Origin of the sequence: Alcanivorax sp. DP30 (assembly GCF_009882945.1) — a bacterium.
Classification (GTDB): Bacteria; Pseudomonadota; Gammaproteobacteria; order Pseudomonadales; family Alcanivoracaceae; genus Alcanivorax.
Map to the genome: position 1 here is coordinate 345737 of NZ_WTUY01000003.1, position 57671 is coordinate 403407.

General features: G+C 56.4%; 47 protein-coding genes and 1 pseudogene (2 of these 48 running past the window's edge). 20 read left to right on the plus strand and 28 right to left on the minus strand.

Going from position 1 to position 57671, the window contains the following annotated elements; translation table 11 throughout:
• Nucleotides 1–567, minus strand: partial view of a HugZ family protein gene (locus GQF00_RS05910; protein ID WP_161318233.1) — the 5' portion only. It extends 111 nt beyond the left edge of the window; 567 of the gene's 678 nt are visible here — the first part of the coding sequence; the start codon lies at nt 565–567; the stop codon falls past the left edge of the window.
• Nucleotides 568–697: 130 nt separating this feature from the next.
• On the opposite strand from GQF00_RS05910, the gene GQF00_RS05915 reads away from it, so the two are divergent.
• From GQF00_RS05915 to GQF00_RS05960, 10 genes are all read left to right on the plus strand, one after another.
• Nucleotides 698–1459 (plus strand): SDR family oxidoreductase, encoded by a 762-nt coding sequence (locus tag GQF00_RS05915; protein WP_161318234.1) that lies wholly within the window; start codon nt 698–700, stop codon nt 1457–1459.
• Nucleotides 1460–1591: 132 nt separating this feature from the next.
• Nucleotides 1592–1900: an MGMT family protein gene (locus GQF00_RS05920; RefSeq protein WP_161318235.1), complete on the plus strand. Its 309-nt coding sequence runs from the start codon at nt 1592–1594 to the stop codon at nt 1898–1900.
• Between the two features lie 74 nt (nt 1901–1974).
• The gene (locus GQF00_RS05925) at nt 1975–3519 is read left to right on the plus strand and encodes an MFS transporter (RefSeq protein ID WP_161318236.1); all 1545 of its coding nucleotides are present in this window, start codon (nt 1975–1977) and stop codon (nt 3517–3519) included.
• An 81-nt stretch (nt 3520–3600) separates the two neighbouring features.
• Nucleotides 3601–4551, plus strand: a complete 951-nt coding sequence (locus GQF00_RS05930) for a response regulator (RefSeq protein ID WP_161318237.1) — start codon at nt 3601–3603, stop codon at nt 4549–4551.
• Nucleotides 4552–4645: 94 nt separating this feature from the next.
• Nucleotides 4646–5521, plus strand: a complete 876-nt coding sequence (locus GQF00_RS05935; protein ID WP_161318238.1) for a ketopantoate reductase family protein — start codon at nt 4646–4648, stop codon at nt 5519–5521.
• Between the two features lie 176 nt (nt 5522–5697).
• A complete protein-coding gene (locus GQF00_RS05940; protein WP_161318239.1) occupies nt 5698–7602 on the plus strand; it encodes a TonB-dependent siderophore receptor in 1905 nt (634 codons plus the stop codon).
• A 207-nt stretch (nt 7603–7809) separates the two neighbouring features.
• Nucleotides 7810–8367: a cob(I)yrinic acid a,c-diamide adenosyltransferase gene (locus GQF00_RS05945; RefSeq protein ID WP_161318240.1), complete on the plus strand. Its 558-nt coding sequence runs from the start codon at nt 7810–7812 to the stop codon at nt 8365–8367.
• Between the two features lie 182 nt (nt 8368–8549).
• The gene (locus tag GQF00_RS05950) at nt 8550–9902 is read left to right on the plus strand and encodes an ATP-binding protein (protein ID WP_161318241.1); all 1353 of its coding nucleotides are present in this window, start codon (nt 8550–8552) and stop codon (nt 9900–9902) included.
• Entirely contained in the window at nt 9899–10570 is a 672-nt protein-coding gene (locus GQF00_RS05955; protein ID WP_161318242.1) for a response regulator, read from the plus strand. The genes GQF00_RS05950 and GQF00_RS05955 overlap by 4 nt, the downstream gene beginning before the upstream one ends.
• 354 nt (nt 10571–10924) lie before the next feature.
• A complete protein-coding gene (locus tag GQF00_RS05960; protein WP_161318243.1) occupies nt 10925–11257 on the plus strand; it encodes a Spy/CpxP family protein refolding chaperone in 333 nt (110 codons plus the stop codon).
• A 163-nt stretch (nt 11258–11420) separates the two neighbouring features.
• On the opposite strand, the gene aceF is transcribed toward GQF00_RS05960, so the two are convergent.
• The 5 genes from aceF to GQF00_RS05985 form a co-directional block, all read right to left on the minus strand.
• A complete protein-coding gene (gene aceF, locus GQF00_RS05965; protein ID WP_161318244.1) occupies nt 11421–13055 on the minus strand; it encodes a dihydrolipoyllysine-residue acetyltransferase in 1635 nt (544 codons plus the stop codon).
• A 36-nt stretch (nt 13056–13091) separates the two neighbouring features.
• Nucleotides 13092–15764, minus strand: a complete 2673-nt coding sequence (gene aceE, locus GQF00_RS05970) for a pyruvate dehydrogenase (acetyl-transferring), homodimeric type (protein ID WP_161318245.1) — start codon at nt 15762–15764, stop codon at nt 13092–13094.
• A 406-nt stretch (nt 15765–16170) separates the two neighbouring features.
• Nucleotides 16171–17004, minus strand: coding sequence for a hypothetical protein (locus GQF00_RS05975; protein ID WP_161318246.1), 834 nt, complete (start codon nt 17002–17004; stop codon nt 16171–16173).
• The gene (ampD, locus tag GQF00_RS05980; RefSeq protein WP_161318247.1) at nt 17001–17567 is read right to left on the minus strand and encodes a 1,6-anhydro-N-acetylmuramyl-L-alanine amidase AmpD; all 567 of its coding nucleotides are present in this window, start codon (nt 17565–17567) and stop codon (nt 17001–17003) included. The genes GQF00_RS05975 and ampD overlap by 4 nt, the downstream gene beginning before the upstream one ends.
• A gap of 48 nt (nt 17568–17615) precedes the next feature.
• A complete protein-coding gene (locus tag GQF00_RS05985; RefSeq protein WP_161318248.1) occupies nt 17616–19844 on the minus strand; it encodes a DUF1631 domain-containing protein in 2229 nt (742 codons plus the stop codon).
• 198 nt (nt 19845–20042) lie between these two features.
• On the opposite strand from GQF00_RS05985, the gene GQF00_RS05990 reads away from it, so the two are divergent.
• The 4 genes from GQF00_RS05990 (at nt 20043) to GQF00_RS06005 (ending at nt 25081) form a co-directional block, all read left to right on the plus strand.
• Nucleotides 20043–21374 (plus strand): sodium:alanine symporter family protein, encoded by a 1332-nt coding sequence (locus GQF00_RS05990; RefSeq protein ID WP_161318249.1) that lies wholly within the window; start codon nt 20043–20045, stop codon nt 21372–21374.
• Between the two features lie 387 nt (nt 21375–21761).
• Complete coding sequence (gene nadC, locus GQF00_RS05995) at nt 21762–22604, plus strand: carboxylating nicotinate-nucleotide diphosphorylase (protein WP_161318250.1); 843 nt, start codon at nt 21762–21764, stop codon at nt 22602–22604.
• Nucleotides 22605–22715: 111 nt separating this feature from the next.
• Nucleotides 22716–23951 carry a glycosyltransferase gene (locus tag GQF00_RS06000; RefSeq protein ID WP_161318251.1) on the plus strand — a complete coding sequence of 412 codons (1236 nt, stop codon included), beginning with the start codon at nt 22716–22718 and terminating at the stop codon, nt 23949–23951.
• Nucleotides 23952–23974: 23 nt separating this feature from the next.
• Nucleotides 23975–25081: a glycosyltransferase family 4 protein gene (locus tag GQF00_RS06005; RefSeq protein ID WP_161318252.1), complete on the plus strand. Its 1107-nt coding sequence runs from the start codon at nt 23975–23977 to the stop codon at nt 25079–25081.
• A 75-nt stretch (nt 25082–25156) separates the two neighbouring features.
• Here GQF00_RS06005 and GQF00_RS06010 read toward each other — a convergent pair whose 3' ends face one another.
• From GQF00_RS06010 to GQF00_RS16775, 7 genes and pseudogenes are all read right to left on the minus strand, one after another.
• Complete coding sequence (locus GQF00_RS06010; RefSeq protein ID WP_161318253.1) at nt 25157–26188, minus strand: polysaccharide pyruvyl transferase family protein; 1032 nt, start codon at nt 26186–26188, stop codon at nt 25157–25159.
• Between the two features lie 32 nt (nt 26189–26220).
• Nucleotides 26221–27051 (minus strand): Stf0 family sulfotransferase, encoded by an 831-nt coding sequence (locus GQF00_RS06015; RefSeq protein WP_161318254.1) that lies wholly within the window; start codon nt 27049–27051, stop codon nt 26221–26223.
• A 13-nt stretch (nt 27052–27064) separates the two neighbouring features.
• Nucleotides 27065–28324: a flippase gene (locus GQF00_RS06020; RefSeq protein WP_161318255.1), complete on the minus strand. Its 1260-nt coding sequence runs from the start codon at nt 28322–28324 to the stop codon at nt 27065–27067.
• A gap of 314 nt (nt 28325–28638) precedes the next feature.
• Complete coding sequence (locus tag GQF00_RS06025) at nt 28639–29502, minus strand: glycosyltransferase family 2 protein (RefSeq protein WP_161318256.1); 864 nt, start codon at nt 29500–29502, stop codon at nt 28639–28641.
• Nucleotides 29495–31354 carry a hypothetical protein gene (locus GQF00_RS06030; RefSeq protein WP_161318257.1) on the minus strand — a complete coding sequence of 620 codons (1860 nt, stop codon included), beginning with the start codon at nt 31352–31354 and terminating at the stop codon, nt 29495–29497. Before GQF00_RS06030 ends, GQF00_RS06025 begins: the two co-directional genes overlap by 8 nt.
• A gap of 366 nt (nt 31355–31720) precedes the next feature.
• Nucleotides 31721–31832, minus strand: a pseudogene (locus GQF00_RS16815) (prepilin-type N-terminal cleavage/methylation domain-containing protein); the annotation flags it as partial.
• A 367-nt stretch (nt 31833–32199) separates the two neighbouring features.
• A complete protein-coding gene (locus tag GQF00_RS16775) occupies nt 32200–32565 on the minus strand; it encodes a prepilin-type N-terminal cleavage/methylation domain-containing protein (protein WP_304503107.1) in 366 nt (121 codons plus the stop codon).
• A 381-nt stretch (nt 32566–32946) separates the two neighbouring features.
• Between GQF00_RS16775 and pilB the strand changes: the two genes are divergently transcribed.
• The 5 genes from pilB to GQF00_RS06065 all read left to right on the plus strand — a co-directional run bounded on the left by pilB (nt 32947) and on the right by GQF00_RS06065 (nt 37712).
• A complete protein-coding gene (pilB, locus tag GQF00_RS06045) occupies nt 32947–34653 on the plus strand; it encodes a type IV-A pilus assembly ATPase PilB (RefSeq protein WP_161318259.1) in 1707 nt (568 codons plus the stop codon).
• A gap of 2 nt (nt 34654–34655) precedes the next feature.
• On the plus strand, nt 34656–35879 hold the full coding sequence (locus tag GQF00_RS06050; protein WP_161318260.1) for a type II secretion system F family protein: 1224 nt from the start codon (nt 34656–34658) through the stop codon (nt 35877–35879).
• 5 nt (nt 35880–35884) lie between these two features.
• Nucleotides 35885–36757 carry an A24 family peptidase gene (locus tag GQF00_RS06055; RefSeq protein ID WP_304503108.1) on the plus strand — a complete coding sequence of 291 codons (873 nt, stop codon included), beginning with the start codon at nt 35885–35887 and terminating at the stop codon, nt 36755–36757.
• Between the two features lie 83 nt (nt 36758–36840).
• A complete protein-coding gene (gene coaE, locus GQF00_RS06060; RefSeq protein WP_161318261.1) occupies nt 36841–37443 on the plus strand; it encodes a dephospho-CoA kinase in 603 nt (200 codons plus the stop codon).
• Between the two features lie 50 nt (nt 37444–37493).
• Nucleotides 37494–37712 carry a DNA gyrase inhibitor YacG gene (locus tag GQF00_RS06065; RefSeq protein ID WP_370519466.1) on the plus strand — a complete coding sequence of 73 codons (219 nt, stop codon included), beginning with the start codon at nt 37494–37496 and terminating at the stop codon, nt 37710–37712.
• 192 nt (nt 37713–37904) lie between these two features.
• On the opposite strand, the gene GQF00_RS06070 is transcribed toward GQF00_RS06065, so the two are convergent.
• From GQF00_RS06070 to GQF00_RS06085, 4 genes are all read right to left on the minus strand, one after another.
• Nucleotides 37905–38858 (minus strand): Nudix family hydrolase, encoded by a 954-nt coding sequence (locus GQF00_RS06070; protein WP_161318262.1) that lies wholly within the window; start codon nt 38856–38858, stop codon nt 37905–37907.
• Nucleotides 38859–39097: 239 nt separating this feature from the next.
• Nucleotides 39098–40300, minus strand: coding sequence for a bifunctional glutamate N-acetyltransferase/amino-acid acetyltransferase ArgJ (argJ, locus tag GQF00_RS06075; RefSeq protein WP_161318263.1), 1203 nt, complete (start codon nt 40298–40300; stop codon nt 39098–39100).
• A gap of 127 nt (nt 40301–40427) precedes the next feature.
• Nucleotides 40428–43148 (minus strand): preprotein translocase subunit SecA, encoded by a 2721-nt coding sequence (gene secA / locus GQF00_RS06080; RefSeq protein ID WP_161318264.1) that lies wholly within the window; start codon nt 43146–43148, stop codon nt 40428–40430.
• A 319-nt stretch (nt 43149–43467) separates the two neighbouring features.
• On the minus strand, nt 43468–44400 hold the full coding sequence (locus GQF00_RS06085; RefSeq protein ID WP_161318265.1) for a M23 family metallopeptidase: 933 nt from the start codon (nt 44398–44400) through the stop codon (nt 43468–43470).
• A 111-nt stretch (nt 44401–44511) separates the two neighbouring features.
• Between GQF00_RS06085 and GQF00_RS06090 the strand changes: the two genes are divergently transcribed.
• Nucleotides 44512–44973: a hypothetical protein gene (locus tag GQF00_RS06090; protein ID WP_161318266.1), complete on the plus strand. Its 462-nt coding sequence runs from the start codon at nt 44512–44514 to the stop codon at nt 44971–44973.
• Between the two features lie 90 nt (nt 44974–45063).
• On the opposite strand, the gene lpxC is transcribed toward GQF00_RS06090, so the two are convergent.
• From lpxC to murF, 11 genes are all read right to left on the minus strand, one after another.
• Nucleotides 45064–45981, minus strand: a complete 918-nt coding sequence (lpxC, locus tag GQF00_RS06095) for a UDP-3-O-acyl-N-acetylglucosamine deacetylase (protein ID WP_161318267.1) — start codon at nt 45979–45981, stop codon at nt 45064–45066.
• A gap of 109 nt (nt 45982–46090) precedes the next feature.
• Nucleotides 46091–47257, minus strand: coding sequence for a cell division protein FtsZ (ftsZ, locus tag GQF00_RS06100; protein ID WP_161318268.1), 1167 nt, complete (start codon nt 47255–47257; stop codon nt 46091–46093).
• Nucleotides 47258–47474: 217 nt separating this feature from the next.
• Nucleotides 47475–48710 carry a cell division protein FtsA gene (ftsA, locus tag GQF00_RS06105; RefSeq protein ID WP_161318269.1) on the minus strand — a complete coding sequence of 412 codons (1236 nt, stop codon included), beginning with the start codon at nt 48708–48710 and terminating at the stop codon, nt 47475–47477.
• 1 nt (nt 48711) lies between these two features.
• A complete protein-coding gene (locus tag GQF00_RS06110; protein WP_161318270.1) occupies nt 48712–49494 on the minus strand; it encodes a cell division protein FtsQ/DivIB in 783 nt (260 codons plus the stop codon).
• The gene (locus tag GQF00_RS06115; RefSeq protein ID WP_161318271.1) at nt 49487–50425 is read right to left on the minus strand and encodes a D-alanine--D-alanine ligase; all 939 of its coding nucleotides are present in this window, start codon (nt 50423–50425) and stop codon (nt 49487–49489) included. Before GQF00_RS06115 ends, GQF00_RS06110 begins: the two co-directional genes overlap by 8 nt.
• Nucleotides 50418–51848 (minus strand): UDP-N-acetylmuramate--L-alanine ligase, encoded by a 1431-nt coding sequence (murC, locus tag GQF00_RS06120; RefSeq protein WP_161318272.1) that lies wholly within the window; start codon nt 51846–51848, stop codon nt 50418–50420. Before murC ends, GQF00_RS06115 begins: the two co-directional genes overlap by 8 nt.
• The gene (gene murG / locus GQF00_RS06125) at nt 51838–52908 is read right to left on the minus strand and encodes an undecaprenyldiphospho-muramoylpentapeptide beta-N-acetylglucosaminyltransferase (RefSeq protein WP_161318273.1); all 1071 of its coding nucleotides are present in this window, start codon (nt 52906–52908) and stop codon (nt 51838–51840) included. The genes murC and murG overlap by 11 nt, the downstream gene beginning before the upstream one ends.
• A complete protein-coding gene (gene ftsW, locus GQF00_RS06130; RefSeq protein ID WP_161318274.1) occupies nt 52905–54062 on the minus strand; it encodes a putative lipid II flippase FtsW in 1158 nt (385 codons plus the stop codon). Before ftsW ends, murG begins: the two co-directional genes overlap by 4 nt.
• On the minus strand, nt 54055–55380 hold the full coding sequence (murD, locus tag GQF00_RS06135; protein WP_161318275.1) for a UDP-N-acetylmuramoyl-L-alanine--D-glutamate ligase: 1326 nt from the start codon (nt 55378–55380) through the stop codon (nt 54055–54057). The genes ftsW and murD overlap by 8 nt, the downstream gene beginning before the upstream one ends.
• 15 nt (nt 55381–55395) lie before the next feature.
• Entirely contained in the window at nt 55396–56478 is a 1083-nt protein-coding gene (gene mraY / locus GQF00_RS06140; protein ID WP_161318276.1) for a phospho-N-acetylmuramoyl-pentapeptide-transferase, read from the minus strand.
• Nucleotides 56478–57671 carry the 3' portion of a UDP-N-acetylmuramoyl-tripeptide--D-alanyl-D-alanine ligase gene (gene murF, locus GQF00_RS06145; RefSeq protein WP_161318277.1) on the minus strand. Its footprint extends 165 nt past the window's final position, so the window shows 1194 of its 1359 coding nt (coding positions 166–1359); its start codon lies beyond the right edge, outside the window; its stop codon occupies nt 56478–56480. The genes mraY and murF overlap by 1 nt, the downstream gene beginning before the upstream one ends.

The following is a 57671-nucleotide window of genomic DNA, read 5'->3' on the forward strand; positions in this document are numbered from 1 at the left end:
GCCCCAGGGATCCACCGCCAGCATGATGGCCCCCTCACCGGGACACCCCAACAGGGCCAGGTAATGATCACAGGCATCGCCATGGTCATTATTCATGTGCTCGACCATGCCCAGCTCCCGGCCCAGATCCCAACCATGAGCAGGCAGCAGGGCCTCGGCATCCAGCCAGGCGGCCTTGCCGAAGCCGGGAATCCAGCGGGCTTTTTCCGGGCTCAGCGCAAAGAAATGAAAATCCAGCTGCAGGTAATCGCGCATGTGGGGAAACACTTGCAGATAACGCTCACCCTCTTCGGCGGCCACCGGTTGCAGAACGCCTGTCACCGACAGCCTCTCGGCAGCCTGCCAGTCACTGTGTACTTCATCCACCCACATCAGGGAGACCGCCGGGTTATGACGAATATTGACGGTATGCTCGGCCAGGTCGCTCAATAACAGAATCAGCTTACCCTGACCATCCGGCACCACATTCACCGCCGTGGACAATGGACGACCACCGGAATCCACCGTAGCCAGGGCTGCATGACCATGCTGGTAAAGGAAAGCCTGCGCCTGTGTTGTCTGATCCATCTCCGGTTCCTTGCGTAATCCTGACGATTTTCCCCGCTTTACCGGGGCCCTGAGCAATCCGGTCATTGGTCTTGCCGGGGCCGACCACCATAATCGCCTTCATCGTGAACCGACAGTGTAAGGAATCACCATGGATCTGAACCAGAAAGTGGTTGTTGTCACCGGGGCCGGTCGTGGCCTGGGCCGCGGCATCGCCACCTACTTCGCCAGCAAGGGCGCTCGCATTGCCTGTGTCGACCTGAATCAGGAAGACCTGGACGGCACCGTTGCCGCCTGTAAGGAAGCCGGCGGCGACGCCCGCGCCTACATCGCCAACGTGGCCAAAGAAGAAGAAGTTGAAGCCCTGTTCAACAACGTGGGCAACGATTTCGGCGCCCTGCATGGTCTGGTGAACAATGCTGGCATTACCCGCGACGGCCTGCTGGTGAAGTACAAGGACGGTGAAGTGGTGAGCAAGATGAGCCTGCAGCAGTGGCAGGCAGTCATCGACGTGAACCTGACCGGCGTTTTCCTGTGTGGCCGCGAAGCCGCCGCCAAGATGCTGGAACTGGGCACCGAAGAAGGCGTGATCGTGAACATCTCCTCCCTGGCCCGTCACGGCAGCTTCGGTCAGAGCAACTACTCTGCCGCCAAGTCCGCCGTTGCCGCCATGGCGGAGGTATGGGCGAAGGAGCTGGCCCGCTACAACATCCGTACCGGCGCCGTCGCCCCGGGCACCATCAACACTGACATGCTGGCAGCCATGAAACCGGAAGCCCGCGAGCGTCTGGTGCAGGCCGTGCCGCTGCGTCGCCTGGGCGAAGCCGAGCACATCGCGCGCTCAGTGGCCTTCATTTTCGAGACCGACTACTTCACCGGTCGTTGTATCGATATGGATGGCGGCCTGCGTTAAGCAGCTACTAGCTGTGAGTCTGCATGAGGTGCAGGACTCCCCAAAGGGCAAGCCTTCGGGCTTGCCCTTTTTACGCCGGCATCCGGCGTTTCCCCCTTGCAGCTTGAAGCTTGTGGCTTGAAGCTTCTCTTCATGAACGATGAATTCAAAGACGCGGTTTACCAGATCGTTGCCGCCATCCCAGTCGGCAAGGTAAGCAGCTATGGTGCCGTAGCCCGACAGGCGGGGTTTCCCCGCCATGCCCGTTTTGTCGGGAGGCTGATGAGCCAGTTACCTGAAGACACCCGACTGCCTTGGCACCGGGTACTGCGCGGCGATGGCCGTATTGCACTGGCGGGCACACCAGCCGGGGATATTCAGATCCAGCGTCTGCTGGACGAAAAAGTGGCAATCACCGGTGACCGGGTCGGCAAACGCTTTTTTGTGACGTGGGCGAACTGAACCCTCATCGCCCCCCGGTGACAAAGTGTCTATGATGACCCCTTCGCCCACCGGAAGAGCCCATTAAAAACGCCATGCCCCCACAAGAAACCAGCTGGCAGCAGCCCCTGAAAGCCTTCCTGCATCCCCGCGTTGTCACCATGTTCTTCTATGGTTTTTCCGCCGGGATTCCGCTGCTGCTGATCTTCTCGTCCTTGTCCCTGTGGTTGCGCGAAGCCGGAGTAGACCGCTCCACCGTCACCTACTTCAGCTGGGCAGCACTGGCCTATTCGTTCAAATTCCTGTGGGCGCCCTTGATTGACCGCCTGCCCATCCCGGGGCTTACCAGGCTATTGGGCCGTCGCAGGGCCTGGCTGCTGGTCTCGCAACTGGCCGTGGCATTGTCGATCTTTACCATTGCCCAGGTGGACCCGACCCAGCCCGGAGCGCTGAACCTGATGGCCCTCACCGTGGTGATGCTGGGTTTCACTGCGGCCACCCAGGACATCGTGATTGATGCCTATCGCATCGAATCCGCGGGCATAGAGATGCAAGCTTTGATGTCTTCGTCCTATATTGCCGGCTATCGGGTCGGCATGCTGACATCCGGCGCCGGCTCCCTGGTGCTGGCCAGCCAACTGGGTTCCACCAGCGAGGCCTACAGTTACAGCGCCTGGCAAACCACCTATGCGGTGATGGCCCTGACCATGCTGGTCGGCGCCATCACCACCCTGATTATCCGCGAACCAGACAATCCCAGACCCTCCTCATTCGAGTACACCAGCCAGCAATATTTGCGTTTTCTGAGCATCTTTGTGGTCGGTATTTCCACCTTTGTTGCCATGTACGTCGTCACCGGCTCTCAGGCGGAGGCGTTGCGCAGCCAACTTGCCGGGGCGGTGCACAACAGCGCTCTGGCAGGACTGGTTGTCGAAGCTGGCCGTCTGACTCTGGCCCTTGGGGTGGTGTACGCGGTAGTAAAACTGCTGTCGCTGACGCCGCTTTATGAGAAGCGTCTGGTGGAAGAAAGTTATATCGAGCCGGTGCGTGATTTCTTTTTTCGTTACGGCACCCGGCTGGCGCTTGTGATACTGCTGTTCGTGGGCTTCTATCGCATCTCGGATATCGTATTGGGGGTAATCTCCAATGTGTTTTTTGAAGACATGGGCTTTACCAAGACGGAAATTGCCGCGGTGGTAAAAACCTTCGGGCTGTTCATGACGATCGCAGGGGGCTTCCTTGGCGGTTTGCTGGCAGTCCGTCATGGCGTGATACGTGTGCTCTATCTGGGGGCCATTCTTACTGTGGCCACCAACCTGTTGTTCCTGTGGCTCGCCCATGCCGGTCACGACATCCGCATCCTCTATATCGTTATCTCGGCGGACAACCTGAGTGCCGGGCTGGCCAGCGCCGCCTTTGTCGCCTTCCTGTCCCAGCTGACCAATGTGTCATTCACCGCCGTGCAGTACGCCATTTTCAGCTCCTTGATGACCCTGCTACCCAAAACCATTGGAGGCTACTCCGGCAGCATGGTGGACAACCTGGGTTACCCGGGCTTCTTCCTGCTCGCCAGCCTGATGGGGGTGCCGGTACTCGGCCTGATCTATCTGATCCAGCGCAAGGGGGCATTTCAGGGATAATTTCCCGGCCGATTTCGCCTAATTTTCAATCAACACAAAACCGGCTATAGTTCACAATTACAAAAAACAACAAGAATGCCGATGAACTCTGCCGAAATGGATATTCTGGTCGTGGACGATGCCCGCTTCTCGGCGGCCGTTGTCAACCGCACGCTGGCTAGCGCCGGCTACACCCACATTCGCCATGCCAACAGCGCCCAGGATGCGTTGGGGCAACTGGCTCAACAGCCCGCTGATCTGGTGGTGGCAGACTGGCTTATGCCGGGAATGGATGGTCTCGAGCTAACCCGCCGGATTCGCCAGAACGACGAAGCCGGCAACCGCTATACCTATGTGCTACTGCTGACGGCCCGGGAAGGGGTGGATGCCCTGCAACAGGCCTTCGACCAGGGGGTGGACGACTTCGTATCCAAATCCGCAATGACCGAGCAGCTTCAACATCGCGTCATGGCGGCAGATCGCATTATTCAACGTCACAACCGGGTACAAACCGATTACCAGCGCATGCTGACCTTCAACAGGCAGCTCAAGCGTCAGGCCCTGATCGACCCGCTGACCGGATTCGGCAATCGCCAGGATGGCATGCGCACCTTGCAAAACACTCTGAAGCAGGCAGAAAAGCGAGGAGGAGCAGCCTGCCTGCTACTGCTGCGGCTGGAGGAATTTGAAGCCCAGCAGAAAGAACGCGGGCAGAAAGTCATGCAGCAGGGCGTACTGGCCTTCAGTCGGCGTCTGCGTCAGTCGGTCAGGCCGCTGGACAGCGTCTGCCGTATCCAGCCGGATCTGTTTGCCCTGGTCACCTGGCAACCGCACCTCAACCACTGCGACCCCTCCGGGTTCAGGCGCCTGTACGAAACCCTCAATCACCGTGCCTATCAGACGGCTGCAGGCTTTATCAGCCTGCAGGTAAGCATGGCGCTGGCCTGCTCGGAAGGCAGCACCCCCGCGGACAAGATGTTTGAGCAGGCTGCCTCGGAGCTGGCGCTCTCCGTCACGGAAAAGCGCATCGTGGCGGTCGCCGCCAACGCCTGAATGCACGGCCTATGCCCGATGCGGCAGGGCTGGCGCCGGCTGCCATAACCACGCCGACGCAGACTTTGTCCTTCAGCTGGCTTACCATGCGGCCATGACCTCACCACTACCCCACTGGTATCTGCTGGGTGCCGGCAACATGGGCACGCTGGCCGCCTGGTATCTGACTCAGGCCGGCCATGCCGTCACCGTCATCAAGGCAAACAGCCCATCGATGCTGAACAAATCGCTTCACTTTCCCGATGGCCGAACCTTGCCTCTTGCTCTGCCAGTACGCGCTCCCGAACAACTGGCAGCCCCCATTGATCACTTGATCGTGGCGGTAAAAACGCCCTATAGCCGGACCGCCCTCGACCCTCTCAACCACTTGCTGCACGCCGGCAGTCACGTCATTCGTCTACAGAATGGGCTGGGTGCTCTGGATGGGATTCTGCCTGCCGGTATCACCCCTCTGGAAGCCGTTTCCACCAGTGCGGTAAAGGGCCAGCATCCCGACCATGAAATCGTGGCCGAAAATACCACCTGGCTAGGGGGTAACTCACCACAACCAGCGTGGTTTAGCGGACTACAGCGCCACTGGCCCAACCTGCAATGGGCCAACAACATTCATGTACCGCAATGGCAGAAACTGGTGGCCAATGCGGTGATCAACCCGCTAACCGCCTTGTACGATGTGCCCAACGGCCAAATCCTCGAAGACCCGGACCTGCATCAGCAGGCTGAGCGTCTCTGCGCGGAAGCTGACGCCACCCTGAGCGCCCTGGACCCTGACTGGCCCGGCCAATCCCTGAAAAATGTCCTGGCGGTGGCCAAAGCCACCGCCGGCAACACCTCCTCCATGCGCGCCGACCGACAGCGCGGCGCCAACACCGAGATCAATGCCATCAATGGCTGGATCGTCAAGCAGGCGGAACAGCTGGGTATCGAGGTCCCGGAGAACAAGGCCATGGTGGATGCCCTGAGCGATTGACGGGTTTCGAAAGGCAAAGGCGACAACCCGAGGACGAGCTGATGCGGTTTTTTTCTCAGCCCGCAACTCATCGCTCGAAAATTCCTGGCTTATTGCCTGCCGTTACACCTAACCACTGGATTTAACGCCCGTTTTTCGCCATCGTAGCGGGCACTCATCAATGTCGTGGACACCCCATGCAGCGTAATCTTGTTTTGGCTGTCAGCCTGATAGTCAGCGGCCAGGTGCTGGCCGGCAACGAAATCAAGGCCGTGAAAGTGAGCGGCGCCACCGGTCACCAGCTGGCCAGTGAATTGCCTACCGGTACCGTGGTCATCGACCGACAGATGATCGACAGCCTCCCCGCCAGTAATCTGACCGAGGTACTGGATACCGTGGCCGGCCTGCAGGTGAGTCAGCTCTATGGCATTAACGGCGGCGGAGCCAGCGTGGATCTGCTCGGCTTTGGCGCCACCGGTAACCAGAACACCCTGCTTCTGCTCAATGGCCGACGCCTCTCCGGTATTGATCTGGGGACGCCGGAACTCAGCGGCATTCCGCTTGCCGCCATCGAGCGCATCGAAATCCTGCCCGGTGCCGGCGCTGCCCTGTATGGCAACGGCGCCACCGGCGGCACCATCAACATCATTACCCGCCAGCGCTACCAGAAAAGTGCCGGCATGGAGATCAGCGGGGGCAGCTACAACACCCGTGAAGGTCAGTTTTATAGTACCGGCACCAGTGGCCGTATAAACGGTGCGCTGGCTTATCAAGGCCTGGAGAGTGACGGTTACCGGGATAACAACGATACCTATAACCAAAGCCTTTTCGCCGACCTGCGTTTTCAGGGAGAAGGCTTCCAGGCCTACTTTACTGCCACTGGTGAAGAGCAGACGCTTGGCCTGCCAGGCGGTCGATCCGTGAGCGCGACTGAAAACGCGTTCCGTGAAGATCCCCAGGGCACAGATACCCCGCTGGACGAAGTGGACCAGGACAGCTACTGGCTAATGCCGGGACTGCGTATCAACCTGTCGAATCGCACCGCCCTGACGCTGGATGCCAGCCGTCGCCGCCAACACCAGGAATTCGATTACGTTTCCGGCAGCTATGCCAGCGACACCGTTATCGACAGCTACAGCCTCACTCCCAAACTGGAAGGCCAGCTAACCACCGGCAGCGCGGTGCACAACTGGACGTTGGGCTTCGATCTAAACAAGTACGATTACAACAGCAAAACCAGTTTCGGCAACCGGGAACTGGAACAGGATCAGCGAGCCTGGTACCTGCACAACCTGATCAGCCTGACCCCGAAATTGTCTGTCAGTGCCGGCGCCCGAAAGCTGGAAAGCACCATACGTGGAGAAGGCGAAGACAAGGAACAGGACGGGGAGATGTACGAAGGCGGCCTGCGCTATACCTTCACCGGCAACTTGGCCCTGTTCGCCGGCGCCCAACGCAGCGTGCGCATTGCCAATCTGGACGAGCTGTCTCCCTTCAATCCGCCCATCGACCCGCAAACCGGCCACACCTACACACTCGGCGCCAGCTGGTCCGAGGGCATGCAGCACTCCACCCTCACCCTGTGGCGCGCTGACATCGACAATGAAATCCTCTACGACCCGGCTACGTTAACCAACCGCAACCTGGACGATCCTACCCTTCACAAGGGCATCAGCATCAACTCCCGCTGGCGGCTGGACGAGGACCTGACGCTCACGGCCAATGCCAGCGCCCAGCAGGCCCGATTCGATGGCGGCCAGTACAGCGGCAATGACGTACCGCTGGTACCGGAACACACCATGAGCCTGAGCGCCGACTGGCAGGCCCTGCCATGGCTGTCAGCCCAGCTGAGTCACCGCTATGTGGGTGACCGTCGCTATGACAGCGATCTGGCCAACGAATACACCAAGCTGGATCATTATCGCAGCAGTGATCTGCAACTGACCGCTCACTATCGCGGCGCCTACCTGCGCGCTGGCGTCTACAATCTGGAAGACAATCTGGTGGCCGATTATGGCGTGTACAATGCCAGCAGCGGCGGCACCACGCTCTATCCGCTGCCGGAGCGGCACTACCGCATCGCGATCGGGTACGAGCTTTAAGAACAGTTTCGAGACTCAAGCTACAAGCTGCAACGCGAAATGAGTGGGAAATAACGTAAACTCCCTGCCCGCGAGCTATTTCTGAAATTGTGCGCGGACAGAACCTCCGAAGTTTCAAAACCTGGTTTGTCTGTGTTGTAGCTTGTAGCTTGCTCCCCAATCGCTTGCAGGCAAGCTCCTACAGAAAACCACCCCACAAGGATTCCCATGACCGACAAAACCCGCATCAACCGCGTTATCACCCGCACCGGCGACAAGGGCGACACCGGGCTGGCAGATGGTTCCCGGGTGAGCAAGAGCCATCCACGCATTGTCGCCCTGGGCGAGCTGGATGAGCTGAATGGTACCCTGGGTGTGCTGCGCACCCATGGGCTGGACAAAGACATGGACACCCTGCTGGCCGCGCTTCAGCAACGGTTGTTCGATATCGGTGGTGAGCTGGCGATCCCCGGTCGCGTGGTCATCGATGATAGCGATCTGGTAGAAGTGGAATCCCAGGCGGACACCTTCAATGCCGAACTGCCACCCCTGAAGGAATTCGTCCTCCCCGGCGGTCACCCTGCTGCCGCCTGGTGTCACCACTGTCGCACCGTCGCCCGCCGGGTAGAGCGCCAGATGGTGGCCCTGCATAGCGAAGACGACAATGCCATCAACCCGGTAAGCCTGGCCCTGGTCAACCGCCTCTCTGACCTGCTGTTCATCATGGCTCGCCTGATCAACCTGCGTAATGAACACCCGGAAACGCTGTGGCAACCAAAGCAGTAAGGGCAAGTTACGAGTTACGAGTTACGAAAATCAAAACCCTCCCTGTTTATATCTTCAGCTTTTGCCTTTCGAAACTCGCGTCTCGCCACCCGTTACTCTGTGTTTATGGAAACATTGTGCAAATGGATCCCAGCCACCCGGTGGCGCGGTACACTGGGGTACCTAACCGCTGACCTGACGCCATGGGAATCCGCAACAAACTCTTCCTGATCTTTCTGGGCACCTTCCTGATCCTCACCCTGGCGGCCAGCGGCTTTTACTATCTGGCCTTTGTCCGCAGCCTGGATACCTACCTGGATGAACGCCAGCAGGAGCAGGTTTTTCGCCTGTCCGAGCACCTTGGCACCTTATATCAGCAAAATGGCAGCTGGGCTTTCCTGCTGGACGATCCGCGCCGGCTGGGACGTCTCTATCGTCTGGCCGGTGATGGCGAATCAGAGCGCGGCAAGCGGGGAGAAATGCGGCATCTGCAATTGCTGGATCGCGACAAGTCGGTACTGATTGGTCCTCCGGCACCGCCCAAACTCCGCACCGAAATCCCGATCGAGGCCGATGGCCAGACGGTGGGCTACCTGACCCACCCCAATCAGGATGCCATCCGCGACAAGCTGGCAGACCGTTTCCTGGATCGACAGAAAGGCTTTATGGCCTGGATGCTGGCCGTCGGCGTTGGCCTGTCCTTACTGGTCTCCTGGCTGCTGGCCAGACACCTGGTCGCCCCGATCCTGGCGCTCACCCGCCATGCTCACACCCTTCAGGAAGGGGACTACAGCACACGATTGAGTGACCCAAGAAGAGACGAGCTTGGCACCCTGAGCCGGCAACTGGATCAACTTTCCGCTCGACTGGAGCAAGGCCAGCAGGCTCGGCAGCGCTGGTTTTCCGATATCGCCCATGAACTACGCACCCCCGTAGCGATTCTCAAAGGCGAACTGGAGGCACTGGTGGACGGTGTTCGCCCGCTGAACCTGGCGGCTATCCAGGCGCTGGAAAGCGAAACGGACCAGCTGACCCACCTTATTGACGATCTTCATGATCTGGCGCTGGCAGATGGTGGCAACCTCCGCTACCAGTTCCAGCCTTACGATCTGGTGTCGCTCACCCTCGATGTGCTGGACAACTACCAGCGCACTCTCAATCAACAGCGCCTGACGTTGAAAACCGACCTTCCCGCCCAGGCAAGCGCCCTCATCGACCCGGTGAGGATCCGCCAGCTGCTGGATAACCTGTTACAGAATACGGTCAAATACACCCAGCAAGGGGGACAGCTTCATCTGCAGATCATGCAACAGGGTCGCCAGTGGCAACTGGTGCTGGAAGACAGCGCCCCCGGCGTGCCTGACGATGCCCTGCCGCAGCTGTTTGACCATCTTTACCGGGTGGAAAATTCGCGCAACCGAGGTACCGGCGGCGCGGGCCTGGGGCTGGCGATCTGTCTACGCATTGCCGAAGCCCATGGCGGCAGCCTGATGGCTGCCCACAGCCCCCTGGGCGGAGTCCGCATCACCCTGACCCTGCCTGGAGAGAGCGCATGAGCCGTATCCTGATTGTCGAAGACGAACCCCGCCTCTCTCAGCTGGTGGCCGATTACCTGCAGCATGCTCACTTTGAAACCGAGCAAACCGCGAGCGCCAAAGCCGCCATCGGCCTGGCGCAAAGCGGCCGCTTCGACGCCATGTTGCTGGATCTGATGTTGCCGGACGGCGATGGCATGGAAGTGTGCAAGACAATACGCAAACACAGCGCCCTGCCCATCCTGATGATTACCGCCAAAGTGGACGAAGTGGACCGACTGCTGGGACTGGAACTAGGCGCCGACGACTATATCTGCAAACCGTTCAGCCCCCGTGAAGTGGTGGCCAGAGTCAAAGCCGTGCTGCGCCGCATCAATCCGGAGCCGATTGCGCAGGAAAGCACTCTGGTGCTGGACGAAGAACGCTACGAAGCACGTATTGGCAAGCAGCAGATTCCCCTCACCGCCATCGAGTTCGCCTTGCTGCAAACCCTGGCCCGGCATCCCGGACGCATCTGGTCTCGGGATCAACTGATGGACGAAATCTACCAGGACCACCGGGTTGTCTCCGACCGCACCATCGACAGCCACATCCGCAAACTGCGCAAGAAACTCACCGAACACAGCGACGAAGCCCACGACTGGATCGGCAGCGTGTACGGGGTCGGCTACCGGCTGGAAACGCCGTAGCCCCGCTGTAGCAGAGCCAACTTGATAGCCGGATGAGGGGCATCCACCCCCTGTCCAAAGAAGCTGCAGGAACACATCTTGAGATGCGAACTTCGCGAAGCGAGGCGAGCGAAGGGAGATCAGAGTGATTGATTACCCTTCGGGCAATTCCGTCGTGCTACGCACGGTTCGTCCCCTGGAAGGGAACTCCTACAGTTCACGCCCGGCGCTTTTCCGTTTTTGATCTTCCTTGCAGCTTGTCGCTTGCTCCTTCTCTTCCACATTCCCTGCATATTCCTTGCACTATTTCTTCTGATACTGGTCTCATCAATGACAGGGGCCGCAAGCCTCGCAGACTTCCCCAAGGAGAGCACCATGAAAAAAGTCGCCATCATCTTTCTCGCCGTCTTTTCAACCGCCGCCTTCGCTTACGGGCCTGGCCATGGTCAGAAGGGCGGAGAGCGAATGGTTGAACACATGAGCCAGAAGCTGGATCTGAGTGAAGAACAAAGCGAACAGATGAAAGCCATCTTCGAAGAGCAGGGCAAAAAAATGAAAGCCCTGCATGACGAAACCCAAGGCAAGATCAACGCCATCCTGACCCCGGAACAGCAGGAAAAAATGGCCGAGATGAAAGAACAGCGCAAAGAGCGTTGGGAAGAGCGCAAGGAGAAGCGTAAAGAGAAAATGGAAAAGCGCGGCGAGTAATCAGGTTGCGGTCAGACGTCTGAGGTCGGACGTCCGACGCTAAAATCTAAAAGCCTGAAAGGTCAGTTTGGAGTGACGGGTTTGTCGTCCGACCCCAGTCATCCGACCCGCCCAGAATGAAGAAAGCCGGCTCTTGCCGGCTTTCTTCATTCTGGGCTGACACTTACAGCAACACGCGACGCATATCTGACAGCAACTGGCTCAGATAGCTGGTGAACCGCGCCGCATCGGCACCGTCGATCACACGGTGATCGTAAGACAGGCTCAACGGCAATGTCAGCCGCGGCACAAACTGACTGCCATCCCACATCGGCTGCATGTCCGACCGGCTCACCCCGAGGATGGCCACTTCCGGCCAATTGACGATGGGCGTAAACGCCGTGCCACCAATGCCGCCCAGTGACGAGATACTGAACGTACCCCCCTTCATGTCTGCCGGGGTCAGCTTGCGGTTACGCGCTTTCTCCGCCAACTCACCCATTTCCAGGGCGATCTCTTTCAGGGTTTTCTTGTCCGCATCCTTGATCACCGGCACCACCAAGCCATTGGGGGTATCTACCGCAATGCCGATGTTGATGTAGTGCTTGTGAATCAGGGCGTCCCCGCTGTTTTCCAGGGAGCAATTGAAACGCGGAAATTCCTTCAGTGCCTTGGCACAGGCGGCCACCAAAAACGCCAGCATGGTGAGTTTGACGCCTTCCCTTTCCAACACCTTGTTCTGCTGCTTGCGGAAGGCTTCCAGATCGGTGATGTCGGCATTGTCGTGCTGGGTCACATGGGGAATGGTGAGCCAGGAACGGCTGAGATTCTGCGCGGATACCTTGCGCAGTTTGTTCAGCTCTTCGCGTTCGATATCCCCAAACTGGCTGAAATCGACCTCCGGCAGGTCCAGAGATAAACCGCCACCACCGGCTGCCGGGGCCGGCTGGCCTTCCAGCCGCTGTTTCACCCAGGCATGCACATCCTCCTTGAGGATGCGATCCTTGGGCCCCGTGCCAGTGACGTGCGCCAGATCTACGCCCATTTCCCGGGCCAGTTTGCGTACTGCCGGACCGGCATGTACCGCCTTGCCTGGCGAACTCACAGCCGCAGGGGACGGCGTCGTTTTTGCCTCAGGCTTCCTGTCAGCCTGAGGCGCCGGCGATTCAGGCCTGGCCGGAGCAGGTGCACTCTCGGGAGCAGCTTCAGGAGCCGCACCGCCACCAGACACGGTCAGGGTCAACAGGGCATCGCCGGTGCTGACCTTGTCGCCGGCCTTGATGATGACTGACTCAACGGTGCCCGCCATGGGGGCCGGAATTTCAAGGGACGCCTTGTCGGATTCAAGCACCGCAATCACCTGCTCGGCCTCCAGCACATCGCCGGGGGCCACGCTGACTTCGATAATCTCGGCACCTTCAATGTCCCCCAGATCCGGCACCATCACGGTTTCCGTCCGCGAGGCTCCACGGCTGTCTCCGGATGCAGCCGCCGCAGACTGAGGCGCGGCTTTTTCCGCTTCAACGTCAGCGTTGGCTTCAGGCTTCCTGTCTTCCGCGGCAGGCGCCTCATCGGCGTCTGCCGATGCCGCCTCCACTTCCAGAAGGTCATCCCCCTCCTTCACCCGGTCACCCACCTTTACCTTGATGGCAGTGACCTTGCCCGCCTTCGGCGCGGGCACTTCCACAGTGGCCTTATCGGACTCCAGAACCACGATGGTATCCTCTGCGGCGAGGGTGTCGCCGACTTTTACACTGATCTCGATGACGTCAACAGGATCACTGCTGCCCACATCGGGAACCTGAATCTTCTCACTCACACCATTCTCCTTTTGTGAGACTGTATTGAGGTGCGATCAATGCATCACCGGATAGGGTTTATCCGTGTCGATGCCGTATTTTTCGATGGCCTGCTTTACCTTAGCGGCATCCACCTTGCCTTCCTTGCGCAGCGCATTGAGCGCCGCCAGCACCACAAAGTGACGATCTACTTCAAAGAAGTGGCGCAACTTCTGGCGGGAGTCACTGCGACCAAAACCATCCGTACCCAGCACCGTGTACGGCGCCTTGATCCAGGGGCGAATCTGATCGGCAAAACTGCGCATGTAATCCGTGGACGCCACCACCGGACCGTCACGATCAGCCAGGCATTTCTCCACCCAGTTCTGTTCACGCTGGCCATCCGGATGCAGCAACTCGTCGCGATCTTTACGGATACCTTCGCGGCGCAGTTCATTGAAGCTGGTTACGCTCCAGACATCCGCGGCAATACCGAAATCATCCCGCAGCAATTCAGCGGCCGCTTCCACTTCACGGAGGATGGTGCCACTGCCAAGCAGCTGAACCCGGTGCGCCTTTTTGGTTTTGGGCTTGCCTTCTCGCAGCAGGTACATGCCACGGCGAATACCTTCCTCGGCCCCCTCCGGCATGGCGCCATGCACGTAGTTTTCGTTCATCAGCGTCAGGTAGTAGAAGACTTTTTCGTTGTCTTCGTACATGCGCTTGAGACCATCATGCAGGATCACCGCCAGCTCATAGCTGTAGGTCGGGTCGTAACTGACGCAGTTGGGAATGGTGCCGGAGAGGATATGGCTGTGGCCATCCTGGTGCTGGAGCCCTTCACCGTTAAGCGTGGTACGCCCGGCGGTGGCCCCCAGCAGGAACCCCCGCGCCTGACTGTCCCCGGCGGCCCAGGCCAGATCGCCGATACGCTGGAAGCCGAACATGGAGTAGTAGATGTAGAACGGGATCAGGGCAAAGTTGTGCACGCTGTAGCTGGTGGCGGCGGCCAGCCAGCCGGACATGGCACCGGCTTCGTTGATGCCCTCTTCAAGAATGCGGCCCTTCTTGTCTTCCCGGTAATACATCACCTGACCGGCATCTTCCGGCTGGTACTTCTGGCCACCGGAAGAATAAATGCCCAGCTGACGGAACAGGCCTTCCATACCGAAGGTACGGGCTTCGTCGGGCACAATCGGCACAACACGCTCACCAATCTGTTTGTCCTTGATCAGCGCGCTCATCATGCGCACGAAAGCCATGGTGGTGGAGATTTCCCGATCACCACTGCCTTCCAGAAAACTGGCAAACACATCCAGCCCGGGAATCGTCAACGCCTGACTCGCCTGCTGGCGACGCACCGGCATGAAACCGCCCAGCTTGTTGCGTTGCTCGTTCATATACCGCAGTTCAGCGGAGTCCGATGCAGGACGGTAATAGGGAACATCCTTGAGCTGCTCATCGGTAAAGGGCATATCAAAGCGGTCGCGGAATTCCTTGAGACTTTCCAGATCCAGCTTCTTCATCTGGTGGGTCTTGTTCACCGCCTCACCCGCCCCGGTGGCGTAGCCCTTCACGGTCTTGGCAAGAATCACGGTGGGCCGACCGGTGTGCCTCGTGGCTTCGTGGTAGGCGGCATACACCTTGAACGGATCGTGACCGCCCCGGTTGAGGCGATAGATGTCCTCGTCGGACATGTGCGCCACCAGCTCTTTCAGCTCCGGGTAGGCGCCGAAGAAATGCTCACGGGTATAGGCACCACCGTTCTTCTTGTAGGCCTGGTATTCACCATCCACACACTCGTCCATGCGACGACGCAGCAAACCCTGATTATCTTTTTCCAGCAGCGGATCCCACAGGCGCCCCCAGACCACCTTGATCACGTTCCAGCCCGCGCCACGGAAAACACCTTCCAGTTCCTGAATGATCTTGCCGTTGCCGCGCACCGGGCCATCCAGACGCTGCAGGTTACAGTTAACCACGAACACCAGGTTATCCAGCTTCTCGCGACCGGCCAGCGCCAGCGCCCCCAGGGATTCCGGCTCGTCCATCTCGCCATCACCGAGAAAGGCCCAGACCTTGCGGTTATCTTTCTGGATCAGTTCACGATTCTGCAGGTACTTCATGATGTGGGCCTGGTAGATGGCCTGAATCGGCCCCAGCCCCATGGAAACGGTAGGGAATTGCCAGAAATCCGGCATCAGCCAGGGATGCGGGTAGGACGACAGGCCCTGCCCGTCCACTTCCCGGCGGAAGTTGTCCAGCTGCTCTTCGCTGATACGGCCTTCCAGATAGGCCCGGGCATACACGCCCGGCGCCGAGTGCCCCTGGAAGAACACCAGGTCCCCTTCGTTTTCATCACTGGGGGCCCGGAAAAAATGGTTGAACCCGACGTCGTAAAGCGTCGCGGACGAGGCAAAGGAAGCAATGTGGCCACCGAGCTCGTCGTCGTTGTTCATGTTGGCTCTCATCACCATGGCAAGCGCATTCCAGCGCACCAGGGAACGGATACGGCGCTCCATGAATACATCACCGGGAATGGAGGCTTCGTCTTGCGGGGAGATGGTGTTGAGGTAAGGGGTATTGAGATGGGTGCGATGAATACCCTGTTCCTGGGCTTCGTTGGCAAGGACATCGAGGAGCCAGGCCGCCCGTTCCGGGCCTTCCCGTTCGACCACTGATTCCAGTGCGTCCAGCCATTCCCGCGTTTCGGCGGGATCCATATCATCGAAAAAACTTCTTTTCTGCATGGGCGTGCGTCCTTTTTCGCGTAGCCGGGCGATACGTCAGGATCACTGGCGCACCGCAAAAATACCCGGGGGTGTCCGGGTGAGGCGAACCTCACTGCTCTCCGGCTGCCGCCGGATACCTGCCTTCATACTAGCCATGATGACCGGCCGGTCAAATGACAGAAACCATCAGAAACAGTTATTTAGCCACTATGTCTTGCCGTCATCACAGCGTGCGCCAGCCGGAGGACAAGTACCATAAGACGAATAGCGAAAGGGGGACGGGGGCTCCACCACCCCGTACCAGGCTCGACAGGTTCACAAGGCACCGAACTCCCCATTTGCAAGGCGATTCCGTTCCAAGAAAAACCTGGGGAGCTTTTGGTCGCTCCACCATTCAATCGGGCAGAGCTCGCAGCTGCAGTTATCAGCCCAACACCACCCATAGCGCTGCCATAATCAGCCAGACGGCCATACAACGCAGCAACAATGCCTGCAGGGATTCCAGCGGGGCAATCACTTGATAGAAAGGAGAACCTGGCTCCTGCTCCGGGGCATCCATCGCTACCCTGGCAGCCATGGAAGCATGTTTCTCGGCACCCTGAAGGGCCAACCAGTGCCCACGCATGCAATCCAGCACCGCCGCAAAGTCCCCTACCAGTGCCATACTGAAAATCAACAGACGCTGGGCTGGCCAGCAGAGCCACTGATCCAGAACAGTGGCCCAGCGAGTATTTTCACGCTCGGCACGCTGTGCCCAGGCGCCATTGAGCACCACCACAAACGCCGCTGGCAACCCCAACAGCACCAGCCAGAAAATAGCCACAAACAAACGTTGTTCCCGGCCCAGAATTTGCTCTGCCAGCGCCTGCTGCACTGCCGGTTCGTTCGGATCACCCTGAACGCCGAATTCATCCTCCGCCAGAGCAGCAAAGCCATCCGGGTCACTCATTCGTCCCCGCACCAGCAACTCATCAACCTGACGAAATTCACTATGGGCACCCAGCAACCAGAGCAGCACTGCACCGCCCAGCAACAGCCATAGCCACTGCCCCCAGAATCCCTCCAGCCCGCATTCCAGCATGGAAAGCACGGCTGCCGGCACGGCGATGCCCAGACTCCACAGCAACAGACCATTACCAAACCGGCTGGCCAGCCGCTGCAACCAGGCCTGGTGCCGCTGGGTATTGATCATCCAGTGAGGCCAGCTGCTTTCCAGCCGTCGCAGGCCGAGGACAAGAATCAACATCAGAAAGGTCATGCCAGGTTCTCCTTGAATGCCGCCAGGCTCTGGAAGTAGCTGCCCCACTGAAAGGCCGGCCCCGGATCGGTCTTGCGTCCAGGCGCAATATGTTCATGACCGGTAATGCGGTCATTGGTGATGGCGGGATAGTGGCGCTGGAGCAAGGCAGTCAGCGCGACCAGGGTACGGTATTGGGCACATTCGAAGGGCAGCTGATCCGTGCCCTCCAGCTCAATTCCGATGGCATAGTCATTACAGTTTTCCCGCCCCTCAAAAGCCGATACCCCGGCATGCCAGGCACGTTTGTCACAGTCGACAAACTGCATCAGCAGGCCATCGCGTCGAATCAGAAAATGCGAGGAAACCGTGAGTTGGTGAATCTCACGAAAATACGGATCACGCTGCGGGTCCAGACGATTACTGAACAGGTCTTCAATATAAGGACCGCCAAACTGGCCCGGCGGAAGGCTGATGTTATGAATGACCAGCAGGGAAATATCGTCAGGGTCGGGGCGGTCATTGTGGTTCGGTGAAGGGCACCATTGCGCCTGTTTCACCCGATGATCTGAGAGGGTAAGCACCCGTGCACTCCTTGCAGGCTCAAGGCGTAGGCAGGGCTCAGGACATCATCAGTGCGAGCCCGCCTGCATACGCCGCAGGTCGCCAATCACGGCTTCCAGAGCCCGATCGAACAGGGCCCCTTCTTCAATCAGTTTAACAGCCCCCTTGTGAAGGGCAACGGCAAGGCTGTAAGCGGAAAATTCAGCAATCTTGATGCCTCGACGATTGGTAAAGACAAGTTTGACGCCACCGCGAATATTCGCCGCCAGCTTGGCGCGCCGGGGCTCCTCGCCATCCAGTAGTTCAACCCATTGCCCCGGGGCTAACTGGGCGGTTTTGCGCACCAAAAAATGATCTTCCGGCAAATCCGGGTCTGCCTGTAACGTTTCTTTCTCCGCGCTCTCGGCAGCCACTTCCACCCGTTCGGTCTTCAATCCCTTGAGCAGCTGCTGGTGCACCTCGCGCAGATTGATCAGCAACTGGCGCGTTTCACCTTCATCATGGCTGATCTGTTGCAAACCATTGTTGAGTGTCTTGAGAAGCTTCGGGCTCAGCGCCTGGAGCTTTTCCAGTGCTGCCTGATCACGGTGTTCAAGGGCACTCCAGACTACCGCATCGACCACCTTGACCTGCTGCTGCCAGGCAGGACTGTCATCCCCTTCCTTGAGCCAGGTCAGGTACAACGCCTGCTGCCAACCTTCTCGCAGAAGACGCACCACCACATCGGGCAGCTTGCGACCGGCCAGGCGCTGATCGAGCACCGCCATCACTGCCTGCCGGGCCTGTTCGGCGCGCACCTTTCCTTCTTCAGCTTCCCGGACTCGCTGCTCCACACGGTCAGAACGCGAAGTCTGGCTGGCAAAGTACTGCTCGAACTCCTGCAGAAGGTCCTGAAAGAGGCTGGCGTCGTCTTCGAAATCATCAATGATCCGATGCACCGCCTGATTAATTCGCTGATACAGCTCATCCTGGATACCCAGCTGCGGATCCCACTGACACCCGGCTTTCGCCAGCGTATTCAGTAATTGCCGGGCCTCATGGTTGTCATTATTGAAAAACGTCTTGTCGGTAATCGCCACCTTGAGCAGAGGGATCTGCAGGCGCCCGATCAGCGCCTTGATCTCTGAAGGCAAGCCGTCATCATCAAGAATGAAGTCAAACAGCATGGAAACAAGGTTGATCACATCGTCATCAGCCTGATCCAGGGCATGGATCGCCTCTCCATGCTCGGTATCCAGCAATTCTGAAAGGTCTTCTTTAAGGCTCGCCTTCTCACCAGCGTCACGTTCCAGGCTGCGCTCAACTCGCTGCAGGCGATTGAGCATGCCTAACAGGTCATCGGAACTCACCTGATTGACCGATGCCGTGTTGGCAACTGGAGCGCCATTCATGTAGGGCACGCCGTTCTGCATCACCGCCATGGCTGCATTCACGGCCGCATTGGCCTGCTGGCCCCCTACGGGTGCTGTGCCGCCCTGCATGCCGCGCATGGTGACCAGCAATTCCTGCAAAACGCCAAACATCTGGTCATTCAGCTGCCCTCCGCCGTTGCCGGTGGAGGCATCTGTGGTCGAGCCGGTAATCGGGCGATTCCCGGGCTTCCGCGCAGGGGCGATGGGCGCCGATTTCATTTCCGGCAACACACCCGCCTCGATCAAGAGTTTGTTGGCTTCGCTGACCAGATAACCGGTTTCCGCCATCACTTCACGCTCAAACAACTTGAGCACGATCAGGCGCGCCTTGATATCAATGGCAAGCTTTTCCAGCCCCTCATTGAATGCGGACACCAGCTGGCGCGGTTCCAGAGGGTTATTCTTTTCCGTCAGGGCCACCTTGCCTTCCAGCAAGTATTCCATGCGATGGGAGAGAACTTTCAACTGCTCATCACAGCCATTTCGGGCGCGACGGGCCATGTTATCGAGGGCAACCGACGTCTCCAGCTCATCCTCGTTTACCAGTGTCAGTGAATCCAGATCCAGCTTCTCTGGTTGGGCACTCTCAACCTCCGGCTTCTGCTGCAAACTCTGGAACAGGTTAATGACCGATTGCCGAAAACCGGTTTCCAGCCCCGCACGCTGGATACGCAATTCCCGCATCGCTTCAAAATAGCGTTCCCGCTCACTGTCTGATGCTTTCTCGGCCAGGTCATACAGCGCATCGTCTGCGCCGTCCAGCATGTCACTCAGATAGGCACACACCAACTTGAGATTGCTGTCACGCACCCTTTCCAGCGGTCGCGGCAGGGCGCTGGCAACCGTTTTCCCGGCAACAGGCTTCAATTTAGTGACCTTTGACATGGGACTCCCGGCGAGACGGCTCGCATCGATGGGACGGTAGTTTTAATATTATTTACGGTACCACACAAGCACTGCTACGAATTTTGAACTAGTTGGCATCAATACCAAAGAGTGATCACCCGGTTTGATACATCGTACGCTTTCCCTGCCTGCCAATTTCACCTAGCCTAAGGCTTTTCGGGGCATTGGACGACCGCCATGGATGCAGCAGTTACGATTCTTAACCAGATAAGTGGATTCCTGTGGGGATGGCCGGCACTGATCTTGATCGCCGGCACGGGGATATACCTGACCCTCGTGTTACGTTTCCTCCCAATTCGACAGCTCGGGTTTGGTTTCAAACAGATGTTCGGTCCCCAGACCGGAGTCGGCACCATCGGCGCAGGCGCAGCCCTCGCCACCTCCCTGGCGGCCACCATTGGTACCGGCAATATTGTCGGTGTGGCAACGGCCATCCATTCTGGCGGTCCTGGCGCCCTGGTGTGGATGTGGCTAATCGCCCTGGTCGGCATGGCCACCAAGTACGCCGAAGCCGTACTGGCCGTGCACTACCGGGAAAAGGACCATCGCGGCCAGTACGTGGGCGGCCCCATGTATTACATCCGCAATGGCCTGGGCAAGAACTGGGGCTGGATGGCCATCGTCTTCGCCTTCTTCGGCATGTTTGCCGGCTTTGGCATCGGCAACACGGTTCAGGCCAACTCGGTTGCCCACGGCCTCAACGACAGCTTTGGCATGCCCACCTGGGTCACTGGTGTGATTCTGGCCGTGCTGGTGGGAATGGTGGTTCTTGGGGGCATGAAGCGGATCGCCCATGTGGCCACCGTGATCGTACCGTTCATGGCCCTGGCCTATCTGCTCGCCGGGCTGGTCGTACTGGTGGACCACGCCAGCGCCATCCCTGCCGCTCTGGCACTGTGTTTTGAAAGCGCCTTTACCGGCACCGCGGCGGCTGGCGGGTTTGCCGGCGCGCTGGTCAAGGAAGCCATCCGTTTTGGTGTGGCCCGTGGCATCTTCTCCAACGAAGCGGGCCTGGGTAGCGCGCCCATCGCCCACGCCTCAGCCAACACCGATCACCCGGCACGCCAAGGCTCCATCGCCATGCTGGGCACCTTTATTGACACCATTATCGTCTGCTCCATCACCGGCCTTGCCATCGTCTCCACCGGGGTATGGACCAGTGGCGCAGAAGGCGCACCGCTTTCTTCCATGGCCTTTGCAGCCACTTTTGGCGACTTCGGCAACATCATTGTGGTGTGCGGGCTGGCCATTTTTGCCTTCACCACCCTGCTGGGCTGGAGCCTGTATAGCGAGCGCTGCACCCAGTTCCTGTTTGGCGAAAAGGCCATCGTGCCTTTCCGGATCCTCTGGGTGCTGGCAATCCCGGTGGGCGCGTATGTGAGCCTGGACTTCGTATGGGCACTGGCGGATATCATGAACATCCTGATGGCGATCCCCAACCTGGTCGCCCTGCTGCTGCTCTCTCCCATCGTGGTCATGCTCAGCCGGGAGTTTTTTGCCAGGAAATAGAGCTTGCGGGTCGGACGTCTGAAGCCGGACGTCCGACGCCAAAGGCAAAACCCGTTGCACGCTCCGTAGGAGCCTGCCTGCAGGCGATACTGAGTTGATAACGAAGTCCACAACCGCCAACCGGGCACGTCTGCAGACAAAGCGAATTAACACCCAACCCAAGCACTGGTATCCTCACGGCCCGGCACCTTGCAGGAAATGCTGCGCACATGAGCCGTGATCCTGGATTTTTGTGGGAACGTGCTTGCACGCGAAACCGTTATGTCAGAGTACGCCATTCGCGTGCAAGCACGCTCCCACAGTGACCCTGATCGTCAATGAGCAGCGTTACACCCGCTCGCGGGCCGTTTTTGATATCACCGTCACAGAATCAGAGAGATTACACCCATGAGCCAGCCCCTGCCCGACTACATCCGTGATGACATCGCCCGGAACGTGGCCTTTGCGCTGGAGGAAGATATCCGCGACGGCGATATCACCGCCCAGCTGATCGACGCTGACAGCGCCAGTACCGCCACCATCATTACCCGCGAAGACGCCGTCATGTGTGGTGCAGCCTGGGCTGACGAGGTATTCCGCCAGCTCGGCGACGTAAAAGTGGAGTGGCACGTGAAAGACGGAGACCGGCTAGCCCCCGACACCACCCTCTGCACCCTCAGCGGCAACACCCGCCAGATCCTCACCGGCGAGCGCACCGCCCTGAACTTCCTGCAAACCCTCATGGGCACCGCCACCACGGCTCGCCGCTACGCCGATGCCGTAGCAGACAGCCGCGTCACCATCCTGGACACCCGCAAGACCCTACCCGGCCTACGCGCCGGCCAGAAATACGCCGTCCTCTGCGGCGGCTGCCAGAACCACCGCATCGGCCTGTACGACGCCTTCCTGATCAAGGAAAACCATGTGGCAGCCTGTGGCGGGATCACTGCGGCCATTGAGCGGGCACGGGCATTGGCGCCGGAGAAAAAGATTATCGTGGAAGTGGAAACGCTGGAGGAGCTACAGGAAGCGGCTGGGCTCAACCCTGATCAGATTATGCTGGATAACTTCAGTGCTGATATGCTGAGCGCAGCGGCGAAAACCGGCGTCGGATCAGCACTTGAGGTTTCGGGGAATCTGACTATTGAAAATGCACACGCCCTTCCCTCTGACCGAGAGTGGTTTCTGTCCTCTGGTGCGCTGACCAAACATGTTACTGCCACGGATCTGTCACTTCGTCTGACAAAATAAGCCAGCGACGACCAATATATGTGAAACTGTCTGACCAATTTCTGGGTCTACGGATCACTTTTCACAAGCGTCAAAATACTGACAGGATTGCTCCACTGTGGGTTGCGAGCGATGAATTACAAAACAAAAAAAGCCAACAATAAACCAAAGCTCCTCGTCCTGGCGTCAACCTATCCCAGATGGGAAAATGACCATGAGCCAAATTTTGTACACAAGCTCAATCAGCAACTCAGCGATCATTATGACATCACCGTAGTCACCTCCATCGCACCGGGAGCAAAGCCAGAAGAAACCCTGGACTCAATAAAGATCAAACGGTTCAGGTATGCCCCAAGACATCTCGAGACGCTGGTATACGGAGGGGGGATACTGACCAATCTGCGCCAGCACAAATGGAAGTGGGTCTTGGTGCTTCCCTTTCTCGTTGCAATGGCGATTCGCACCCGTAAAGAAATCAAAAAGCAAGCTCCGATAGCTATCCACTGTCACTGGATCATTCCCCAAGGCCTTGTGTTATGGCTATTAAGCCTGTTCCTAAAGCTCCCACCTGTTCTCATCACCTCTCACGGAGCAGACCTTTTCAGCCTTAAAGGCAGCGCTGGAACCTGGATAAAGAGAAAAACCCTGCAAATCGCGGACGCGATCAGCGTAGTAAGCACGCCGATGAAATTGGCAGCATCGGAACTCGGAGCCCATGAGAACGCCACGTACATTGCGCCAATGGGGTTTGAGTTCCCTGAGCCGAAAAAAGGAACCCTGCCAAAAAGAACCCCCAGCGAAGTGCTTTTCGTTGGCCGCCTGGTTGAAAAAAAAGGGCTCAAATACCTAATCGAAGCCATCCCCCAGATTCTGGAAAAAGTGCCTGACTTTACCCTGAGGGTTATCGGTGATGGCCCTGAGAGAAGCGCACTGGAGGCGCTGGCGGACAACCTTTCTGTTGCAGAAAAAATCAATTTTATGGGCGCCCTGCCTCAAACCGAACTTCCCAGCTACTACCAGACTGCGAGCCTATTCTGCGCACCTTTCATTGAAGCGGAGAATGGAGATGTGGAAGGCTTAGGGCTGGTAACCCTGGAAGCCATGAGCTTCAAGTGCCCCGTTCTAATCGGGGATGTGCCAGCAATAGCGGATGTAATACCCGCCGAACACAGACAAACCTGCATTGCTTCTCCCAAAAACCGAAATGAAATCGCGACAAAAATCATCAGAAAACTGGCGAGGAACACATCCGAAGAAGAGATTACCAATCTAAAAGCACATGCAATGGATAATTTTTCATGGGATGCATCCAGGAATACTTATCTGAAAATTCTGGCAAGTTTAGAGAAACACAATAATAAACCCTGAATTCTAACGCCAAGGAGCGACATGTGAAAATACTGGTCATAACCAAAAGAAAGTACACAGGCAAAGACTTGCTTGATGACCAGTATGGCAGACTCTTTGAGATACCCGCCGAATTAGCCAACCTTGGACATGACGTAAAAGGCATTGCGCTAAGTTACACAAAGGAGAAGGAGGGCCTGTATCAATGGAATAACAGACCCAACCTTTGCTGGCATTCGTTAAATGCGCTTCCGTTTGGGCTCATTAACTATTCAAGGCATGTCGACCAAATAGCCAAAAGCTGGAAGCCTGACATTATCTGGGCAAGCTCTGACATGATCAACGTGGCTCTAGCAAACAAATGGGCGAAGAAAAACCAGGTCCCTTTAGTTGTTGACCTATACGACAACTATGAAAGCTTTGGGCTATCAAAGCTACCGCTGCTTGGCAACCATTTCAAAAAAATCTGCCGTGAAGCAAGGGGGGTTACAGCCGTAAGTAACGCACTACTGAGAAAGGTAGAACGTGATTATGGCCGGTATTCCGGCTGTCAGCTAATCCCGAATTCAGCACGAACCGATTTGTTTTACAAGAGAAAAAAATCCGAAAGCAGGGCAAAGCTGGGACTTCCTCAAGAAGCAACCATCATCGGCACAGCAGGCGCCATCACTAGGCACCGAGGGATCGAAGACCTATTTAAGGCATTCGAATACCTGGCCAGTCATCACCCCAATATATGGATGGCCATTGCCGGCCCAAAAGATAATTTCTCAAAACGGTATAGACATCCAAGACTGATAGATTTGGGCATTCTCGATCTTGAGCAAGTACCGGATCTACTTTCCTCATTGGATGCGGGCGTCATATGCAACAAGGCTTCAGACTTCGGCGATTTTTGCTCGCCTCTTAAGCTAATGGAGTTTCTCAGTGCCGAAATACCGTTTGTTGCTGCAAATACCGGAGATATCGCGGAGCATCTGAATCAGGACGAAAGGTATTTATATAGGCCCGGAGACTGGAAAGAACTTGCCGGAAAAATCGAGACTCAACTTACTGGCAATTTTGAACGCAGCACACTACCCAAAGCAAGGAACTGGAAAGATTCCGCCAGACGCTTCCACCAATTTTTAAAAGCTGTAAATATTGATTAATTCACTTGAAATCGACAAAGATAGCATAGTAAGAAGAAGCGACAATTCATAACAGAAAAATGACTCACAACCCTCTTATTCTTTTTTATCAGAACGCGATTTCACTTTGACAAGAAGATCATTTAGCTTCTTGACATTATGACGAAACACATCTTCGTCACTCAGCTGCCCACCAAACCGTGCCGCCTCCGCCAGCCTCTCTGCAGCAGAACTAATATATCGTTCATTGAAGGCTGTAAAAAAAAATCGCTCCACAAATGCCAATATCTTATCAGGAAATTTGTAAAATACAGCGCGCGACAAAGACTCATAGAGCGGCCACCACCGCCTGCTTTTGTAGACTTTCATCCGATAAAATTCATCGATAACCACATCAGGCTTGGATTCATTCATAAAATAGCAATCGCCATATAGTCGCAGTGATTTGTTACGCACTGATTCTCGTAAAGAACTACTTCCCAAAATCCAAGGCTTGTAAGTTATATTTATGGTTTCAGTCCAGTCGACCCACTTGAATGTGTTGATATGATTGGAGCTCACCACTGGCACCCATGGCACCCGCATAGCATCGGCAATAATTGCTGCGTGCATAGCATCAGCCAGAACCAGCTTTGATTGACGTATTCTATGTATGACCGATCTAGCGTCATCCTCGGGATTAACGAAACCAACACCAGAGCGTCGACAAGCCTCTTCCCAGAGGCCGGACTGGAGAGCCTTGTGATGCGGTATAAAAACAACACCTTTTCGGTCAGTTTCAGGAATTGGCTGAAACTCTGGCAGCAAGCTGAGCAGTGCCGCACCATCAGTAACGCCCTTGTCTTCACTTAGCCCCAAAACGCGGGCACTTAGTGGACCACGCACACAAAGAATATCCCAGTTATCATCACCAAAATTTTCAGGCGGGGCACCGTACCCTACCCCACTGCTAAATACGACCCACCTTTTATGTTTGGGCATCAAGACTGAATTGATGATTGTTCCTATTCCAGAAAACAAAAAATCCTCATTACCATCAAAAAAACCAGGAAGCAGCTCGTCCCAAATCCATTCGTTAAGATCATCGCCAAAATTCCCCTTGGCCGATTTATAGTAATAGACCTTCATTTACTGACTCGATGCATAGGAGCCAATCCTCTTCATCCTAACCAACCCTTACCGGTTGACCGACGCAGGATTGACTCTTCAATAAAACGCCTCTTCCACTCAGAGTTAAGGTTATCTGACTGAGGCTTTTTCAAGTATGCTTTATTCACGTGAATAACACTGTCCGCAATACCGACATGCTTGGCAATTTGCATAACTATCTCATCTGGCGATCTGCAAACGTCTTCAAATTTCAAGTTCAGATAATTAATATCATTCAAGGCAAAAAAATACCTCCAGGAAGCCTCATCACTGATCGTCCTGGAGAGTTTTTTTTGAATCAACTTCCGATTATATTTCAGCCTCCCCCTTTCCTCGACATCGGATATATATGCCCCACTCTGCTGTGCTCTAGCCGCTGATACAGCTTGAGAAAGCTTATCTTCCCTGGTCAGGAAAACGAAAGAGAAATCGGACAGATCAAGCCCTGAATACTGATCAAGAAACCGACAAAAAAATCCCATTTGCGACCAGTGCAGTTTTATTCCAAAACACCCATTAGGAGAGGTTCGCTTCCTTAGAATAAAATCAATATGATTCTTTTTTTCCGCCCTATCCTGCCAGAATGGAATATTGACAGGGTTGAAATACTCCAACGGATAACCAAATTGTCCTGTCGAGTACAACAAGTGGCCAAGATAATGGCTGCCAGACCTTGGCGTAGAGCAGATCACATACTGATGCCCTCCTGCCCCGGCAAAATCAGAGAAATCGTGGACAGCCTCAAATTGCTCCATCCAAAGAGCAGTCTTACGTCTACGCCCGCCATGGGGTATCAATTTTTTCGCTTTCGTAAAGCCGTAATTGAAAGTATCCCTAATCATGAAAAACAAACCCCTAGATTGCAGACGGCTTTATCCTCAAATTTCTGTAAACTGAAATGCCAAGCATAGCATTCCATACCACCAATCCAACACTAATACCCACTGCTGCCCCCGATGCACCATAATGAGGTATCAAGAGAAGACACAAACCAACAGAAACAAGCAAAGCCACAACATGACACTTCAAGGTCTCACCCTCATGATTGGTCATAGTCAACAAAATTCCAACCGGGCCACAGAAACCTTTCACTATCTGGCCAAAAGCAATAATACTCAGCGGCTGGGCAGCTATTGCAAAAGGCTCGCCGTAAACAAGCGAAAGCAATGGTTCACCCCAAAGAATGAAAGCCATCGAGAATGGCAAACAAAGAAGAAAGGTCGCTCTCGCAGAGTGTCGCGCCAGCAATTGCATCCTTTCCATATCGCGATTCTTCCACGCAACAACAATATGTGGGGCAATAACGAAGTTAGAAATAATCACCGGAAGCACAATAAGCTGTGAAAACTTTTCAGCAACTCGCATTGCCGCCACTTCCGCATCAGTACTCAAAAACCCAACAAGCACAGTTCCAATGTTAAGATTCAACACTGCAAAAACCTGAAGCAAGCCGAACGGAAGTAGTGCTGCCAACCATTGCTTGTTCCTGAACTCTGGCTCTGAGCCATGTGCCGCTTTTGGCAACAACCTCCGTAAGATGAACACTGCAGAGATCATGGCAAATAATGCCGACACAACATGGGCACTCAGAGCAGCCAGCAAATTCAAATCGAACAGGGTGTTGAGTACAAATAGAGAGACAAGCAATAGTGCTGGCTGCACTAGCATTTCAGGAAGCACCGCCATTGAAGGCACCCCCAAACCTCTCATAATACCTTGTCTGACAGCGTTCAATCCATTAAGCCCGACAAGAAGCAAAACCAAAGGAAGCACGAAGCCATAGCCCGTTAGAGGAAAAAGTCCCAACAGAAAAAAAACAAAACAGACAAGAGTAAGAAACGCAGAACTCAAACCCACCCAACGGTATGCAGATTTGATCCCTCCTTGGAAAAGCCCCCACTGCTTTAGCTCGATATAGCCAGCCATTTCTCTGGTAAGTAATTGCGGCAGCCCTGCCGCTATCGGCAACGCCAAAAGTGGCACCAGCGACATAATAAAGGAGTACTGCCCAAACACCTCAACACCCAATGATCTTGCCAACAGCACACTAACCAAAAAGCCGACAAGGAGTGCAAAAGCGTTAAACACACCAACGCTCAAAAAGTTCTTAATCAACCGACTCCTCAAACCCATCATTCCTCCGAGACCGGCATAACATCGAGCTTTCCATACTCTCACTGACTCAATTCGATTGAGTGATTTCTTCTTTAAGAATATGCGGAGGAAAATGTCGGCAAATCACACCTCCAAGCACACTGCAGAAGCCCCCCCGAAAAAATCGAACAGCACCCAAGGGGCTCATCCACGAAACAACTAATCCACCCTCTTGAATTAGCATAATAGAAAAATTGAACCATGCATGGACGACTCTCAATCTCGCAGGGGAGTACATTATAGCTATAGAAACAATAGAACCTCGGCAACAGCCATCAACCATTATCCTTGTACATTAAAGCCGTTATTTGTTCGGATATGAGCCCCATCAGGAAAACCATCACACCGCCCGTGTATAACAATGCGCTCATGTTCGTGAATCGACCGATTGAGAAGAATGTATATCCATACCACGATGTCGCCAAGAAAAACAAAAAAACGGCAATAGGAAGAAAGAGCTTAAGTGGCGAGAATAATGTTCCAATCTTGAATATGATCAACAGAAACCTAACGCCATCTTTTAACAAATGAATATGGCTTTTCCCTATTCGTTTTGCTGCATGTATAGGCTCATAGGCTACAGAGTAGCCCGCCCTGAAAAATGCCATTGTGCTAGTTGTCGGGTATGAGAAACCATTTGGAAGCAAGTAAAGAAACTCCCTGAATTTCTCAGCTTTGACAGCACGAAATCCAGAAGTAAGGTCCTCAATTCTTTGCCCTGTCATATAGGTTGCCAAGCCATTATAAAAACCATTGGCCAAACCGCGACCAAGGCTTGCCTGAGAACCTGACTGACGAGCCCCAACTACCATGTCATAGCCACCACTCATCTTACGCAGCAGCCTTTGAATATCCTCAGGGTTGTGCTGACCGTCAGCATCCATGAAAACAATCACATCACCTTTTGCAGCTCGCGCACCCGTTTTAATCGCGGCGCCATTACCTTTGCTATACGGATGACATACGACCGTAGCTCCAGCGCCAGCAGAAAGGTCTGCGGTATCATCGGTTGAGCCATCATCAACAACAATAATCTCGGCATCCGGATACAATGTCCGGATTTTTTCGACTGTTGCCCCCACTGCAGCAGCCTCATTTTTTGCGGGAAGAACAATTGAGAGGGAGCTATCTTTAATCATTGTTTTTCTCATCCGCTTCTTTTGCTTCAAGTATATGATCAACCCAGTCCTGACGCCCAACAGCTTTAAGCTGAGCAAGCATTTTCTGAATATCAGGGTCATCCAGTGATGACTGCCGTACCGCAGCCTCAAGAAAGGGCAATGCTTTGATAGGCTCATGGGTATCATTAAATATATATGCCGCGACACGTAAATACTCATGGGTTCGCAGCTTTGTTTTTCCCGTTATGATATCAATAACTCTCAGTACTTTTTTCTCATTATCAAACAATCCATAATCGACATTGTTCAGCGTCACCCAAAGGACTCTTTTATTTTGCACCGTCATTGGAGCACGCTCCAAACGACCCAACAAAGCTTCCCAATCCTGCTCCGTCACTGAACCTTTTATCGTCTTATAGATAACGACATTATTCATCAGCACAACAGAATCACTAATTCTGTCTGCACCTCTCTGACAAACATCAATAGCCATATTCAAATGAGGATCGTTCGAGCCTTTCTGCCGAAGCCTGAAGTGTGATGTGCAAAGGTTAATCCAGGCTCGCTCAGAATCACTGGCGACTCTCAAGTTATATTCAGCCCTTCGCAACTCGTCACCCCAAATATAAGCGCGATATACGGCTGCACCAGCCTCCGCAATACAAATACTCGAAATCACACTTATCGCCAGCCATCTCGGACACTGCCTTGAACGCATCAGTGCCACGATTAATGCAATGATCGCCAGCACAAACCCGATCAACGGGAAATGATTCCTATGCTCAAACACCATCTCGAGCCCAATGACATTGCTGGTCAAGAAATGTCCCGCAAAAAAAAGCAACACACCAAGAGAGAATACGGGAAAGGCCTTACGCCAACGCCACGCAAGGTACAGAAGCCCAGCCAAACCCACAATTGCCGGCATTGTCGTCTTCGGCTGCCAAAGATTTCGGGAAATTGCAAAATCATCATAGTTAAAAGGAAGCATTGAGGGCAGCGGGAGCAACAGTTGAGCCAGATACATCCACAGCACTCGGGCCTGGGTCATCAGCCTTTCAGCACTTGTAAATACTCTTCCCGGGTACCAGTCCGAATGCCAGTAATACGGCACCACAACAAATAAATACGCGATCAGCCCCACAACAAAAAAGGTACCGTAAACATAACGCAAGAGTTTCTTTAACTTTTCCGCTTTAGCATCGAACCTCAACACCGTTAACTCAATTACCAGGCAATATACCGGCAACAGCACTGCATCTTCCTTACATGCAAAAGCAATCAACCCAAACAGGATCACCAAAAAGCCGTAAACGCGACCTTTCTCACCCTTGATGTTCTGGTCACGAAAACACAGATATGACAGTAGTGACAGCACAACAAATAATGTGCTCATGATTTGCATGCGCTGAACAATATATAAAACAGAAGAGACCTGAAGCGGGTGGATTGCCCAGATCAAGGCAAGTACTGGCGCGGCAATTCTTATTTCCCTTGGCGACCAGGCAGCCAAGCACAGAAGTTTTCGAAAGAAAAAAACCAGAGCAAAACCAGTCAAGGCATGGATAACAATGTTGGTAATTTTAAACGCAACAGGATCAAGCCCTGAACGCAGGATATCCAAGGCAAAGCTCAGCATCACCAATGGGCGCGTACCGCCACCTGGATCGAAGCTATAAGCTGCATAAAGCAGATCATCGAGGCTTTTAATCTCAACAAGGTGCAGAGCACTGTTCTGAACGATACTTTGCATATCATCCAGCATAAATCCACCACCAAGCCCCGGAAGCAATACAATCATTCCGCAAGTGGCCACCAAGAGCGCGAGCAAACAAGTCAAGCCCACCGACCAGCACTGCTTATTCTTCAAGTGAATCGCCTTTTACTTACTACCCAAAAATGCATGGTTAACCACAAGCCAGCTCCCCACATACACAAAAAGCGCCTTTCGGCGCTTTTTGCTGGTTCAGATAACCTTATGAATATTAATCATTAAGGCGACAGGAACCTTTACCTGCATCACAAATGGTATCGTACTTCAGAGAGGCATTACCTTTTGTTGTCGCAGCGAAAGTAACAGAAGTACCGCCATTGTAGTCACTGGTTGCCAGCGCAGCACTAATGCTTTCACAAGCACTAGCTTCATATGCTGTGGGGGTACGGCTATCAGCCATATCGGCAACTGCGGTGCCCATGTAAGCCTTTGCTTCTGCCAGACAAGCGCCGTTGGCAGAACGCTGGGTGTAATCACGGTAGGCCGGCAGGGCAATGGCGGCCAGAATGCCGATAATCGCAATTACGATCATCAGTTCGATAAGGGTGAAACCCTGTTGAGTTTGCTTCTTCATGTGTTCTCTCCAATCATTGGCAAATCTTGTAATGAGCTCACCCCCGGCGAGCATCTACTATGAGCTAATGCAGGTAGCGGGCCAACTTTTTTCCGGACACCTTCAAGCCAACTGAGCAAGCCGATTTTACTGGATTGGCATCCTTTTCCACCTCTCCCCACCCTACCGAAAAGCGGCACTTTCAGCCCCAAAAGTGACAATTCTTGTCGGCCTCATGCAAGAAACGTCACCTTCACCCCCCCTCTCCCTTCTCTCGGCCAAGCTCCTCCCAATGAAGCTCCAAACCACAACAACACTCTCGAGCAGTTTAACTCATACGAAAAAAGCGCCTTTCGGCGCCCTTTTACCCCCTGCTTAATGCCCGAATCTAGTTATCGAGTCGGCAAGAGCCTTTCCCTGCATCACAAATGGTGTCTGCCAGGAGGCTTGCATTCCCTTTGCTGGTAGCATTAAAGGTAACCGATGATCCAGAGTTATAGTCAGCCGTGGCCAACGATATGGCGGTGGTGCTGTCACAGGCTGTGGGCATGTAGGCGGTAGGATTTCGACTATCAGCCATATCCGCAACGGCCGTCCCCATGTAAGCCTTTGCTTCGGCAAGACAAGCACCATTAGCGGATTTTTGCGTATAGTTGTGGTACGCCGGCAATGCGATAGCGGCCAAAATGCCAATAATGGCAACTACAATCATCAGTTCGATGAGAGTAAACCCCCGTTTTTTGCTCATCTCCATCCGAGCCCCCAATCATTCTGCACTATTATTATTCGAGTCAGCCAAGGCCAATCTCTGGTATTAACCAATGCAGTTAGCGGGCCAAATCTGGAATAAGGAGTGCCAGCGACACCGGCGACAACAGAAGCAGCCTGACCCCACGACATATGTAACTCATCGCAAGACAGCCCTGCCAAACAAAAAGTGCCGAAATTCGTCAGAAGCCCGCAGAAACCGTCACCAGAACAGTCAAAGCGCCAATCCTTCAACCATCAGGTGAAATAAATGTGGCAAGGCGCTGATTTTTAGGGTTACAGGCTTCACTGTACCCCCATCACGGGGTATGTTAAGAATAAATTCTTGGGCACCCCCACAACTCTAAGCATAAACAAGCAGGTTGCCATGACGTCTCAAAACATCCCTTTCAGCGGTCTCCCACTGCGCCTGATCCGCCAGGAACTGCTGTCCCAGGACGAAGCCCGATCAGCCATAGATCAGGCAAGACAGGATCGTGTGAGCCTTATCCAGCATCTGGTAGGTAGCGGCAAGGTGGCCTCTACCGCGCTCGCCTGCACCGCTGCGGAAGAATTTGGCGACCCGGTTCTTGACCTCTCGGCGTTTTCACGGGATAGCCTGGTCAAGGATCTGGTAGACCCAAAGCTGATCACCAAACACCATGTCCTGCCTCTTTTCAGGCGGGGCAGCCGCTTGTTTGTGGCGGTTTCTGACCCGACCAACCTGCCCGCCCTGGAAGAAATACGCTTCAACACTGGCCTTAACGTAGAAACGGTCATTGTTGAAGAAGACAAGCTCACACGCTTGATTGATAACCTGGAGTCTGAAGCGGAAGGCTCTGCTTTTGATGATCTGGATGAGGGTCTTGAGGACCTGGATGTTTCCGCTGCGGAAGAGAAAAAGGACGAAACCCAATCCGGCTCGGATGATGCTCCGATTGTTCGCTTTGTCAACAAGCTACTCCTGGATGCCATCAAGGGCGGCGCCTCGGATTTGCACTTTGAACCCTACGAAAAGACCTACCGGGTTCGTTTCCGTCAGGATGGCATCCTGCAGACTGTCTCCAAACCTCCAATCAATATTGCCAGCAAACTTTCGGCACGCCTCAAGGTCATGTCTCGGCTGGACATCTCGGAACGTCGCGTTCCCCAGGATGGCCGGATCAAGCTCAAGATCTCCAAAACCCGCGCTATCGATTTCCGCGTGAACACCTGCCCCACTCTTTTTGGAGAGAAAATCGTGTTGCGGATTCTTGACCCCGAATCCGCCAAGATGGGCATTGATGCGCTTGGCTATGAGGATGCCCAGAAACAGCTGTATATGGATGCTCTGCACAAGCCTCAGGGCATGATTCTGGTAACGGGCCCTACTGGGTCAGGCAAGACCGTCTCTCTCTATACCGGTGTTAATATCCTCAATACACCAGAGCGAAATATTTCCACCGCAGAAGACCCCGTTGAAATCAATCTTGATGGCGTTAATCAGGTCAATGTTAACCCCAAGCAAGGAATGGATTTCTCCGCAGCACTACGCGCCTTCCTCCGCCAGGATCCGGATATCATCCTGGTTGGCGAGATTCGTGACCTGGAAACCGCCAACATTGCCATCAAGGCGGCCCAGACTGGGCACTTGGTGTTATCCACACTGCACACCAACAGCGCACCAGAAACGCTGACTCGTCTTCGCAATATGGGGGTACCCTCCTTTAATATTGCTACATCCGTTATCCTTATCATTGCACAACGACTTGCTCGCAGACTTTGCGAACACTGCAAGACCGTTGTTGATGTCCCTGAGCAATCCCTGCTTGAGATGGGTTTCACCGACACAGACATCAAGTCAGGGTTTACTGTTTATGGCCCAACAGGTTGCGAGAAATGCACGAACGGTTATAAAGGCCGGGTTGGGATCTACGAAGTGGTCAAGATTACCGATGGGGTTTCCCGGATCATCATGCAAGAGGGCAACTCCCTGGAAATTGGCGACCAGTGCAGAAAAGAAGGTTTCAATGACCTGTATCGTTCAGGTCTGATAAAAGTCATGCATGGCGTGACAAGCCTTGAAGAAGTCAGCCGTGTAACGAGTGGACATTGATTATGGCCAACAAATCAGCACAACAAAACGTCACTTTCCTTTACGAGGGAGTCGACCGCAGGGGAGCCCGGGTCAAGGGCGAGGCCAGCGGCAAGGCTCCGTCCTTTGTTCGCGCCGAACTTCGCAAACAGGGTATTAATGCCAAGAAAGTCGTCAGAAAGCGGGAAATCAACATTGGCGGCAAGAAGAAAATCAAAAGTATTGATATCACTATTTTCACCCGGCAATTAGCGACCATGATGAAAGCGGGTGTGCCGCTCGTTCAGGCCTTTGAGATTGTGGCTGACGGTCTGGACAACCCATCCATGAAAGAGCTGGTCCTGAGGCTCAAGGTAGATGTGGAAGCCGGTAGTAACTTTGCCGGCGCGCTGGAAAAGCATCCCGACCAATTTGATGATCTATACTGCAGCCTGATTGACGCTGGCGAACAATCCGGTGCACTGGAAACCATGCTGGACAGGGTGGCCATCTACAAGGAAAAGAGCGAGGCGCTCAAGCAAAAGATCAAGAAGGCGATGAAATACCCCATGTTCGTGGTCGGTGCCGCAGCCATCGTGACCTCTATCTTGCTGCTTAAGGTGGTTCCCGTATTTGAGGAGTTGTTCGCCGGATTTGGAGCTGAACTACCTGCCTTTACACAATTTGTTATCGGTCTTTCCCGAGGCCTGCAAGCGCACTTCCTGTTAATCATCGTTATCTTTGTTATGTTTGTTGTCGGCTTTTCTCAGCTGAAAAAACGTTCCCAGGCATTTGCCGATGCGATTGACAGATTATTACTGCGACTTCCTATTGTCGGTGATCTGACCTTGAAATCGACTATTGCAAGATATGCACGAACGCTTTCCACCACTTTCTCTGCAGGGGTGCCCTTGATTGAGGCTCTGGATACCTGCGCCGGAGCAACAGGCAACGCCGTATACCGAAAGGCTGTCCTGCAAGTAAAAGAAGATGTTTCCACTGGCCAACAACTCCAATTTGCCATGCGCGCAACGGGGGTATTCCCAGCGATGGCTCTTCAAATGACAGCCATTGGTGAAGAATCCGGCGCCTTGGATGCCATGTTGGAAAAAGTGGCCATCTATTACGAAGAGGAAGTCGACAATGCCGTCGACGGTCTCACCAGCATGATGGAGCCGATGATCATGGCGGTTCTAGGCGTGGTAATCGGCGGCTTGATCATCGCCATGTACATGCCAATCTTCCAGATGGGTAACGTTGTAGGCTAATTATCTTGACTCAATTGCTGAACCTTCTTGAAGCAAGCCCAACCTTTCTGGTTGGGCTTGCTGTTGTTTTGGGGCTGCTGGTTGGCAGCTTTCTCAACGTGGTCATTTATCGCCTGCCGGAGATGATGCAGCGGGAATGGCGGGCCGAGGCACGCGAGATTCTCGAGTTGCCGGAAGAGGAAGAACAACCGGTCTTCAATCTGGTGACCCCGCGCTCCCGTTGCCCCAAATGTGGCCACGCCATTGCCTGGTACGAAAATGTGCCGGTGGTGAGCTGGCTTGCTCTGGGTGGCAAATGCAAGGAATGCCTTACGCCCATCAGCAAGCGCTACCCCTTGATTGAAATTACCAGCGGTGTGCTGGCAGGCCTGTGCGCCTGGCACTTCGGTTACGGCGGCTGGCTGCTGTTTACCCTGTTCGCGTCCTGGTTGCTGCTGGCCGCAGCCATGATTGATGCGGATACCACCCTGCTGCCGGACTCCATGACGCTGCTGCTGCTGTGGGCTGGCCTGCTGGCCGCCTTGCTGGGGGTATCACCAGTTTCCCTGCAAGATGCCGTTATCGGTGCCATGGCGGGGTATTTGTCCTTGTGGAGTGTGTATTGGCTGTTCAAGCTGATGACCGGCAAGGAAGGCATGGGCTTCGGAGATTTCAAGCTGCTGGCTGCACTGGGGGCGTTCGTGGGCTGGCAGTACCTCCCCCTGATCATCCTGCTTTCTTCCGTGGTTGGGCTGGTTTTTGCTGTAGCGGGAATGCTGTTTGGTGGCGAGAAACGCACCCAGATTCCCTTCGGCCCCTACCTGGCCACCGCTGGCTGGATCGCCCTGCTGTGGGGCGATACCATCGTCAGTTCGTACCTGGGCATGTACAAACTCTAATTCACATCAACACGGCTTCAGAAAACACGCAGGCATATCAGCGCCCGCTGCGTGATGCCTGTTGCTTGCAAGTGGAATTCATCATGTTTGTTGTAGGGCTGACTGGCGGTATTGGTAGCGGCAAGACTGCAGCTACCGATTACCTGGCGACAAAGGGGGTTACCATTGTGGATGCGGATCTGGCATCTCGAGTGGTAGTTGAGGCGGGCAAACCAGCGCTCAAGGCCATTACAGAACGCTTTGGCAGTCATGTGATAGCCAAAGATGGCGCACTGGATCGCCGAGCCTTGCGCGAGATCGTATTTGCCGACCCGGAGGCGCTAAAGGCACTGGAAGGCATTACCCACCCAGCCATTGGCCAGGAGCTGCGGAATCAGATTGCGGCCAGCAAGTCTCCCTACACCGTTCTGGTGTCACCCCTGCTGTTCGAAACCAGCCAGAAGGATCTGGTGCATCGTACTCTGGTGATTGATGCGCCGGCAGAGCTGCAGGTAAAGCGCACCATGGCCCGGGATCATGTACCTGAGGAACAGGTGGCCGCCATCATGAAAGCCCAGCTGGAGCGCACCCAGCGGCTGGATCAGACGGATGACGTGGTCGAGAACCATGGCTCGCTGGAGAAGCTGCACGGAGAGCTGGATGTGCTACACAAGCTCTATCTCGAACTGGCCGACAATCATTCTTGATGACGCCTGACGCCTGACGCCTGACGCCAAAAGCGTTAAGATCCCGCTCCTTGCTGTCCACAATCTACGGCCAACGGATCCTCATGACCGACAAGACCACCCAGACCTACCCCTGCCCTCAATGCAAGACACTCACCCGCTGGGACAATAATCCCTGGCGGCCGTTCTGCTGTGAGCGCTGCAAATTGATTGATCTTGGGGACTGGGCGGCGGAGCGGCATGCGATTCCGGGGGATCCGGAAATGCCGGGAAGGGATTTCGAGGAGTAACCCCTCGCACCGCGCTGCTGTAGGAGCCTGCCTGCAGGCGATCCGAGCGACGGCGAAGCCCTGTAGAAGGGCCAACTTGTTAGCCGAATGAAGCGGTGACCTTCTACAGAGCCCTCCTAATCTTCGAAGCGCGTTTCCGGAATCCTTAACTCGCTTGGGCTCGGATCGCTTGCAGGCAAGCTCCTACAGCAGCTACGGAGAAAGGCGTGACCAGAACGCACGAATCCCCGCCACCCCAACCGCACCATGCTGGCGTGCGACAGCAAGATCTTCCGGCCCGACCCCGCCTAGCATATAGCACGCCATAGGCAGCCCGGTGACCCATTGCCCCGCTTTTTGCCAACCAAGCGCCGGTTTGTCCGGGTGAGTTTCGGTGGGATTCAGCGGTGAGACCAAGGCACCATCCAGGCCAAGGTCCACCGCCTTCTCCAGCGCCATCTGATCATGGCACGCAGCGGTAATCACACCATTGAATGGCGGCCGGGTAACGCAATCAGTCAGCACAGCGCCCGGCAAGTGCAGCCCGAACACTCCATCAGGCATACCACCTGCCACCCCGGAGGGTGAATCCGCCCGCAACCAGACTTTCAGCCCCTGCTCCCGGCAGGCGGACAGCACCGTGTTTCTGGCCGGGTGATGGCTCCAGCTACGCAGGTACAGCCCGGTGCTGACGGGATCCAGCGCCCTGATGGCGACAAGCAATGCGTCCAGCGAACCACTGTCCGGCGCGATAGCCAGCAAGGGCGGCAAGGTGATCGCTGTGACGACCGGTTGGTTAGCCGCGGGGAAAGTCAGCCCAGGCAACTGATCCAGGGTGAACCATTCCACCTGCTGCCCTTCCCGCCCTTCTGGCACACCACGCCATGCCGTCACATCACGAAAATGCAGTGTGACGTGCAGGTCCGGGTACTGGTGAGCAATGGTCATGAAGGGGAAGGACACAGCGTCGCCCATGCCCAGCTCCTCATGGAGCTCCCGGGCCAGCGCGTCCGACAGCCGCTCGCCACCTTCCACTTTACCGCCCGGGAATTCCCAGCGTCCGCCCTGATGCTTGTTGTCAGGACGCTTGCTCAGACAGATGCGACCATCTTCACCACGGATGATGGCAGCGACGACGGTGATGGCGGGGGTGGGTTCGGTGGTCATGATCACCTTATTCTTGTCTGATTCCTGGGTGACAGGGTGGCCGGAGAGGCAAGCCAGCCAGACCGCCAGAAGAAAGAGTAGCGTGACGGGAGTATCGAGTTTCGAAAACCTGAAAAACAAATCGGTTTTGCTTTTCGAAACTCGTCATTCGTAACTCGCGTCAACAATCGCTTGCAGGCAAGCACCCACAACAGATCTTGCCTCGCATGCTGCGTGCAGCCTGATGCATGAAGCGGCTTTTACGTCCTATACTCCGCGTTGATCTTCACATAGTCATAGCTGAAGTCACAGGTCCACACAGTGCACTCGCCATGACCCGCAGACAGATCTGCACGGATCACGATATCGGATTGGGCCATCACCGCAGCGCCATCAGCCTCCTGATAGCTATCCGCGACACCGCCCCGCTCTACCAGCAACACATCCCCCAGCCACAGATTCACCTTGTCCACATCCAGCTCGGCGATTGGGGCGCGGCCAATGGCCCCAAGGATACGGCCCCAGTTCGGGTCCGAGGCAAACAGCGCGGTTTTCACCAGCGGTGAGTGGGCAATGGTTTCCGCCACGATACGGGCATCCGCGTCAGACGCGGCCCCGGTGATGGTGATCTCCACAAACTTGGTGGCACCTTCTCCGTCACGTACCAATGCCTGGGCCAGCTCCACAAAAACAGCCTCAAGCGCGTTGTAAAGCACCTGACTGGTTTCATCCAGTTCGGTGATCTCCGCCATTTCTGCCTTGGCAGTGCTGATCAACATGCAGGCATCATTGGTAGACGTATCCCCGTCCACGGTCACGCGGTTGAAGGACTTGTCTGCCAGTGAGCTGACCCACTGATCCAGCAACGGTTTGGCAATCGGAGCATCAGTGGCAATATAGCCCAGCATGGTGGCCATGTTGGGCTTGATCATGCCAGAGCCCTTGGACATGCCCGTGACCGTCACCGGAACACCATCGATCTCCACGCGTCGGCTGGCCACTTTCGGGTAAGTGTCGGTGGTCATGATGCCCTGCGAGGCCCGTCCCCAATGGTGCTCGTCCAGTTCGGCCAGCGCCATGGGCAGCCCCCGGGCGAAGGCATCAAGAGGAAACTGCTCACCAATCACACCGGTTGAGTAAGGCAGGATCTCCTCTTCCTTGCAGCCTGCCGCCTCAGCCAGCAACTTGCAGCTGGCCAGGCAGTTTTCCATGCCTTTCTTGCCAGTACCCGCATTGGCATAACCGGTATTGATCATCAGGTATTTCGGTGTGCCTGCAGCGAGTCTCGCCTTGGCCACCTGCACGGGCGCCGCACAGAAACGGTTTAGCGTAAAGACGCCACTGACACGGGAGCCTTCCGCCAACTCCAGCACCACCAGGTCCTTTCGATTGGCCTTCTTGATACCGGCCTCTACGGCAGCAAGCCGAAGTCCGGGAACGGGCAACCACTCTGTCTGTGTCATAACCATTTCCTTGAAAAATCAGCAGCGAGCTACTAGCTACGAGCTGCCAGACAAAACAAACAAAAGCACCGGCATTCACCGGTGCTTTTTTCTTTCCTCGCAGCTAGAAGCTAGTCGCTCGAAGCTGTTATTCGATCTTACCGTGGCACTGCTTGTACTTCTTCCCTGAGCCACAGGGGCACGGCTCATTGCGGCCCACCTTGCGGCCCTCACGAACCACAGTGCCGGCCTGTTGTGCACCGCCCTCTGCACCTGTCGGGGACTCTCCACCTGGCTCAGCTGCCGCCTGCATTTTCATCTTTTCTGCCTGGCGACGTGCTTCTTCCTGACGCTGTTGCTCCATGCGCTCCAGTTCATCATCACGACGCACCTGGAAGCTGTGAAGTACACGAATCAACTCATTCTGGATCTGGTTGAGCAGATTCTGGAACAACTCGAAAGCTTCCTTCTTGTATTCCTGCTTGGGGTTCTTCTGAGCATAACCACGCAGATGAATCCCCTGACGCAGGTGATCCATGCTGGCCAGATGCTCTTTCCAGTGACGATCCAGAATTTGCAGCATCAGGTGTTTCTCGATGCGGCGAAGATCTTCTTTTCCGATCTCCGCTTCCTTGCGCTGATAATCTTCTTCCAGATTTTCTACCAGCTTCTCAACAATGCCATCGATGTGCAGCTGATTGTCTTCGTTGAGCCACTGCCCCACCGGCGCCTTGCTCTGGAATTCAGCATCCAGTGCTTTCTCAAGACCCGGCACATCCCACTGATCCTCCACGGAACCCGGGGCCATATAACTGTGCACCACTTCCTGAATCACATCGTATCGGATGCCCTTCACGGAGTTGGTCAGATCGTCGGTTTCCAGAATCTGGTCACGCTGGCTGTAGATAACCTGACGCTGATCATTGGCCACGTCATCGTATTCCAGCAGGTTCTTGCGGATATCAAAGTTGCGGCCTTCCACCTTGCGCTGGGCATTTTCAATGGCGCGGGTTACCCAACGGTGCTCGATGGCCTCGCCGTCTTCCAGACCCAGGGAGCGCATCATGTTGCGAATCCGGTCGGACGCAAAGATCCGCATCAGATCATCTTCCATGGACAGGAAGAAACGGGTGTAACCCGGGTCGCCCTGACGGCCAGCCCGGCCCCGCAGCTGGTTATCGATACGGCGGGATTCGTGACGCTCGGAACCGATGATATGCAGACCGCCAGCCTCCATGACCTTGTCATGATTGGCTTGCCATTCAGCGCGGATTTTTTCTGCTTCCACCTCGGACGGCTCGTCCATGTGTTTGATCTGCTCTTCCGGGTTGCCCCCGAGCATGATATCGGTACCACGACCGGCCATATTCGTCGCAATGGTGACCGCGCCGGGACGACCCGCCTGAGCAATGATCTGCGCTTCGCGCTGGTGAAACTTGGCGTTCAGCACTTCGTGATGGATCTTGTCCTGCTTGAGACGTTTGGACAGGTACTCTGAAGCCTCAATGGTGGCCGTACCTACCAGCACCGGCGCACCTTTCTCCACCGCCGTCTTGATCTCTTCCACGATGGCGTCGAATTTTTCCTGCAGGCTCAGGTAGACAAGATCATTGGCATCGTCACGGATCATCGGCTTGTTGGTGGGAATCACCACCACGTCCATGCCATAGATCTGACGGAATTCCATCGCTTCGGTATCCGCCGTACCGGTCATGCCCGCCAGCTTGTTGTAGAGGCGGAAGTAGTTCTGGAAAGTGGTAGATGCCAGCGTCTGGTTTTCCTGCTGGATGTTCACCCCTTCCTTGGCTTCGATGGCCTGATGAATACCTTCAGACCAGCGACGCCCCGGCATGGTACGGCCAGTGTGCTCATCCACAATCACGATCTGGCCACCCTGCACAATATAGTCACGGTCCACATGGAACAGGGCGTGGGCCTTCAGGGCCGCATGAACGTGATGCAGCAGGGTCAGGTTGTGGGCGGCATAGAGGCTTTCGCCCTCTTCCAGCAAACCATTGCTGACCAGCAACCCTTCAATCTTCTGGTGACCCTCTTCGGTCAGCTCGACCTGACGCTGTTTCTCATCAATGTAGAAGTCGCCCTGCTCATCACCTTCCTCTTCCTGTTTGGTAAGGTTGGGCATCAGCTTGTTGATGGCCATGTACAGCTCGGAGGAATCCGCAGCCGGCCCGGAGATAATCAGCGGTGTCCGCGCTTCATCGATAAGGATGGAATCCACTTCATCGACCACGGCGTAGTTGAGTCCACGCTGAACCCGGTCTTCCAGACGAAAGGCCATGTTGTCGCGCAGATAATCGAAACCGTATTCGTTGTTGGTTCCGTAGGTAATATCTGCAGCGTAGGCTTCGCGTTTCTGCTCGGAAGGTTGCTGGGAGAGAATTACGCCTACACTCAAGCCCAGAAATTCATACAGCGGGCGCATCCAGTTGGCATCACGCTCGGCCAGGTAATCATTGACCGTGACCACGTGCACGCCCTCACCGGACAGGGCATTCAGGTAAACAGGCAGCGTTGCCGTGAGGGTTTTACCCTCACCAGTACGCATCTCCGAAATGCGGCCTTCATGGAGTGCGATGCCCCCCATCATCTGCACGTCGAAATGACGCATACCCATCACTCGGGTTGACGCCTCACGCACCACCGCAAAGGCTTCCGGCAACAATTCATCCAGCGTCTTGCCCTGCTGAAAGGCTTCCCGGAATTCCCGGGTCTTGAACTGCAGATCCGAATCAGTGAGTTGTGCCAGTGCTTCCCCGTGGCTATTGATCGCTTCCACCAGCTTGCCCATGCGCTTGAGTTCGCGATCATTCTTGGAGCCGATAATTTTTTTTACGATGGTACCGAGCATAAAACTTCCGCTTCTGTATGAGTTAAGCCTGCTGCCACATCTGGCAGCCAGGCATCAGGACGAGGCGCCGACCAAGATGGCCAAAGGGCTGAAAGCCCCGTCCATATTCCCCACCGCCTGTTGGCAACAAGGAACGGGTGAGACGCAAGACACAAGCAAAGGTCTCTGGAAAGCCCGGCAGTCAGACAGCATCTGACCGGGGCATCCCCTGAAAGAGAGCCATTCTAAACACAATAGTGTGGAGAGATAAGGTGGTATTCGTGGATATCAAGGGCCGACAACAAAAAACGGCCCCGGGAAGGCCGTTTTTTGAGAACTATCAGCGTCTTGCGCGATAGATATAGGGCTGAGGATTCACCTGGGCGCCGTTCTTGAGCACCTCATAATGGACATGGGGTCCCGTCGAACGGCCGGAGTTCCCGACCTTGGCGATAATGTCACCGGTACGGACAATTTCGCCAGGTTCTACCAGTAGTTCCTGGGCATGGCCATAACGGGTGGTGATTCCGTTACCGTGGTTCACTTCAACCATCTTGCCGTAGCCGGACTTCTCCCCGGAGAAGGTCACTACGCCGGATCCCGTGGCCACAATGGGCGTCCCTGCCTTGCCGGCGAAATCCACACCCTTGTGCCAGGCTACCCGGCCAGTGAAAGGGTCAGAACGACGACCAAAGCGGCTGGACATCCAGCCCTTGGTCAACGGGCGGCCAGACAGCCAGGTCTGGTCTTCAATCTGCTTGTCTGCCAGCAGGTCTTCCAGGATATCCAGCTGTCGCTCGCGACGCTCCAGGGTCGCTGCCATCTGGTCCACCGCTTCCATGAACGAAGGCAGCTCGTAGCTTGCCCCCTCATCCACGCCCTCCGGGCCACCGAGGCCAGGCACTGTGCTGAAATCGAATTCGTCGCTGCCCACGTCGGCCACCTCCACCAGACGCTCACCCAGCGCATCCAGTCGCACCAGCCGGGCCTGAGCCTGGGCAAGCTTCAAGGTCAGGGCTCGAAACTGCTCCTGACTCAGCTGATCCAGTTCTGCAAGGGCTTTTTCCTGCTCATCAAGCTGATCGGCAAAACGCGCCGTCATTAAAGGTGTATATTCAGGTTGATCGCCGACGTGATAAGCAAGTTGGTAAGCGCCCACTCCGATCAGGGCCGGCAACAGCACGAAAACCGCTGCCAGCAACCAGGGCCAGTGCCTTGGTACCGGGAGTGTGCGCGAATGGCCGCGCCGGCTGTTAATGACTATGATGTTCATATCGTTGTGTAACGCACCCGTTGATTAAAGCTAACGCCAAACTTTTCAGCAACTTACGCCAGCCTTTTAATATATTTGTTTATAGCTGGCAGGCTAGTCTATGAAAAACTCATGAGCAAGACAACTTCGCCCAAAGCGTTTAGGGCCCTGCTAAACGGTAATCGTATTCTCGCAGAGCTGGCCAAACAGGCACGAACGTCCCCCTCTGCTGAAGAGCAGGACCCTCGCGACTGCCTGCCTCCGGCCCTGCGCGAGCGAGTCACCCTGATTCGTGATCAGCATCGCTGGCTGGCATTGGTGGAAACCAGTGCCACGGCGCAGCTGCTGCGTTTTCACCTGCCACGACTGCAACAGGCCCTGCCCGGTGAACAGGTCAAGATCGTGGTGGGCGGCAAACGCCAGCCTCAGTCCGCCGGACAGCAAGCATCCAGCAACCAAAGCAATTATCAGGCCAAAGGGCCCACCTTGAGCAAGGAAAGTGCCGGCTACATACAGGAGCTGGCTGAGGATATTGACGACGACGCACTCAAGGCATCGTTACTGCGACTGGCTAGCCGCTGGGAATCTGAATAGAACGGAAATACCAAGATATCAGGCCCGAAGGGTACCAACCGGCGGCGGGAGGACCGCCGGCTGGCAACAGGGCTTCGACGCAGGCTGTGCTTATTCGGCAGCAGCCAGCACCGGGCGCATATAAGACACCGGTGCGTCAGTGGCATCCTCGAAGGTTACCACTTCATAGGAATCCTCCTGACGGAGAATTTCCCGTAACAGCGCATTATTGAGGGCATGGCCGGATTTGTGGCCAATGAACTCGCCAATCAGGCTATGCCCGAGCAGATACAGGTCGCCGATGGCGTCCAGCATCTTGTGTTTGACGAACTCATCCTCATAGCGCAAGCCGTCTTCATTGAGGATACGGTATTCATCCACCACGATGGCGTTATCCACGCTGCCGCCCAGAGCCAGGTTCTGGCTGCGCAGAAACTCGATGTCGCGCATGAAGCCGAACGTCCGCGCCCGCGCCACTTCCTTCACGAACGAGGTCGTGGAGAAGTCGATGCTGGACACCTGGTTACGATCTTCAAACACCGGGTGATCGAACTCGATGGAGAACGTCACCTTGAAACCATCGAAGGGCACGAAAGTTGCCGTCTTGTCGCCCTCTCGCACCGTCACTTCTTTCTTGATGCGAATGAACTTCTTGGCCGCTTCCTGCTCCTTGATACCGGCAGATTGCAACAGGAAGACGAACGGACCGGCACTGCCGTCCATGATCGGCATTTCCGGGGCAGACAGTTCCACAAAGGCATTATCAATGCCCAGGCCCGCCATGGCGGACAGGAAATGCTCCACCGTACCGACTTTGACGCCATCCTGAACCAGTGTAGACGACAGGGTGGTTTCACCCACAGCATCTGCCGCCGCCTTGATCTCTGCGACCGGGTCCAGGTCCACACGCCGGAACACGATACCGGTATCCACCGGTGCCGGGCGAACGGTCATATAGACCTTTTCGCCGGTGTGCAGGCCCACGCCGGTGGCGCGGATCACATTTTTCAGTGTTCGTTGTCTGATCATCAGTCTGTCACACAGCTGCGGGTATCCTGAAGGATACCGCTTTCCTCAACACAAAATTAGGGGCGGATTATACTCCAACGTCCTGATTTTGCACCAATGCGAGCCACCGTTAGTCGGCCTGGCGACGCAGGAAGGTCGGAATATCGATGAAATCCAGATCTTCCGCGGTGTTTACCGCCTGCTGGCCACGACCGCTGGCCGCCTGCTGAGCAGCGCGCTTGCGCTCCACGGCCGGGCGATCCAGGTCGCTGTAGTCCACACGACCGTCTGCGGCAACGGGGGTCTGACGCCCACGCACCACTTTTAGTTCCTGCTGGGCCACACCCAGACCGGTCGCCACTACAGTAACACTGATATTGTCACCCATGTCCGGATCGATGGCGGTACCAATGATCACATTGGCGTCATCGCCGGCCAGCTCGCTGACGATTTCACCCACTTCAGAGAACTCGTCCAGGGCGATGGATTCATTCGCGGTGATGTTCACCAGAATACCGCGGGCGCCACGCAGATCCACATCTTCCAGCAGCGGGCTGGAGATGGCAGCGCGAGCTGCGTCTGCAGCACGTTCTTCACCACTGGCAGTGCCTGAGCCCATCATGGCCGTACCCAGCTCGCTCATCACGGTGCGCACATCGGCGAAATCCACGTTGATCATGCCCGGACGAACGATCAGGTCGGCAATACCTTTCACCGCGCCCTGCAAAACATCGTTAGCCGCCTTGAAGGCATCCAGCAGGCTGGTGGAACCACCCAGTACGGACTGCAGCTTCTCGTTGGGAATGGTAATCAGGGAGTGGACGTGCTCTTTCAGCTCCTCGATACCTTCCTGGGCAGAACGCATGCGCTTCTTGCCTTCAAACGGGAACGGCTTGGTCACCACCGCCACGGTCAGGATACCCAGTTCCTTGGCGATCTCGGCTACCACCGGTGCCGCACCCGTACCGGTACCGCCACCCATGCCGGCAGTCACGAACACCATGTCGGCACCGTCCAGCAGCTCGGCAATACGGTCGCGGTCTTCCAGCGCGGACTGACGGCCGATTTCCGGGTTGGCACCGGCACCCAGACCCTTGGTCACCTGGCTACCCAGCTGAATAACGGTCTTGGCCTGTGCATTACGCAGCGCCTGGGCATCGGTGTTGGCGCAGATAAAATCCACCCCTTCCACACCGGAACGCACCATGTGATCCACGGCGTTACCGCCGCCGCCACCAACGCCTACTACTTTAATTACCGCGCCATGCGGTACGCTGTCTTCCAGTTTGAATTGCATGATTAATCTCCCGTTTTCATCCCTGTTTACTACTTGTTTCACGTCGAATGTCCCGGTGGTGCTGCCGCGGCCCGGAACTACCGCTTGCGCTCATCAGGTCTGACGTCGGATGTCTGACGTCAGACGCGAAAATCGTTCTGTTCTTCTGCGTCAGACCTCCGACTTCAGACGTCCGACCTATCTCCAGGCGCGAAAACCTTTCCGCTACCCGGACGCTCTAAAAGTTACCCTTGAACCAGCTTTTAAAACGCTCCAGCCAGTCCACCTGGCCACCACCGGACTGTGCCCGGGGGCTGCCACCTTCCTTCTCCATCCGCTGGCCATACAACAGCAAGCCCACAGCGGTGGAATAGATCGGGTTCTTGACCACGTCGATCAGCCCGGAGATTCCCTGCGGGGAGCCCAGCCGTACCGGCATGTGAAAAATCTCTTCAGCCAGATCCACCGCACCCTCGATCTTGGATGAGCCACCGGTAAGCACGATGCCACCGGGGATCAGGTCCTCGTAACCGGAACGGCGAATCTCCGCCTGTACCAGGGTGAACAGCTCGTCGTAGCGAGGCTCCACCACTTCCGCCAGATTCTGGCGACTGAGGGTACGCGGCGGCCGGTCACCCACGCTGGGCACCTTGATGGTTTCGTCTGCGCCCGCCAGCTGGGTCAGGGCACAGGCGTACTTGATCTTGATCTCGTCGGCGTGCTGCTTGGGAGTCCGCAACGCCATGGCGATGTCGTTGGTGACCTGATCGCCGGCAATGGGGATGTTCGCGGTGTGACGGATCGCCCCTTCAGTGAAGATGGCGATATCCGTGGTGCCACCACCAATATCCACAATGCACACACCCAACTCACGTTCGTCTTCGGTCAGTACCGCATGGGCGCTTGCCAGCTGCTCAAGGATGATGTCATCCACTTCCAGGTTGCAGCGGCGCACACATTTTTCGATGTTCTGTGCCGCGTTCACCGCGCAGGTCACCAGGTGCACCTTGGCTTCAAGGCGCACGCCGCTCATGCCGATGGGCTCACGCACACCTTCCTGGTTGTCCACCACATATTCCTGGGGCAGCACGTGCAGGGTTTTCTGGTCTGCCGGAATCGCCACCGCCTGTGCCGCGTCGATGACACGATCGATATCCGCCTGGGCCACTTCACGGTCACGGATGGCCACGATGCCGTGGGAGTTCAGGCTGCGCACATGGGAGCCGGCAATACCCGCGTAAACGGTATGGATGTGGCAGCCCGCCATCAGCTCGGCCTCTTCCACGGCACGCTGAATGGAGCGCACGGTGGCTTCGATATCCACCACCACGCCTTTCTTCATGCCCCGTGAGGGCTGGGAACCGATCCCCACAATTTCCATGGCGCCATCGGCAGTTGTCTGACCCACAATGGCCACCACCTTGGAGGTGCCAATGTCGAGTCCGACAATCATGTTTTCAGTTGCAGTTGCCATGTCACCCTTTCTCCTGTTGCTCGCCCCAGGTCACCGCCATGCCATCTGCATAACGCAGATCCACGCGGGTCACCTGGCGACTGTCCGTGCTCAGCACACCCCGATAAAGCCGTACGAAACGGCGAAGTTTGGTGGTGTAGTGCTCACGGTCGACCACCAGTTGCATATCGTTATCCAGCGTCAGCCGCGCGGTCAGCCGTGCGTTGACGTCCATGCTGCGAATGCCCAGATCCACATCCGCCAGCATCTTGCCCATGCTGTGATAGAAGCCCATGACTTCCTCCAGCCGTTGCTGCGGGCCATTCAGATGCGGCAGGCCCGTCAGGTCGTATTGCTTCAGTGCCTTGAACGGTTCGCCGCCATCGGAAATCAGCACCGTTTCGTTCCACACTGCTACCGGGCGTCGCTCACTGACCGTCAGCACCACGGTATCGGGCCACTGGCGGCGTACGGATACACCTTCTACCCAGCTCAACCCCTGTGCCTGCTGATAGATTTCTTCCAGCGGCACAGAAAAATAGTTTTCATCGCGAACCAGCGCCGCCAGTGCGGTCTGGATCTGTTGTTGGCGGCGCACATCGGTCACGCCATCAACGCCCACCTTGCGGACGGGATACCCGTCCAGCAGCGCCGGCAGGTAGATCACTCCGAGCAGCAGCACCATGGCCACACTGCCCACCAGCATCCACGGCACAGCGGCGGCGAGCCGCTCGCGCAATGGCACACCGGCTTGTTTCACCGGCTTGCGGCGGGCGCCCCGGGGCGTCGCGGCCTGCTTAGCCACCGTTCAACTCCGCTGGCCGTTGCTCCAGTGCCAGCAACAAAATCTCGCCACACAACACGTCAAAATTTCTGCCGGTCGCTTTTGCAGCCATGGGCACCAGGGAGTGATCGGTCATCCCCGGTACCGTATTCACTTCCAGCAACTGCCAGTTGCCGTCCTGATCACGCATCACGTCCACCCGGCCCCAACCGCGACAACCGGCTACCCGGAACGCCGTAAGCGCCAACTGACGAATGGCCGCCTCATCCGCATCAACCAGACCGGCGGGACAGAGATACTCCGTGCTGTCGGACTGGTACTTGGCCTCGAAGTCATAAAACGCATGGGGCGTCTTCAGTCGAATCGCCGGCAGCGCCTCGTCGCCGAGCACTGCCACGGTGTATTCCGGGCCGTTGACCCAGGCTTCTACCAGTACGTCAGAATCAAACTTGCCCGCTTCCTGCAGCGCCTGAGCCAGTTGCTCCGCGTTATCTGCCTTGGCCATACCAATAGAGGAACCCTCATGGGCCGGCTTGATCATCAGCGGAAAGCCCAGATTCGTGTCGTTGCGGCCAGCCACATAAAATGCCGGAGTCGGCAGACCTGCGCCCTTCCACAATTGCTTGGTGCGCACCTTGTCCATGCCGATGGCTGACGCCATCACCGAAGAACCGGTGTAGGGAATACCCAGGTGCTCCAGCACCCCCTGGATAACACCGTCTTCGCCGCCGCGACCATGCAGGGCGATAAAGGCAGCATCGAAGCCTTTCAACGCATCAACGCTGGTCTCAGATGGATCCACCAATTCGGCAATCACGCCCAGGTTACGCAGGGCCTGATGAACCGCTGCGCCACTTTTGAGAGACACAGGACGCTCGGCAGACTTGCCGCCTGCCAGTACCGCTACTCGGCCCACGTTGGCCAGTTTCTTCTTCAGCAGCACCTTATCCACGCTTGGCGCCTCCCTGTTCAGCCAGTTCTTTGGCGATGGCACCCACGTTGCCAGCACCCTGGGTGACCAGCAGATCACCGTCCTGCAACTGGGTAGCGAGGATGTCGGCCAGCTTGGCCGGGTCATCCACAAAGACGGGTTCAACCCGGCCACGTTTGCGAATGCTGCGACACAGGGCGCGAGCATCCGCACCGGGGATCGGATCTTCCCCGGCCCCATAGACTTCCAGCATCAACAACACATCCACCCCGGAAAGCACATCCACAAAATCTTCATAGAGATCCTGGGTACGGGTATAACGGTGCGGTTGGAACAGCATGGCCAGGCGACGTTCCGGCCAGCCGGCACGGATGGCATCGATGGTCACTGCCACTTCGCTGGGGTGATGACCGTAGTCATCCACCAGGGTCGCGCTACCGCCTTCGAAGTGGTACTCGCCCTGCACATCAAAGCGGCGACCGACCCCGGTAAAGTTATTCAGGCCACGAATGATGGCGTCATCATCCGCCCCTTCATCCGAGGCCACAGCAATGGCCGCCAGCGCATTCAATACGTTGTGCTTGCCGGGCATGTTGAGAGCGATTTGCAACGGCTCCCCTTCCTTGCGGATCACCCGAAAATTAGTGGTCATGCCTTGCTGCTGCACGTTCTCCGCACGCAGGTCTGCATCCTCACTGAAGCCGTAACGGATCACCTGACGATTCACCCGCGGCAACAACTTGCGCACCACCGGATCGTCGACGCACATCACCGCCACCCCGTAGAACGGCAGGTTGTGAAGAAACTCGATAAAGGTATTTTCCAGCCGGGCAAAATCCCCGCCGTAGGTGTGCATGTGATCCGCTTCGATATTGGTCACGATGGCACTCATGGGCTGCAGGTGCAGGAAGCTGGCGTCAGACTCATCCGCTTCCGCCACCAGATAACGGCTCTGCCCGAGGCGCGCATTGGTACCGGCACTGTTCAGTCGGCCACCGATGACAAAGGTCGGGTCCATGCCTGCTTCCGCCATGATCGCGGCGGTCATGGAGGTAGTAGTGGTCTTGCCGTGGGTGCCGGCAACAGCAATGCCGTGCCGGAAGCGCATCAGCTCCGCCAGCATCTGGGCACGGGGCACCACAGGAATGCGACGCTCGTGGGCTTCCGCCACTTCCTCGTTTTCAGTGGTCACTGCTGTGGACGTTACTACCACATCTGCGCCGTCGATATTCTCGGCGCGGTGGCCGATTTCCACACGCACACCCAGGCTGCGCAGGCGCGCCACCACGGCGGATTCCTTGATGTCACTGCCGCTGATGGCATAACCCTGGTTAGCCAGTACTTCGGCAATGCCACACATACCCACACCGCCAATGCCCACAAAGTGGATGCCACGGATGCGACGCATCTCCGGAACAATATGGATGTTGTCGTTATCGGCCATTGGCCACCTCCTGACACAGGGTGGCCGCGCGCTCGGCGCTATCGACCACGGCCTGTTCACGGGCCCGTTGCGCCATCTGCGCAAGGGCTCCGCGTTCTGCAACCGGTTTGAGAATGGCAGCCAGGCTGGCTGCGCTCAGTTCCCGCTGGGGCAGCAACAGGGCTGCACCCTTGTCTGACAGCCAACGGGCATTCAATGTCTGGTGATCATCCACGGCGGTGGGTAGCGGAATAAACAGGGCCGCGACACCAGCCGCCGCCACTTCTGCCACAGTCAGCGCTCCGGCGCGACAGATCACCAGATCCGCCCAGCCGTAGGCTTCTGCCATGTCATCAATAAACTCACTGACCTGGGCATTCACCCCCAGGGCATCATAAATAGGTGCCGCTTCACCGGTGCGACCCGCACCACATTGATGGCGAACCTGGATGTCATTGCCCAGCACCGCCAGCATCAGCTCAGGCAGATCCTGATTCAGCACCAACGCGCCCTGGCTGCCACCGACCACCAGCACCCGCAGACCGCCTTGATGGCGGGCATAACGGCCGGCTGGCTCATCAATGGCTGCAATTTCGGTTCTCACCGGATTGCCTACCCAGCAGGCGTCACGCTGGCCAAAGGCCCCATCGAACCCTTCCAGGGTCACCGCAGCCATCTTCGACAACAGGCGATTGGTCAGGCCAGGCACCGCATTCTGCTCATGGACCACCACCGGCACCTTGCACAGACGCGCCGCCAGGCCACCTGGGCCACTGGCGAAGCCGCCAAATCCTACCGCCAGCACCGGCTTGTGCTCACGGATCAATTGCCGTGCCTGCAGCACCGCGCGAAGCAGGTTGAATGGTGCAGTGAGCTTGCGCTTGAGACCGCCGCCCCGCAGACGGGATACGGACAGTTCAGCGATGTTGTAACCATGACGGCGCACCAGCTTGCCTTCCATGCCGTTCTCGGCGCCCAGCCAGAGAATGTCGAAACCGCGCTCACGGAGTTGATCCGCCACAGCCAATGCCGGGAATACGTGGCCGCCGGTACCACCGGCCATGATCAGGACAGTACTCATCGTGCTGCCCTCCCTCTGGCCTTGAGCTGCTCGGCCTCCGCGCCGGCGCGCAGGATCATGCCCACCATGGCGGCAGAAATCAGCAGGGAGGAGCCGCCATAGCTGATAAAAGGCAGCGTCAAACCCTTGGTGGGCAGCATGCCCATGTTCACACCCAGGTTGATAAAGGCCTGGGAGCAGAAAACGAAAGCACAGCCATACACCAGATAGGCGTGGTACAGAAAACCGCGCTCTTCCAGGGAATGTCCGAGCCGGAACACCCGCCAGCCGAGCAGGATGAAACCACTGATCAATGCGATGTTGCCCAGCAGACCCAACTCTTCGGCCATCACCGCATAAACGAAATCGGTATGGGCTTCCGGCAGGTAAAACAACTTCTGCACACTGTTGCCAAGCCCCACCCCGGTGAGATGACCGCGACCAAAGGCAATCAGGCTTTGGGTAAGCTGATACCCGGCCCCGAACTGGTCGGCCCAGGGATCAGTGAAGGTCATCAAGCGCGCCACACGGTAAGGCTCCGCAACAGCGACGATCGCGCCAAGCGCCACCGCTGCCAGACCAATCAGCAGGAAGCGCAGGGTCGGCACACCAGACAGGAACAGCATGCCCATGGCGGTAATACCCAGCACCACCACGGCGCCGAAATCCGGTTCCAGCAGCAGCAACACCATCAATACGCCAAGCAGCCCCAGCGGCAGCAGGAATGCCTTCCATTCGGTTTCCAGGGCGGCCTTTCGCTCTGCCACATACCCGGCCAGATACAACACAAAGCACAGCTTGACGATTTCCGACGCCTGAATCGTAAGGCCCGGCAAGGCAATCCAGCGAGTGGAGCCGTTAACGCTTCGACCCAGCCCCGGAATAAACACCATCACCAGCACCACCACTGCGATGGGCAGCATGAAAAAGCGCAGACGCTCCAGCAGGGCCAACGGCACCGCGTAGTACACAAAGGCACCCACACCCAGCCCCAGAGCCAGATAAATGCAGTGACGCAGAGCGTAATAGAACGGATCGCCCAGACGGGTTTCCGCGATCTGCAGGCTGGCAGAGGACACCATTACCAGGCCAGCCAGCGCCAGACCGATGGCGGTCCACAGCAGTGGCTTGTCCACCCCGCTGCTATCCAGTTTCAGGATCATGCGCTCAGTCATTGCACACCTCCTGAACCCGGCGAATAAAATCATCACCCCGGTCGCCAAAGCCCTTGTACATGTCGAAGGACGCGCACGCCGGAGACAGCAGTACCGCATCGCCAGGCTGGGCCAGGGCATAGGCCCGCTCGACAGCAGCCTGCATGTCCGCCACCAGCTCACAAGGCGCCGCGGACATACCCTGGGCCAGCAGGGCTCGGTCTTCGCCCATCAACAGGCCCGCGCGCAAATACTGACGTGCGGGTTCCGCCAACGGCGAAAAGTCCTGCCCTTTGCCCTGACCACCGGCAATCAGAATCACCTTGCCCTCAATGGACTCGCCAATACCCGTCATGGCCGCCAGCGTGGCGCCCACATTGGTGGCCTTGGAATCATTGAACCAGCGCACACCTCCAGCATCCGCCACCAGCTGACAGCGATGGGCAAGACCGGTGAACGCCTTGACCGTGGCCAACGCCTTGTCACGATTGAGGGCCAGCGCATCGCTGATGGCCAGCACCGCGAGAATATTCAGGGCGTTGTGATGACCGGTGAGCGCCAGCTCATCCAGTCCCAGCAGTTTTTCACCGCGGCACAACAGCACGCCATTATCACTGTCCAGACGGTAATCCGCTTCCGGATGAGCGCCAAACGTCACCTGGCGCGGCACGGATTCCGGTGGACGGGTAGCAAGGTCATCACGGTTCCACACCGCCACATGGCAGCCGTCATAGATGCGCTGTTTGGCCGCCAGATAGTCGGCAAAGCTGGCGTAACGATCCAGATGGTCCTGGGACACGTTCAAGATAGTGGCCACGTCAGCACTCAGGCTGTAGGTGGTTTCCAGCTGGAAGCTGGACAGTTCAAGCGCATAGAGACGCGCATCATCGTTAAGCAGATCCAGTGCCGGCACGCCCAGGTTGCCACCGATACCCGGGTTCATGCCGCAGGCGTCGGCCACCTGGCCCAGCAGAGTGGTAACGGTACTCTTGGCGTTGGAGCCGGTAATGGCTACCAGTGGCTCGCTGGCCGCGCGGGCAAACAGCTCCACATCCCCGATCACTTCCTTGCCGTCCACAATCTGCTCGGCAATGGCAGGCGTCGCTACCGCCACACCGGGACTGACGATCAGGCGGGAGGCTTTCTTCATCCAGCCGGCCTTGAAGCCGCCAGTGTGAATCTTCACCCCGGGAAACTCGGCCTGCAGGGCCTCCAGACCGGCCGGCTCGGCACGGGTATCCAGCGCACGCACAGGCATCCCCTGATCCGTCAGGTAACGGATCACGGAACGCCCGGTGACACCCAGGCCAATAACCAGATCGAAGCCGTCTTTCGCCATGCTCGAGTCAGTTCCTTATCGAATCTTCAGGGTCGCCAGACCCACCAGTACAAGAATCACGGTAATGATCCAGAACCGAACGATGATCTTCGGTTCCGGCCAGCCTTTCAGTTCAAAGTGGTGGTGAATCGGGGCCATGCGGAAAATACGCCGGCCAGTGAGCTTGAAGGAGCCCACCTGCAGCATCACCGACACTGTCTCCATCACGAACACACCACCCATGATGAACAGCACGATTTCCTGGCGGACGATCACGGCCATCACGCCCAGCACCGCTCCCAGCGCCAGCGCACCCACATCACCCATGAACACCTGGGCTGGATAGGCGTTAAACCACAGGAAACCGAGACCGGCACCACACAGGGCGGCGGAAATGATGACCAGCTCACCCGCCCCCGCCACGTAAGGGATCTGCAGATAGGTAGCGAATTCTGTATGGCCACCGGCATAAGCAAAGATACCCAGTGCGCCCCCCACCAGAACCGTGGGCATGATCGCCAGCCCATCAAGGCCATCGGTGAGATTCACCGCGTTGCTGGTGCCGTTAATCACGAAATAAGTGAGCACGATGTAGAACCAGCCCATGTTGATGGCCACACTCTTGAAGAACGGGACGATCAACTGGGTTTCTGCAGGACTTTGCGCGGTAAAGAACAAGGCAAACGCTGCGCCGAATGAGCCCACGGACAGCCACAGATACTTCCATTTCGCCGGCAGGCCACGGGGGTTCTTTTCTACCACCTTGCGCCAGTCGTCGACCCAGCCCACGGCGCCAAAGATGAACAGCACGCCAAGGGTGATCCACACAAAACGATTGCCAAGATCTGCCCACAGCAAGGTGGAAATCACAATGGCAACCAGGATCAGTGCGCCACCCATGGTCGGCGTACCCGCCTTGCTGAGATGACTCTTCGGACCATCATCACGAATGGCCTGCCCCACCTGCTTTTCCTGCAACATGCGGATCATGATCGGGCCCACCCAGAAGGCAATGAACAACGCCGTCAGTACGCTGAGAATGCCGCGCAGGGTGATGTACTGGAAAACCAGAAACCCGCTGTGGAATTGCGCCAGGTAGTCGGCCAGCCAGAGCAACATTAGTGAGCCCCCTCATTCTGTGTCTGTGGGCTATCGCCCTGTGTCAGTCGCTTCACCACCGCTTCCATACCGGCCGTGCGCGAACCTTTCACCAACACGGTGCCGCCGTCTTGCAACACCTGGGCACTCCAATCCACCGCCTGTTGATGGTCGTCAGCGATCCTTGCCTGATCGCCAAAGCCGCTGGCCGCCGTCTGCGCACCGCGCATGGCCACCAGATGTTCCAGATTCTTTTCGCGGGCGTAATCGCCCAGTTCCTGCACCAGGCTGTCCGCCTGCGGCCCCAGTTCGCCCATGGCACCCAGCACCAGCATGCGTGGGGCAGGCTGGGCAGACAGCCAGTCGATGGCGACCCGTACCGAGCCGGGGTTGGCATTGTAGGTGTCATCCACCAGCAACCCCTGCTTCACTCTGTGCAGATTCATGCGACCAGGCACTGGCTTGAGGTTGGCCAGTCGCGGCAGCGCATCCTTCAGATCCAGTCCCAACGCCTGTACGGCAGCAATGGCCATCAACGCATTGCTGACCTGATGGGCACCGGCCAGCGGCACGGTGACAGTGTGCCCGAGTGGCTGCAGCACGAAGCTCACCTTGTCCTGCTGCAGGACAATCTTCTCCGCGTACAGATCCGCCTGCTCCCGGACGCTGATTCGGATTACCTTCAGACCTGCCTTTTCGGCTTCACCGGCAAAGAACGCAGCGAAGCTGTCATCACCATTGATGATTGCCTGCCCTCCGGGCTGGCAACCGCCAAAAATTTCCGCTTTGGCGTTGGCGATACCCTGCATGGAGCCAAAGCCTTCCAGATGCGCTCCGGTCACATTGGTCACCAGCACGACGCGGGGTTTGGCCAGCGCGCTGGTCCAGGCGATTTCACCCGGCGCATTGGCACCCAGCTCGATCACCGCATGACGATGTTCGGCGTTCAGGCGCAGCAGCGTCAGCGGCACACCAATGTCGTTGTTGAAGTTGCCGGCGGTGGCCAGAGTGTCAGCGCCCAGCATGGCTGCGGCCATTTCCTTCACCGTAGTCTTGCCGGCGTTGCCGGTAACGGCCATGCGCTCGGCAGTAAACTGATCGGCATAACCGCTGGCCAGTTTGCCCAGCCCCTGACGGGTATCGGCGACCTTGACCGCACTGGCAAACGCATCCTGATCACGATCCACCAGTGCCGCTACCGCACCATCTGCCCT

Coding starts and splice junctions, on each gene's coding strand:
- mraY (WP_161318276.1), bottom strand. CDS start 56,478: ATGTTGCTCTGGCTGGCCGACTACCTGGCGCAATTCCACAGCGGGTTT.
- GQF00_RS05955 (WP_161318242.1), top strand. CDS start 9,899: ATGAGCCGTATCCTGATTGTCGAAGACGAACCCCGCCTCTCTCAGCTG.
- GQF00_RS05975 (WP_161318246.1), bottom strand. CDS start 17,004: ATGACCTTTCTGATGTTGATTCTTGTCCTCGGCCTGCGACGGCTGGAA.
- GQF00_RS05950 (WP_161318241.1), top strand. CDS start 8,550: ATGGGAATCCGCAACAAACTCTTCCTGATCTTTCTGGGCACCTTCCTG.
- coaE (WP_161318261.1), top strand. CDS start 36,841: ATGTTTGTTGTAGGGCTGACTGGCGGTATTGGTAGCGGCAAGACTGCA.
- GQF00_RS05985 (WP_161318248.1), bottom strand. CDS start 19,844: ATGTCAAAGGTCACTAAATTGAAGCCTGTTGCCGGGAAAACGGTTGCC.
- GQF00_RS05960 (WP_161318243.1), top strand. CDS start 10,925: ATGAAAAAAGTCGCCATCATCTTTCTCGCCGTCTTTTCAACCGCCGCC.
- murC (WP_161318272.1), bottom strand. CDS start 51,848: ATGGCCGATAACGACAACATCCATATTGTTCCGGAGATGCGTCGCATC.
- GQF00_RS06000 (WP_161318251.1), top strand. CDS start 22,716: ATGAATTACAAAACAAAAAAAGCCAACAATAAACCAAAGCTCCTCGTC.
- aceE (WP_161318245.1), bottom strand. CDS start 15,764: ATGCAGAAAAGAAGTTTTTTCGATGATATGGATCCCGCCGAAACGCGG.
- GQF00_RS06085 (WP_161318265.1), bottom strand. CDS start 44,400: ATGAACATCATAGTCATTAACAGCCGGCGCGGCCATTCGCGCACACTC.
- murG (WP_161318273.1), bottom strand. CDS start 52,908: ATGAGTACTGTCCTGATCATGGCCGGTGGTACCGGCGGCCACGTATTC.
- GQF00_RS06015 (WP_161318254.1), bottom strand. CDS start 27,051: ATGATTAGGGATACTTTCAATTACGGCTTTACGAAAGCGAAAAAATTG.
- GQF00_RS06025 (WP_161318256.1), bottom strand. CDS start 29,502: ATGATTAAAGATAGCTCCCTCTCAATTGTTCTTCCCGCAAAAAATGAG.
- lpxC (WP_161318267.1), bottom strand. CDS start 45,981: ATGATCAGACAACGAACACTGAAAAATGTGATCCGCGCCACCGGCGTG.
- GQF00_RS06090 (WP_161318266.1), top strand. CDS start 44,512: ATGAGCAAGACAACTTCGCCCAAAGCGTTTAGGGCCCTGCTAAACGGT.
- GQF00_RS05915 (WP_161318234.1), top strand. CDS start 698: ATGGATCTGAACCAGAAAGTGGTTGTTGTCACCGGGGCCGGTCGTGGC.
- GQF00_RS06070 (WP_161318262.1), bottom strand. CDS start 38,858: ATGACCACCGAACCCACCCCCGCCATCACCGTCGTCGCTGCCATCATC.
- GQF00_RS05925 (WP_161318236.1), top strand. CDS start 1,975: ATGCCCCCACAAGAAACCAGCTGGCAGCAGCCCCTGAAAGCCTTCCTG.
- GQF00_RS05935 (WP_161318238.1), top strand. CDS start 4,646: ATGACCTCACCACTACCCCACTGGTATCTGCTGGGTGCCGGCAACATG.
- GQF00_RS05945 (WP_161318240.1), top strand. CDS start 7,810: ATGACCGACAAAACCCGCATCAACCGCGTTATCACCCGCACCGGCGAC.
- murD (WP_161318275.1), bottom strand. CDS start 55,380: ATGGCGAAAGACGGCTTCGATCTGGTTATTGGCCTGGGTGTCACCGGG.
- GQF00_RS05940 (WP_161318239.1), top strand. CDS start 5,698: ATGCAGCGTAATCTTGTTTTGGCTGTCAGCCTGATAGTCAGCGGCCAG.
- GQF00_RS16775 (WP_304503107.1), bottom strand. CDS start 32,565: ATGGAGATGAGCAAAAAACGGGGGTTTACTCTCATCGAACTGATGATT.
- secA (WP_161318264.1), bottom strand. CDS start 43,148: ATGCTCGGTACCATCGTAAAAAAAATTATCGGCTCCAAGAATGATCGC.
- GQF00_RS06010 (WP_161318253.1), bottom strand. CDS start 26,188: ATGAAGGTCTATTACTATAAATCGGCCAAGGGGAATTTTGGCGATGAT.
- nadC (WP_161318250.1), top strand. CDS start 21,762: ATGAGCCAGCCCCTGCCCGACTACATCCGTGATGACATCGCCCGGAAC.
- ftsW (WP_161318274.1), bottom strand. CDS start 54,062: ATGACTGAGCGCATGATCCTGAAACTGGATAGCAGCGGGGTGGACAAG.
- argJ (WP_161318263.1), bottom strand. CDS start 40,300: ATGACACAGACAGAGTGGTTGCCCGTTCCCGGACTTCGGCTTGCTGCC.
- ftsZ (WP_161318268.1), bottom strand. CDS start 47,257: ATGCAATTCAAACTGGAAGACAGCGTACCGCATGGCGCGGTAATTAAA.
- ftsA (WP_161318269.1), bottom strand. CDS start 48,710: ATGGCAACTGCAACTGAAAACATGATTGTCGGACTCGACATTGGCACC.
- pilB (WP_161318259.1), top strand. CDS start 32,947: ATGACGTCTCAAAACATCCCTTTCAGCGGTCTCCCACTGCGCCTGATC.
- GQF00_RS05930 (WP_161318237.1), top strand. CDS start 3,601: ATGAACTCTGCCGAAATGGATATTCTGGTCGTGGACGATGCCCGCTTC.
- GQF00_RS06050 (WP_161318260.1), top strand. CDS start 34,656: ATGGCCAACAAATCAGCACAACAAAACGTCACTTTCCTTTACGAGGGA.
- GQF00_RS05990 (WP_161318249.1), top strand. CDS start 20,043: ATGGATGCAGCAGTTACGATTCTTAACCAGATAAGTGGATTCCTGTGG.
- GQF00_RS05920 (WP_161318235.1), top strand. CDS start 1,592: ATGAACGATGAATTCAAAGACGCGGTTTACCAGATCGTTGCCGCCATC.